The 57,671-nt window shown below is 37.5% G+C and carries 57 protein-coding genes, 1 pseudogene and 1 riboswitch (2 of these 59 cut by a window edge); of the genes and pseudogenes, 44 read left to right on the top strand and 14 right to left on the bottom strand.

Going from position 1 to position 57,671, the window contains the following annotated elements:
- The 3 genes from ACE1MS_RS15260 to ACE1MS_RS15250 all read right to left on the bottom strand — a co-directional run.
- Positions 1–608: the beginning of a methyl-accepting chemotaxis protein gene (locus tag ACE1MS_RS15260; RefSeq protein ID WP_012295336.1), read on the bottom strand. Its footprint begins 1,090 nt before the window's first position; the window shows 608 of its 1,698 coding nt (coding positions 1–608); its start codon is at positions 606–608; its stop codon lies off the left edge, out of view.
- Positions 592–2,235 carry a pyridoxal phosphate-dependent decarboxylase family protein gene (locus ACE1MS_RS15255; RefSeq protein ID WP_031417059.1) on the bottom strand — a complete coding sequence of 548 codons (1,644 nt, stop codon included), beginning with the start codon at positions 2,233–2,235 and terminating at the stop codon, positions 592–594. Before ACE1MS_RS15255 ends, ACE1MS_RS15260 begins: the two co-directional genes overlap by 17 nt.
- 351 nt (positions 2,236–2,586) lie before the next feature.
- Complete coding sequence (locus ACE1MS_RS15250; protein WP_036164248.1) at positions 2,587–3,294, bottom strand: polysaccharide deacetylase family protein; 708 nt, start codon at positions 3,292–3,294, stop codon at positions 2,587–2,589.
- Positions 3,295–3,421: 127 nt separating this feature from the next.
- Here ACE1MS_RS15250 and ACE1MS_RS15245 point away from each other — a divergent pair, with 127 nt between their 5' ends.
- From ACE1MS_RS15245 to ACE1MS_RS15185, 13 genes are all read left to right on the top strand, one after another.
- Complete coding sequence (locus tag ACE1MS_RS15245) at positions 3,422–4,624, top strand: DHH family phosphoesterase (RefSeq protein WP_207889323.1); 1,203 nt, start codon at positions 3,422–3,424, stop codon at positions 4,622–4,624.
- A 102-nt stretch (positions 4,625–4,726) separates the two neighbouring features.
- Entirely contained in the window at positions 4,727–5,587 is an 861-nt protein-coding gene (locus ACE1MS_RS15240; protein ID WP_243432609.1) for a DUF4179 domain-containing protein, read from the top strand.
- Between the two features lie 52 nt (positions 5,588–5,639).
- The gene (chrA, locus tag ACE1MS_RS15235) at positions 5,640–6,836 is read left to right on the top strand and encodes a chromate efflux transporter (protein ID WP_447402458.1); all 1,197 of its coding nucleotides are present in this window, start codon (positions 5,640–5,642) and stop codon (positions 6,834–6,836) included.
- A 300-nt stretch (positions 6,837–7,136) separates the two neighbouring features.
- The gene (gene hemW / locus ACE1MS_RS15230) at positions 7,137–8,282 is read left to right on the top strand and encodes a radical SAM family heme chaperone HemW (protein WP_207889320.1); all 1,146 of its coding nucleotides are present in this window, start codon (positions 7,137–7,139) and stop codon (positions 8,280–8,282) included.
- Positions 8,283–8,371: 89 nt separating this feature from the next.
- Positions 8,372–9,400, top strand: a complete 1,029-nt coding sequence (hrcA, locus tag ACE1MS_RS15225) for a heat-inducible transcriptional repressor HrcA (protein WP_031417050.1) — start codon at positions 8,372–8,374, stop codon at positions 9,398–9,400.
- Positions 9,401–9,417: 17 nt separating this feature from the next.
- Positions 9,418–9,990 (top strand): nucleotide exchange factor GrpE, encoded by a 573-nt coding sequence (gene grpE / locus ACE1MS_RS15220; RefSeq protein WP_031417049.1) that lies wholly within the window; start codon positions 9,418–9,420, stop codon positions 9,988–9,990.
- 75 nt (positions 9,991–10,065) lie between these two features.
- The gene (dnaK, locus tag ACE1MS_RS15215; protein ID WP_012295327.1) at positions 10,066–11,901 is read left to right on the top strand and encodes a molecular chaperone DnaK; all 1,836 of its coding nucleotides are present in this window, start codon (positions 10,066–10,068) and stop codon (positions 11,899–11,901) included.
- A gap of 235 nt (positions 11,902–12,136) precedes the next feature.
- Entirely contained in the window at positions 12,137–13,255 is a 1,119-nt protein-coding gene (dnaJ, locus tag ACE1MS_RS15210) for a molecular chaperone DnaJ (protein ID WP_012295326.1), read from the top strand.
- Positions 13,256–13,276: 21 nt separating this feature from the next.
- Complete coding sequence (prmA, locus tag ACE1MS_RS15205; RefSeq protein WP_031417048.1) at positions 13,277–14,218, top strand: 50S ribosomal protein L11 methyltransferase; 942 nt, start codon at positions 13,277–13,279, stop codon at positions 14,216–14,218.
- An 80-nt stretch (positions 14,219–14,298) separates the two neighbouring features.
- Entirely contained in the window at positions 14,299–15,036 is a 738-nt protein-coding gene (locus tag ACE1MS_RS15200) for a 16S rRNA (uracil(1498)-N(3))-methyltransferase (protein WP_207889319.1), read from the top strand.
- Positions 15,037–15,288: 252 nt separating this feature from the next.
- On the top strand, positions 15,289–16,089 hold the full coding sequence (locus ACE1MS_RS15195) for a CsxC family protein (RefSeq protein WP_012295324.1): 801 nt from the start codon (positions 15,289–15,291) through the stop codon (positions 16,087–16,089).
- A 265-nt stretch (positions 16,090–16,354) separates the two neighbouring features.
- Entirely contained in the window at positions 16,355–17,746 is a 1,392-nt protein-coding gene (locus ACE1MS_RS15190; RefSeq protein ID WP_197225068.1) for a BC_2427 family protein, read from the top strand.
- 121 nt (positions 17,747–17,867) lie between these two features.
- Positions 17,868–18,635: a CsxC family protein gene (locus ACE1MS_RS15185; RefSeq protein ID WP_012295322.1), complete on the top strand. Its 768-nt coding sequence runs from the start codon at positions 17,868–17,870 to the stop codon at positions 18,633–18,635.
- Positions 18,636–18,717: 82 nt separating this feature from the next.
- Here the strand turns inward: ACE1MS_RS15185 and mtaB are convergent, their stop codons facing one another.
- Positions 18,718–20,067 (bottom strand): tRNA (N(6)-L-threonylcarbamoyladenosine(37)-C(2))-methylthiotransferase MtaB, encoded by a 1,350-nt coding sequence (mtaB, locus tag ACE1MS_RS15180; RefSeq protein WP_031417045.1) that lies wholly within the window; start codon positions 20,065–20,067, stop codon positions 18,718–18,720.
- Positions 20,068–20,448: 381 nt separating this feature from the next.
- On the opposite strand from mtaB, the gene deoC reads away from it, so the two are divergent.
- The 4 genes from deoC to ACE1MS_RS15160 all read left to right on the top strand — a co-directional run bounded on the left by deoC (position 20,449) and on the right by ACE1MS_RS15160 (position 22,325).
- Positions 20,449–21,120 (top strand): deoxyribose-phosphate aldolase, encoded by a 672-nt coding sequence (gene deoC / locus ACE1MS_RS15175; protein ID WP_012295263.1) that lies wholly within the window; start codon positions 20,449–20,451, stop codon positions 21,118–21,120.
- A gap of 126 nt (positions 21,121–21,246) precedes the next feature.
- Positions 21,247–21,471, top strand: a complete 225-nt coding sequence (locus tag ACE1MS_RS15170; protein WP_281487036.1) for a spore coat associated protein CotJA — start codon at positions 21,247–21,249, stop codon at positions 21,469–21,471.
- On the top strand, positions 21,468–21,731 hold the full coding sequence (locus ACE1MS_RS15165) for a spore coat protein CotJB (protein WP_144787431.1): 264 nt from the start codon (positions 21,468–21,470) through the stop codon (positions 21,729–21,731). Before ACE1MS_RS15170 ends, ACE1MS_RS15165 begins: the two co-directional genes overlap by 4 nt.
- Before the next feature lie 24 nt (positions 21,732–21,755).
- On the top strand, positions 21,756–22,325 hold the full coding sequence (locus ACE1MS_RS15160) for a manganese catalase family protein (protein ID WP_031417041.1): 570 nt from the start codon (positions 21,756–21,758) through the stop codon (positions 22,323–22,325).
- Positions 22,326–22,374: 49 nt separating this feature from the next.
- Here ACE1MS_RS15160 and ACE1MS_RS15155 read toward each other — a convergent pair whose 3' ends face one another.
- Positions 22,375–23,031 carry a potassium channel family protein gene (locus tag ACE1MS_RS15155; RefSeq protein ID WP_012295261.1) on the bottom strand — a complete coding sequence of 219 codons (657 nt, stop codon included), beginning with the start codon at positions 23,029–23,031 and terminating at the stop codon, positions 22,375–22,377.
- Positions 23,032–23,057: 26 nt separating this feature from the next.
- Positions 23,058–24,395, bottom strand: a complete 1,338-nt coding sequence (locus ACE1MS_RS15150) for a TrkH family potassium uptake protein (protein ID WP_036164226.1) — start codon at positions 24,393–24,395, stop codon at positions 23,058–23,060.
- A 113-nt stretch (positions 24,396–24,508) separates the two neighbouring features.
- Positions 24,509–24,648: riboswitch (cyclic di-AMP (ydaO/yuaA leader) on the bottom strand.
- Between the two features lie 256 nt (positions 24,649–24,904).
- Here ACE1MS_RS15150 and rpsU point away from each other — a divergent pair.
- The 13 genes from rpsU to recO all read left to right on the top strand — a co-directional run bounded on the left by rpsU (position 24,905) and on the right by recO (position 36,138).
- The gene (gene rpsU, locus ACE1MS_RS15145; RefSeq protein WP_004227078.1) at positions 24,905–25,078 is read left to right on the top strand and encodes a 30S ribosomal protein S21; all 174 of its coding nucleotides are present in this window, start codon (positions 24,905–24,907) and stop codon (positions 25,076–25,078) included.
- Between the two features lie 301 nt (positions 25,079–25,379).
- Positions 25,380–26,708 (top strand): NfeD family protein, encoded by a 1,329-nt coding sequence (locus ACE1MS_RS15140; protein WP_031417037.1) that lies wholly within the window; start codon positions 25,380–25,382, stop codon positions 26,706–26,708.
- Positions 26,709–26,711: 3 nt separating this feature from the next.
- Positions 26,712–27,716: a flotillin-like protein FloA gene (gene floA, locus ACE1MS_RS15135; RefSeq protein ID WP_008179446.1), complete on the top strand. Its 1,005-nt coding sequence runs from the start codon at positions 26,712–26,714 to the stop codon at positions 27,714–27,716.
- Positions 27,717–27,741: 25 nt separating this feature from the next.
- Entirely contained in the window at positions 27,742–28,221 is a 480-nt protein-coding gene (locus ACE1MS_RS15130) for a hypothetical protein (RefSeq protein WP_012295257.1), read from the top strand.
- 55 nt (positions 28,222–28,276) lie between these two features.
- A complete protein-coding gene (locus ACE1MS_RS15125) occupies positions 28,277–28,525 on the top strand; it encodes a hypothetical protein (protein WP_012295256.1) in 249 nt (82 codons plus the stop codon).
- A gap of 1 nt (position 28,526) precedes the next feature.
- Positions 28,527–29,639: a sporulation protein YqfD gene (locus ACE1MS_RS15120; protein WP_099806036.1), complete on the top strand. Its 1,113-nt coding sequence runs from the start codon at positions 28,527–28,529 to the stop codon at positions 29,637–29,639.
- 2 nt (positions 29,640–29,641) lie between these two features.
- Entirely contained in the window at positions 29,642–30,598 is a 957-nt protein-coding gene (locus tag ACE1MS_RS15115; RefSeq protein WP_031417032.1) for a PhoH family protein, read from the top strand.
- A gap of 223 nt (positions 30,599–30,821) precedes the next feature.
- Positions 30,822–32,942: an HD family phosphohydrolase gene (locus ACE1MS_RS15110; RefSeq protein WP_012295253.1), complete on the top strand. Its 2,121-nt coding sequence runs from the start codon at positions 30,822–30,824 to the stop codon at positions 32,940–32,942.
- An 8-nt stretch (positions 32,943–32,950) separates the two neighbouring features.
- Positions 32,951–33,424 (top strand): rRNA maturation RNase YbeY, encoded by a 474-nt coding sequence (gene ybeY / locus ACE1MS_RS15105; RefSeq protein ID WP_012295252.1) that lies wholly within the window; start codon positions 32,951–32,953, stop codon positions 33,422–33,424.
- A complete protein-coding gene (locus ACE1MS_RS15100; RefSeq protein WP_012295251.1) occupies positions 33,425–33,775 on the top strand; it encodes a diacylglycerol kinase family protein in 351 nt (116 codons plus the stop codon).
- A gap of 65 nt (positions 33,776–33,840) precedes the next feature.
- On the top strand, positions 33,841–34,254 hold the full coding sequence (locus ACE1MS_RS15095) for a cytidine deaminase (protein ID WP_008179431.1): 414 nt from the start codon (positions 33,841–33,843) through the stop codon (positions 34,252–34,254).
- Positions 34,241–35,158 (top strand): GTPase Era, encoded by a 918-nt coding sequence (era, locus tag ACE1MS_RS15090; protein ID WP_036162160.1) that lies wholly within the window; start codon positions 34,241–34,243, stop codon positions 35,156–35,158. The genes ACE1MS_RS15095 and era overlap by 14 nt, the downstream gene beginning before the upstream one ends.
- 191 nt (positions 35,159–35,349) lie before the next feature.
- A complete protein-coding gene (recO, locus tag ACE1MS_RS15085) occupies positions 35,350–36,138 on the top strand; it encodes a DNA repair protein RecO (RefSeq protein WP_031417027.1) in 789 nt (262 codons plus the stop codon).
- 24 nt (positions 36,139–36,162) lie between these two features.
- On the opposite strand, the gene ACE1MS_RS15080 is transcribed toward recO, so the two are convergent.
- Complete coding sequence (locus tag ACE1MS_RS15080; RefSeq protein WP_447402457.1) at positions 36,163–37,395, bottom strand: S-layer homology domain-containing protein; 1,233 nt, start codon at positions 37,393–37,395, stop codon at positions 36,163–36,165.
- Positions 37,395–37,565: a hypothetical protein gene (locus ACE1MS_RS15075; protein WP_447402456.1), complete on the bottom strand. Its 171-nt coding sequence runs from the start codon at positions 37,563–37,565 to the stop codon at positions 37,395–37,397. Before ACE1MS_RS15075 ends, ACE1MS_RS15080 begins: the two co-directional genes overlap by 1 nt.
- Positions 37,566–38,313: 748 nt before the next feature.
- On the opposite strand from ACE1MS_RS15075, the gene ACE1MS_RS15070 reads away from it, so the two are divergent.
- Positions 38,314–40,032, top strand: a complete 1,719-nt coding sequence (locus ACE1MS_RS15070) for an HD-GYP domain-containing protein (protein WP_447402455.1) — start codon at positions 38,314–38,316, stop codon at positions 40,030–40,032.
- A gap of 50 nt (positions 40,033–40,082) precedes the next feature.
- Here ACE1MS_RS15070 and ACE1MS_RS15065 read toward each other — a convergent pair whose 3' ends face one another.
- On the bottom strand, positions 40,083–41,468 hold the full coding sequence (locus ACE1MS_RS15065) for a glycine--tRNA ligase (RefSeq protein ID WP_012295244.1): 1,386 nt from the start codon (positions 41,466–41,468) through the stop codon (positions 40,083–40,085).
- Between the two features lie 679 nt (positions 41,469–42,147).
- Here ACE1MS_RS15065 and ACE1MS_RS15060 point away from each other — a divergent pair.
- The 9 genes from ACE1MS_RS15060 (at position 42,148) to ACE1MS_RS15020 (ending at position 50,498) form a co-directional block, all read left to right on the top strand.
- On the top strand, positions 42,148–42,780 hold the full coding sequence (locus ACE1MS_RS15060) for a helix-turn-helix transcriptional regulator (protein WP_008178461.1): 633 nt from the start codon (positions 42,148–42,150) through the stop codon (positions 42,778–42,780).
- 17 nt (positions 42,781–42,797) lie between these two features.
- The gene (locus tag ACE1MS_RS15055; RefSeq protein ID WP_008178459.1) at positions 42,798–43,610 is read left to right on the top strand and encodes a pyruvate, water dikinase regulatory protein; all 813 of its coding nucleotides are present in this window, start codon (positions 42,798–42,800) and stop codon (positions 43,608–43,610) included.
- A 207-nt stretch (positions 43,611–43,817) separates the two neighbouring features.
- A complete protein-coding gene (gene dnaG, locus ACE1MS_RS15050) occupies positions 43,818–45,650 on the top strand; it encodes a DNA primase (protein ID WP_012295243.1) in 1,833 nt (610 codons plus the stop codon).
- 32 nt (positions 45,651–45,682) lie between these two features.
- Positions 45,683–46,810 (top strand): RNA polymerase sigma factor RpoD, encoded by a 1,128-nt coding sequence (gene rpoD, locus ACE1MS_RS15045; RefSeq protein WP_012295242.1) that lies wholly within the window; start codon positions 45,683–45,685, stop codon positions 46,808–46,810.
- A gap of 232 nt (positions 46,811–47,042) precedes the next feature.
- A complete protein-coding gene (locus ACE1MS_RS15040) occupies positions 47,043–47,606 on the top strand; it encodes a hypothetical protein (RefSeq protein WP_036162150.1) in 564 nt (187 codons plus the stop codon).
- 313 nt (positions 47,607–47,919) lie between these two features.
- The gene (gene cccA / locus ACE1MS_RS15035) at positions 47,920–48,279 is read left to right on the top strand and encodes a cytochrome c550 (RefSeq protein ID WP_012295240.1); all 360 of its coding nucleotides are present in this window, start codon (positions 47,920–47,922) and stop codon (positions 48,277–48,279) included.
- A 164-nt stretch (positions 48,280–48,443) separates the two neighbouring features.
- A complete protein-coding gene (locus ACE1MS_RS15030; RefSeq protein ID WP_031417022.1) occupies positions 48,444–49,136 on the top strand; it encodes a tRNA (adenine(22)-N(1))-methyltransferase in 693 nt (230 codons plus the stop codon).
- Positions 49,137–50,258 (top strand): Nif3-like dinuclear metal center hexameric protein, encoded by a 1,122-nt coding sequence (locus ACE1MS_RS15025; protein WP_036164220.1) that lies wholly within the window; start codon positions 49,137–49,139, stop codon positions 50,256–50,258. It abuts the gene before it with no gap.
- Between the two features lie 15 nt (positions 50,259–50,273).
- The gene (locus ACE1MS_RS15020) at positions 50,274–50,498 is read left to right on the top strand and encodes a hypothetical protein (RefSeq protein ID WP_012295236.1); all 225 of its coding nucleotides are present in this window, start codon (positions 50,274–50,276) and stop codon (positions 50,496–50,498) included.
- A gap of 59 nt (positions 50,499–50,557) precedes the next feature.
- Here the strand turns inward: ACE1MS_RS15020 and ACE1MS_RS15015 are convergent.
- A pseudogene (locus tag ACE1MS_RS15015) lies at positions 50,558–50,837 on the bottom strand (IS3 family transposase); the annotation flags it as partial.
- A 126-nt stretch (positions 50,838–50,963) separates the two neighbouring features.
- Here ACE1MS_RS15015 and ACE1MS_RS15010 point away from each other — a divergent pair.
- Positions 50,964–51,212, top strand: coding sequence for a DUF2164 domain-containing protein (locus ACE1MS_RS15010; protein ID WP_012295235.1), 249 nt, complete (start codon positions 50,964–50,966; stop codon positions 51,210–51,212).
- A 225-nt stretch (positions 51,213–51,437) separates the two neighbouring features.
- Positions 51,438–51,977: an NADPH-dependent FMN reductase gene (locus ACE1MS_RS15005; protein ID WP_012295234.1), complete on the top strand. Its 540-nt coding sequence runs from the start codon at positions 51,438–51,440 to the stop codon at positions 51,975–51,977.
- Between the two features lie 120 nt (positions 51,978–52,097).
- On the opposite strand, the gene ACE1MS_RS15000 is transcribed toward ACE1MS_RS15005, so the two are convergent.
- On the bottom strand, positions 52,098–52,277 hold the full coding sequence (locus ACE1MS_RS15000; protein ID WP_012295233.1) for a hypothetical protein: 180 nt from the start codon (positions 52,275–52,277) through the stop codon (positions 52,098–52,100).
- A 229-nt stretch (positions 52,278–52,506) separates the two neighbouring features.
- Here ACE1MS_RS15000 and ACE1MS_RS14995 point away from each other — a divergent pair, with 229 nt between their 5' ends.
- Positions 52,507–53,130, top strand: a complete 624-nt coding sequence (locus ACE1MS_RS14995; protein WP_012295232.1) for a hypothetical protein — start codon at positions 52,507–52,509, stop codon at positions 53,128–53,130.
- 66 nt (positions 53,131–53,196) lie between these two features.
- Here ACE1MS_RS14995 and ACE1MS_RS14990 read toward each other — a convergent pair whose 3' ends face one another.
- The 3 genes from ACE1MS_RS14990 to ACE1MS_RS14980 form a co-directional block, all read right to left on the bottom strand.
- On the bottom strand, positions 53,197–53,733 hold the full coding sequence (locus ACE1MS_RS14990) for a tubby C-terminal domain-like protein (protein WP_447402454.1): 537 nt from the start codon (positions 53,731–53,733) through the stop codon (positions 53,197–53,199).
- Positions 53,734–54,117: 384 nt separating this feature from the next.
- Positions 54,118–55,377, bottom strand: coding sequence for a dicarboxylate/amino acid:cation symporter (locus ACE1MS_RS14985; protein WP_012295229.1), 1,260 nt, complete (start codon positions 55,375–55,377; stop codon positions 54,118–54,120).
- 264 nt (positions 55,378–55,641) lie between these two features.
- Positions 55,642–56,691 (bottom strand): TRAP transporter substrate-binding protein, encoded by a 1,050-nt coding sequence (locus ACE1MS_RS14980; RefSeq protein WP_012295228.1) that lies wholly within the window; start codon positions 56,689–56,691, stop codon positions 55,642–55,644.
- Positions 56,692–56,803: 112 nt separating this feature from the next.
- On the opposite strand from ACE1MS_RS14980, the gene ACE1MS_RS14975 reads away from it, so the two are divergent.
- Positions 56,804–57,671, top strand: partial view of an ATP-binding protein gene (locus ACE1MS_RS14975; RefSeq protein ID WP_031417016.1) — the 5' portion only. Its footprint extends 713 nt past the window's final position; the window shows 868 of its 1,581 coding nt (coding positions 1–868); the start codon lies at positions 56,804–56,806; the stop codon falls past the right edge of the window.

Genomic DNA, 57,671 nt, shown 5'->3' with positions numbered 1-57,671 from the left:
TAAGCAACAATGATACCTAAAATCACAAAAATAACCGTCATAATAATACAAATCCAAAGTGTTTCTGCTTGAAGTTTAGAAATGAAGGATGCGTCCATATCTAAACCAAAAATAATATCTGTATCTTTAAATGGAATAAATATGGATTTATGGATACCATACTCATCTTTATAAATATCACTAGTTTGGATCGTTCCTGTGTTTATAGCTTCACGCATTTCTTCACTAAATTCATAATCTTGTTGATGATTGTCAGTATCACTTAAAGCGACGATATGCTCTTTACCATTTGCATTAGAAAGCACATAGGCATTTTCAATATCGTATTTTTTAACTGTTGCGTTCAATTGATCTAATAATTTTTTATATTTATCAGGACTACCATTATCCGCAGCCTTTACATCATTTTTCTCGATATCTTCAAATATAGTGCTCGATGTTATTTCTAATGTCGATTCAAATTGTTTAATAACAAAATTGTCGATAATACGATACGAAACAGCAAACAATACAATACTAAATATTAATGAAATAATTGCTATCGGAATAGTAAAGCTAGCAATATATTTATAGAGTAAAGAACTCTTAAATTTATTGACGATACGCAATTTGAGACGCCTCCAATACTTGAAGCTTTTTCTGTAAGAACTGAATCATATTAGGGATATGCTCAATTTCTGTATAGGGTGAAATGGAGAAGAACTTTGCCGCAGCCACTGGGACATGTTGTGTTGTATCATTTGTACGTACTGTGCAAACTCGAGTTGTATCACCAAAAAATACTTCGTCTCGACCTTCTCCGATAATCTCAAATAAAGAAGCATTGATAGCATTAATACGTTCAATTTGATCTTGTGAATAATGACCAGCTTGTTCTGCTTGCCAGCTCAAACCATCTGGGTATAAACGGAAGGCAGTGACTGGCCCAATATTCATTTCATTGACAACCTGTAGGCTTGGTATTTTTGCAGCTAACTGTGAACGGAATGCTAAATTCACGCGTACATAATTGGCTAGTATTTGTTGATAGCCTTCCTTCCCAAATGCCTGCAAAGCAGCCAAAATGGCAATAGAGCTACCCATGCGAGAACATTCTAACGTGTAACCTGTATGATAGGAGCCGTAGCCACGATTACCAACATATGGTGTATCAAAGTCCTCTATATCTAATAGCTGTAAGCTTTTACCGTCTTTAATTAAGAATAAGCTTGTTAAATAAGGTGTTTGTCCAAGCTTTTGGAAATCAAAGCATAGGCTATCGGCAATTGCTAGATGCTGCATACGTTCATGGATCTGTGACAGACCCTGTAAAACATCCTCTTCAAATTGTAGTGGGTTTTTCTTGAAATCATAATCATTGAAGAAGGCATAAAAACCACCTAATGCTGAGTCCGCGTGAATATGTACTGGTTGTAGATTGTACTTTTGCTCAAGGCTAGTTGTGACTTCTTTTACCGCCTTTACATCATCAATGCCAAATTGATCTGTTGCACCTGTTGTTGCTACGACATAGACAGGAATACCGCCTTTTTCAATGACCTCAGTCATACGTGCGCGTAAGTCTTCCACATCCATTGCGTGATCTTTGCCTGCTTTTACGCGTACTAAATGTTTACTACCAATACCTACTGCTTCAATAGATTTCAAAAGACTATAATGTGCGTTTTCTGAAGCAAAGCAATATAAATTATTAGGAATACCATCTTCTTTAGCGTGTGGGAATTGCTTTGCAATAGCTAGACGTAATCCGCTGAAAACAGCCCCTTGACCGCCCCATGTAGTATAGCCAAAGCTTTTCGTGTAATCATAGCCTACTAATTTAGACATCATGGCCACTACTTTTACTTCGCATTCAGCGGCAGCCGGCCCATAAACGTCCCATAAGTTATTGCCATTCAGAAGGGCATTTGTAAACTGGCCTAATACGCCAGGAATGCTGGCCATAGGTAAAACATTAGTGACAAAGTTACGCGTATGATAAGGATGCCCTTGCATTAATTGTGTTAATTCTTCTACCACTTGATCGAGCCCAACACCAGTAGTTGGCACTTGATGATCCTGCATCAGCTCTTGATAAAAATTAGCAGAGCGGTCTTTCATTGGACCTAGTGTAGTTTTATTTGGATCCTTTAACTTATCTAATGAAGAAACAATTTTCTCTAATAAGGATAAAAAATTCTCTCTTTGTTGAACATTTCCATCTTCGCTCTGGAATAATTGTTGGATATTTTGCATCATCATCATCCTTCGTAGTTCATATTTCCTCTGTTTTCAATTAAATGAAAATAGGTCCTTATACTAAAAGTATAATAGCATATTTTAGCAGAGGTGGTGATTATATTTTACTGAAAAAATATATATTAACATTTCTGAAAAATCCAACATTGAGGAATTTTGTTGTTTAACTTTGTAATAAGGGAATATAGGCTGTGTAAAATTTGTGAAGGTGGAATAGTAGGAGAGTAAATAATATAAAATGCTATAATGTTAATATTATAGTAGATGTCCATAATATTGCTGCTTCATGGCTATTATTGACTAAGGAATCTGTCCTATAGTAGGCACAGATTCCTTAGTGTTTTTTTATTAATCGTTTTTGATGGTTAAAAGTTCATCAATTGTTACAAATGTATAACCCTCATCCTTCAATGTCTGTAAAATCTCCTTTATGGCCTGTAATTCATTATCTGTAGCATCATACATAGGATGCATTAAAATAATGGAACCCGGTTGGATGTTTTCCTTTACATACCTCACTTTTTCATCAGCCTGAGTGAAAAACGTATCAGGTTCTAAGTTCCATGTAATCGTCTCTCGCTGGTGTTTATTTAAGTAATAGGGAAGTCCAATTAGTTTTTTGCCGTATGGAGGTCTTACTACGATTGATTTCGTATAGCCAATATCAGCAATTAAATCATCGGTTTTTTCGATTTCATGTTTGATAAAGGAAGGACTTTTCAATACCATACGTTTGTGTGAATACGTATGATTACCAATTTGATGACCTGCCTCAGCAATTTTTCTTGCCTCCTCAGGCTGATCCTCGATATCCTTTCCGATTAGAAAAAAAGTTGCTTTCACTTGATACTCGTCTAGTAACGATAAAATAGCATCCGAATTTTTTGTGGGTCCATCATCAAAAGTCAACGCAACAACTTTGTTGTTTGTTTCAACATGAGAGGTTAGGTTTCCAAATAATTGATAATTGCGGGCGTTCATTAGTTTATAGGAGGAAAATGCTAAAGTGAGTATTATTAAAGTGACAATTCCACAATAGACGAGCCTACGTTTCATGAAAAATATCTCCTTCTAATATGAATTTGTGTATCTGAAGTAAATGTATGTCATCACGTATTCTTTTTCAATGACATTTTTTGTTTGAATAACAAAAAAGTAACCATACTATATCGGAGGTGAAGATATGTATAAATTACTATCACATAACGATTTAGATGGTGTAGGTTGTGGGATTCTAGCTAAGCTAGCGTTTAGCGATCAGGTGAAAATACGGTATAACTCTGTTACGGCACTTGACCGCGAGATTGAGTTCTTTTTGGACCATGAACAGTCAAAAACTTTTTTATTTATTACAGATCTTTCTCCGAATGAGGGGAACGAAAAAAGAATTGATGATTACTTTCAGGCTACTGGGAACGTGCAGCTTTTAGACCATCATCAAACAGCCCTCCACCTCAATCAGTACGAGTGGGGTAAGGTTATAATAGAAGATGAGCATGGCCTTTTAACGTCTGCCACATCATTATTTTATCAATATCTTGTCATGCATGGACTGTTAGAAAAAACAGATGTTCTTACAGAGTTTGTTGAGTTAGTGAGACAATATGATACATGGGAATGGGAAAAGAATGGAAATTATCAGGCTCAACGATTGAATGCACTCTTTTTTTTAGTGTCTATAGAGGAATTCGAAGAAAAAATGCTGGATCGTTTAAAAAGTCAGTCTCATTTAGACTTTGATGAATTCGAAAAGAAAATTTTAAGCATGGAAGAGGAGAAAATAGAACGTTATATTCGCCGAAAAAAACGTGAGCTTATACAAACTAATTTAGGTGACTTCTATGGTGGAGTGGTTTATGCAGAATCCTATCATTCTGAGCTTGGCAATGAATTAGGAAAAGAAAATATACATCTTGATTATATTGCAATGATTAATATGGGAAGTAAAAGAGTTTCCTTCCGTACGATACATGATCATATTAATGTGGCTTCCATCGCAACCTTGTTTGGTGGAGGAGGGCATCAAAAAGCAGCAGGGTGCTCATTAACAGTGGAGGCATATAAGCAATTTGTGTTAGAAACATTCCACCTAGAGCCAATTCCTGAGGACGCAAAAAGAAATCGCTATAACCTTAAGGGCGCCACCTTTGGAACCCTCTATAAAAATCGCCATGATGAATTCTTTCTTCTTTATTCAAATAATGAAATGAATTGGATCATTGAAATAAATAAAAATCGACTTGAGCAAACCTATAGGAGCTTTGAGGATGCCGAATGGTATGTAAAGCGATTTTACCAGGCTTGGCTAGTAAGAGATGATCTATTCGTGGACTATTTAATGGAAGAAGTAAATAAGGTGCGTCAACTAAAAAAAGGGATTGAATGATTCCTTTTATACATATTGAATTTGTCCAACTATGCTTTCTATTCAGGTTATATAATGACTCTTTACTAACTACAATAAAACATAACTATTTAAAAAAAAGAGGTGTACTTGTTGTCCGATGATATCTTTCGAGTTGTAGATTTAAATAAGGAAAATCGAGGACGCAAAAAGTGGAGAATTGTTGTTGTATTCTTATTAGTCTTAGTAGTTAGTAGTTCCTCTTTGCTGTATTGGCTGCGGGATAGGGGGGTGGATTTTGAAGCTTATAAAACAGAGGTAGGGGAAACAGCTAACAATAGTTTAGGGCGTTTAACATTAAATGAAGTAATCATGGATGACAATCAAATTTTACTGAATGCAACCTTCAAACCAACCAAAGAGTTTAAGCCAGATCATCAGGTGTTTTTCTTTCCTCAAATACTTGTGAATGGTAAGGATTATATGGTTCGTAATGGAGGGCAGTCTATTGCCAAATCTGCAAATGTTTATACCATCTACAATAGCATCAAAATGGATGATTTCCCGACAGATGAACATGTGGAATTGGACATTCGTTATAAAGATTGGAATGTAGAAACACGCATTGAAAAGCCGTGGGAATTTCAAGTAGAGGCATCACAAGAGCAATTACAAGAAGATCGACACATTTTTTCAATCGAAAAAAAAGTAAAACATATTGATCAGCAGGAATTAATGATTGATCGTGTTGTTTCCACACCTATCTCAACTACAATTTATTTTTCTACGGAGAAGAATATTGTCAACGATGCTTTACACTTTAAAATTCAATCTAAAGGAGGGCAATCATGGACTTTTGAAACACCCTATCCTTTAAATAAAGAAGGAACAAAATGGGGAAGCCGTGTGGATGGACTATACTTATCTGAGAAAAATTATACGTTAACCCCTGTCGATAAGGATGGCAGTAAACTTGATACCACCATTAAAATAAAAAAAGATTAGCAATGAATGAAAATTTACAAACTCTTAATCTGAAAAAATCTATTTTCCATGTATGATGGATAAAAAGCTATGGAAAGTAGTGGAGAGTTTGCGAACGCTATGGGAGATTTTTTATGTTTCATTAAAATTAGGCTGTACCTCGTTTGGGGGACCAACAGCTCATTTAGGTTATTTTCAACAAGAATATGTGCAAAAGCGTAAATGGCTATCAGCCCAGGATTATAGCCAGCTTGTCATATTGAGTCAATTTTTACCAGGACCTGCATCTAGTCAGGTAGGTATGGGAATTGGCTTATTAAGGGGTGGTTTATTAGGAAGTGTACTCTCCTTTTTGGGCTTTACGCTACCTTCTGTGTTGTTATTGATGGTATTTGCCTATTTTTCCATGTATACAGAAATAAAAATGGATTGGATTCATGGCTTGAAGTTAGTGGCTGTTGCGATTGTGGCAAATGCAATATTTGATATGAGCAAAAAATTACTGTCAACAAAATTACATTGGTTAATGGCTATAATGTCGCTCATCATCGTGCTAGTATGGATCCATCCGTTGGCACAAATAGCAGCGATAGTACTAGCTGCTTGTATCGGTTTTCAACAAATAAAAAAAAGTAATGAAGATGCCCCTTTAGTGATTCAAGTACCTATTTCTAAATCCACGGGTATTGTTTTATTAAGCTTTTTTTTAATACTGCTCTTTGGCTTACCGATGATAAGTGCTTTATGGAATGATGAATGGATAACAATGTTTGAGAAGTTTTATCTAGCAGGTGCATTGGTATTTGGTGGGGGCCATGTGGTCTTACCTTTATTAGAGACACAGTTTGTTCAAAGTGGACAAATGAGTACAGCAGACTTTTTAGCAGGCTACGGTATGACACAGGGAGTTCCAGGGCCTTTATTTACATTTGCAGCTTATATCGGCATGGCTATTGCAGGTGTACCAGGAGCAATGATAGCCACTTTGGCAATTTTTCTGCCGGCATTTTTGTTAGTAATAGGCGCCCTCCCTTTTTGGTTCAGCTTAAGTCGTCATACCCGACTGAAGGGGGCAATGGCAGGAGCCAATGCGGCAGTTGTTGGTATTTTGACCGCCGCCTTTATCCATCCGATTGTGACACAGACTATTCAAAACGGTTTAGATATTATCTTTGTCGCGGTCTTTTTATGGGGTTTAATTCGATGGAAAATGCAGCCTTATTTATTGGTGCTTTTAGGCATAGTAGTCGGAATCGTTTGTTATTCATGAATTACATTTTTTCTAGTGCTCGATTCATGCTTTACTTAGGAAATTAGCTAATTTTTTTGCTTCTTTTTCGCATTTCTCCATTAAAGCAGCACTTGTTACTGTAGGTATTTTTATAACATCATAGAATCATTTGTTCACTAGTAGGCTAGAGGAATATCTTTGGCTACTAGTTTTTAGTTTGTAAAAAAATAATGGGGGAAAATATTTGTGTAAACCCACTAGATGGTTTCATAGCGTTCCTTCTATTGATTCGTTATAATGTAGAAATGGAAAAGACTTAACGAGAAAGAAGGGATAGCTATGGCACGAGGTGTTTACATTCATATTCCTTTCTGTCATCAGATCTGTAATTATTGTGATTTCAATAAATTTTACTTTAAAAATCAACCAGTGGATGAATATATAGAAGCTCTTGGAAAGGAAATGGCGCTTGCAACGCAAAAAAATCCCGAAGGCTTTCGTCATATCGAAACAATTTTCTTAGGTGGGGGAACACCCACAGCATTATCACCACAGCAATTGGACAAACTTCTAACATTAATTCATACGTATATTCCAATGAATAGTGTGACAGAATTTACATCAGAGGCTAATCCAGATGAATTGTCTGCGGAGAAATTGCAAGTTTTGTTTGATGGCGGTGTCAACCGACTAAGCATGGGCGTGCAATCCTTCAATCAAGAACTGTTACAAAAAATCGGACGCACACATAGTAATGAGCATGTGTATAAAACAATAGCTTTAGCTAAAAAAATCGGCTTCCAAAATATTAGTATTGATTTAATGTATGGATTGCCAGGACAAACGATGGCCCAATGGAAGGACTCATTAGAAAAAGCATTGGCCCTTGATTTGCCTCATTTTTCTGCGTATTCCCTTATTGTGGAGCCAAAAACGATTTTTTATAATCAGTACGCAAAAGGAAAGCTCCTTTTACCAACAGAAGATTTAGAAGCAGATATGTACGATGTTTTAATGCAGCAAATGGAATTGCATGGTCTCCAACAATACGAAATTAGTAATTTTGCGAAGCCTGGTTATCATTCAGAACATAACAAGATTTACTGGGATAATGACGAATATGCTGGCTTTGGTGCTGGTGCTCATGGATATCTAGCAGGTGTACGCTACTCCAATCATGGACCATTAAAAAAATATATGGAAACTGTTTTGGCGGGGGAGCTTCCAATTGTCCATGAGCATGAGGTATCGCAGGCTGAAAAAAGAGAAGAACAAATGTTTTTAGGACTGCGTAAAACAGATGGAGTTAAGCACAGAATATATGAAGAAAAGTTGAAAACACCAATCGTAGCTCATTATGATTCTGTTCTGAAAGAGCTAGTATCAAAAGGACTTTTAGAACATGATGATATAGGTGTTCGACTCACAAGAAAAGGACGTTTTGTGGGGAATGAAGTATTTCAACAATTTTTGCTAGAAGAATGAGCGATATCGTTGACATAAATTGTGGGATTTGATAATTTAATAATAGTATTAGCACTCCTCTTGGTTGAGTGCTAACAGAGGTGATAATCATGCTAACAAATCGGCAGTTACAGATTTTGCAAGTAATTATAGATGACTTTATTTTATCTGCACAGCCGGTAGGTTCTCGCCAAATCTCCAAAAAACAAGGGATTACATTTAGTCCAGCCACAATTCGAAATGAAATGGCGGATTTAGAGGAATTAGGCTATTTAGAAAAAACACACACTTCCTCTGGTCGAGTGCCTTCGGAAAAGGGTTACAGATTTTATGTAGATCATTTGTTGAGTCCTCAAGGTATTAATTCGAGAGACATTCAACAGATCCAATCGATTTTCAATGATCGACTTGTAGAAGTAGAGCATATTATCCGAAAGTCAGCCAATATTCTATCAGAGCTGACATCTTATACTTCCATACTATTAGGGCCTGATGTTCAAAGACATCGTGTCAAAAGATTTTCGATTGTACCACTGTCTAGTGATACAGCAGTAGCGATTATCGTGACGAATAATGGACATGTTGAAAATCGCTTATTTAATTTACCACCTGATTTTACCGCTTCGGATTTAGAAAAAATGGTCAATATCTTGAATGATCGCTTAATAGGTGTGTCATTAGAAGAGCTCCATAAAAGCCTTGAAGCTGAAGTGTTGGCAGTTTTACAGCAACATGTACAATCAGCGGATGATTTTATCCACGCACTCGTAACAGCGACAATGCATAATTCAGAAAGTAAAATTTTCTATGGTGGTAAAACGAATATGTTTAACCAACCTGAGTTTCATGATTTAAATAAAGTCCGTATGATATTGGACTTAATGGAAACGACCAGCCAAGTGCAGTCACTATTCCATCCAAATGAATCAGGAATTCATATTCGAATAGGCTCAGAAAATAAACAGCTAGAAATGGAAAATTGCAGTGTCATTACCACTACTTATTCTATTGGTGATGATCAACAGGGGGCCATTGCTATTATTGGTCCAACACGCATGGATTATAAGCGTGTGGTGGCATTATTAGACGTAATACGCTTGGACTTAACGCAAGCATTTACGAAGAATCGTAGTGAATGATAATGAGGAGGATTCAAGTGACGGAAACAACTGAAAACAAAGATTTAGTACAAGAGGATGTACAAGCAGAAACGGCAACAGAGGAAGTAGAACGTTCAGAGGTTCAAGAGGAAATTGAATTATCAGTGGAAGAGCAATATGAGGCGAAGCTTGCTGAATTACAAGCAAAGCTAGATGACGAGGAAAACCGACATTTACGCCTACGTGCAGATTTCGATAATATGCGTCGTCGTCAACAACTAGATCGTGAGGCTGCTGAAAAGTACCGAGCGCAAAGCTTATTATCTGATTTATTGCCAGTCCTTGATAATTTTGAGCGTGCATTACAGGTGGAGACAACTTCTGAAGAAACTGCATCTATTATTAAAGGAATTGAAATGGTGTATCGCTCATTGCTAGAAGCTACAGAAAAAGAAGGCCTGCAAGTGATAAAAGCAGAAGGCGAGCAATTTGATCCAAATATCCACCAAGCTGTTATGCAGGAACAGGATAGTGAAAAAGAAACGGGTGTAGTCTTACGCGAGCTACAAAAAGGATATATCTTAAAAGATCGTGTGTTACGCCCAACAATGGTATCTGTGAACGAATAGTCTTAGCACTATTTAGTCAATTAAAATTAGTGAAAAAACGCATCCCGTGCGTCGAATTAATAGGAGGAAATTTTAATGAGCAAAATTATTGGTATTGACTTAGGAACAACAAACTCTTGCGTTTCTGTACTTGAAGGTGGCGAACCAAAAGTAATTCCAAATCCAGAAGGTAATCGTACTACACCATCTGTTGTTGCATTTAAAAATGGCGAACGTCAAGTTGGTGAAGTAGCAAAACGTCAATCAGTAACAAACCCAAACACAATCATTTCTATTAAATCAAAAATGGGTACAGCTGAAAAAGTGACGGTGGAAGACAAAGATTACACTCCACAAGAAGTATCAGCTATGATTCTTCAATATTTAAAGGGTTATGCAGAAGATTACCTAGGTGAAAAAGTGACGAAAGCAGTAATTACAGTTCCTGCTTACTTTAACGATGCACAGCGCCAAGCAACAAAAGATGCTGGTAAAATCGCTGGTCTAGAAGTAGAGCGTATCATCAATGAACCAACGGCTGCAGCGCTAGCTTATGGCTTAGATAAACAAGATCAAGATCAAAAAGTGTTAGTATTTGACCTTGGTGGTGGTACGTTTGACGTATCGATCCTTGAGTTAGGTGATGGTGTCTTTGAAGTATTAGCAACAGCTGGTGATAACAAACTAGGTGGGGATGATTTCGATGACGCGATTATCGAATATCTAGTAGCAGAATTCAAAAAAGAAAATGGCATTGATTTATCAAAAGATAAAATGGCGATGCAACGTTTAAAAGATGCTGCTGAAAAAGCGAAAAAAGATTTATCTGGTGTAACATCCACTCAAATCTCTTTACCGTTCATTACTGCTGGTGAAGCAGGTCCTTTACACTTAGAAATCTCTTTAACTCGTGCAAAATTTGATGAAATTACATTACCATTAGTAAATCGTACAGTTGGTCCAGTACGACAAGCATTATCTGATGCAGGTCTTTCAACTTCTGAAATTGATCAAGTTATTTTAGTTGGTGGTTCTACTCGTATTCCTGCAGTACAAGAAGCAGTACGTAAAGAAACTAACAAAGAACCTCACCGTGGTGTAAACCCAGACGAGGTTGTAGCAATGGGTGCTGCAGTACAAGGTGGCGTATTAACAGGTGATGTGAAAGACGTTGTATTACTTGACGTAACACCACTTTCACTTGGTATTGAAACAATGGGTGGCGTGTTCACAAAATTAATTGACCGTAACACGACAATCCCAACTTCTAAATCACAAGTATTCTCTACAGCGGCTGACAACCAACCAGCAGTAGATATTCACGTACTACAAGGTGAACGCTCAATGGCGGCAGACAACAAAACATTAGGTCGCTTCCAATTAGCTGATATTCCACCAGCACCACGTGGTGTACCTCAAATCGAAGTAACTTTCGATATTGATAAAAATGGTATCGTATCGGTAAAAGCGAAAGACCTAGGTACAAACAAAGAGCAAACAATTGTAATTCAATCTGATTCAGGTTTATCAGAGGCAGAAATTGAACGTATGGTAAAAGACGCAGAGGCTAATGCTGATGCAGATGCTAAACGTAAAGAAGAGGCAGATCTTCGCAACGAAGCTGACCAATTAGTATTCCAAGTGGATAAAACAATTACTGACCTAGGTGAACAAATTACAGAAGACGAGAAAAAATCTGTAGAAGATGCTCGTGATGAATTGAAAAAGGCACTTGAAGCTGGCGAATTAGAAGGCATTAAAGCAGCTAAAGAAAAATTAGAAGGTGTTTTACAGCCATTAGTTATGAAAGTTTATGAACAAGCGGCAGCAGCTGCTCAAGCAGCACAAGGCGGAGAAGCAGACGCTGGTGCTGGTAAAAAAGATGATGGTGTTGTAGACGCTGATTTCGAAGAAGTAAAAGACGATAAATAAGAATTAAAAGCACAGTAAAGTGAAAAAGCCAAAGACCGCTTGCGGCTTTGGCTTTTGTCATGAAGTAAGGTTATGGAACTAGTAAAGGTACCAATTAAGGAATACTTGCATACGTTAACACTGCTAGGAAGTAGTAAAAACCTCAAATTTATAGAGCGATTACTCGAAAAAATAAGGCAGTTTTATCGACTGCATGTTACAATAGATTTTATGCAAACAGAGCGGAGTGTGAATCATGGAGAAACGCGATTATTACGAGGTGCTTGGCCTAACAAAATCGGCAACAAAAGATGAAATCAAAAAAGCATACCGTAAATTATCAAAGCAATATCACCCTGACCTTAATAAAGAGCCGGGTGCAGATGAAAAATTCAAAGAAATCGCTGAAGCATATGAAGTATTAAGTGATGATCAGAAAAAAGCACGCTACGACCAATTTGGTCATGAGGACCCAAATGCTGGCTTTGGTGGTGGCTTTGGAGGCGGCGGCTTTGGCGGCTTCGAGGATATTTTCAGTTCATTCTTTGGCGGAGGTGGACGTCGTCAGGACCCAAATGCGCCACGCAAAGGTGACGACCTGCAATATCGCATGAATATTAAATTTGAAGAAGCTATTTTTGGGAAAGAAACAGAAATTGAAATTCCTAAAGATGAAACTTGCGAGACTTGTCATGGCTCAGGAGCAAAGCCTGGTACGCAACCTGAAACATGTTCGACATGTAATGGCGCTGGCCAAATCAACCAAGCAGTGGATACACCATTTGGTCGTATGATGAACCGTCGTTCTTGTACAACTTGTCATGGTACAGGGAAGATCATTAAAGAAAAATGTTCAACTTGTCGTGGAGAAGGAAAAGTTCAAAAACGCAAAAAAATTAAAGTGTCAATTCCAGCTGGTGTCGATGATGGTCAACAAATTCGTGTATCTGGTCAAGGTGAGCCAGGTATAAACGGTGGACCAGCAGGGGATTTATATATTATGTTCCGTGTTCAAGGTCATAATGATTTCGAACGTGATGGGGATGATATTTATTTCGAGTTGAAATTGACATTCCCGCAAGCTGCACTTGGAGATGAAATTGAAGTACCAACTGTTCACGGTAAAGTAAAACTACGCATTCCAGCCGGAACACAGTCAGGAGCTCAATTCCGATTAAAAGACAAAGGTGTAAAAAATGTTCATGGCTATGGCATGGGCAACCAGTATGTTACCGTGAAGGTGATGACACCAGAGAAGTTAACGGAAAAACAAAAGCAATTATTACGAGAATTTGCAGAAATTAGTGGCGATATCCCTGAAGAGCAAGGAAGTTCACTATTCGATAAAATTAAGAAAAAATTCCAAGGTGAATAATTAGAGGAGCTGAAGAGCTACGTGAAGTGGTCAGAATTATCCATTCATACAAAAAATGAAGCGGTAGAAGCAATTTCGAATATTTTGCATGAAGCAGGAGCAAGTGGTGTTGTTATTGAAGATTCTGCAGAGTTTGCGAAGCCCCGTGAAGATCAATATGGTGAAATTTATGCACTAAATGAAGAGGATTTCCCGAAGGATGGCGTCATTGTTAAAGCTTATTTATCAGAGTCTAGTTTCTTAAATGAAACGGTCGAGGAGATTAAAGCAGCTATTACGAATCTAACGAACTTTAACATTGATATCGGTGAAAATGTAGTATCCATTGTTGAGGTCAACGAAGAGGATTGGGCAACTGCATGGAAGCAATACTACCATCCAGTTAAAATTTCTGAACGCTTTACCATTGTCCCTACATGGGAGCAATATACGCCTGTTTCTACAGATGAATTAATTATAGAATTAGATCCAGGGATGGCATTTGGTACAGGAACACACCCAACTACAGTCATGTGTCTACAAGGACTTGAAAAGGTCATTAAAGAAGGGGATACAGTTGTTGATATTGGAACAGGGTCCGGCGTATTGTCTATTGGAGCGGCATTACTTGGGGCTAAAAATGTGCATGCCCTTGATTTAGATGAGGTAGCAGTTCGCTCAGCACAAGAAAATGTTGCCTTAAATAAAGTAGAAGACAAAGTAGCTGTTTTCCATGGAAATTTATTAGACACTGTTAAAGAACCAGCAGATGTGGTTGTCGCAAATATTTTGGCAGAAATTATTATGTCCTTCACTGATGATGCATTTACCATTGTGAAACCAGGTGGATTATATGTCACTTCAGGCATTATCGGTGCCAAACGCGATGATGTTAAAGTAGCTCTTGAGGCTTCAGGCTTTATGATTGAAGAAGTATTATTAATGGAAGATTGGGTAGCGATCATTGCCCGTCGTCCACTATAACTTGACGGAGGAAGCGCCAAATCGTAAGCCATGTGCTGGTGATTTGGTGCTTTATTTCTTGCTAGAAAGGACTGTGGAGCATGCAACGTTATTTTATTGAAACAGCCATAGAGAATGCACGTATTAGCGGAGAAGATGCACGGCATATTGAACGAGTGATGCGCATGAAACAAGGCGATCAGATCATTGTTGTTGCACAAAATATTGCTCATATTTGTAAGATTACAGGCTTTGAAGGTGATGAGGTAGCGATTGACGCTACGGGCGAAACAATCCCTTCTTCTGAGCTACCTATTCAAATAACAGTAGCTTGTGGCTTACCAAAGGGTGATAAGCTAGAGCTGATTACACAAAAAGCGACAGAGCTTGGCATGTTTGCCTTACTGCCATTCGAAGCCGAACGCTCAATTGTGAAATGGGACAAGAAAAAAGGGGCTAAAAAGCAAGAAAGATTGCAAAAAATTGCAAAAGAGGCGGCTGAACAAGCCCATCGTACACATATTCCAGCGGTGTATGAACCTGTTACATTTAAACAATTGTTACAAGATATAGACCAATTTGATGCCGTTTTTATTGCAGACGAAGAGGATGCAAAGGCTGAGAAACGCACCAGATTTGCGGATAAGCTTAAATTTGTGCATGAGAAAAAATTAACATCAATCCTTATTATATTTGGTCCAGAGGGTGGCATTTCTCGTAAAGAGGCAGAGGCCTTGTTACAAGCAGGTGCTCAAACCATGTCTTTAGGACCAAGAATTTTACGAGCAGAAACAGCACCACTGTATGCGTTGTCTGCCATCTCATATGAATTTGAATAATACTGAGTCATATATAAATTCTTTCATGAGGAGCAATAAGAAGGCCACCTAATATTAATTTAGGTGGTTTTTTTATGGGTTTCCCACTACGGTAAAAGGAGTGGAATCAAATTCATAAAAAAATTTAGGCGCAAAAATTCCAAATAAAATATGTAAGAGAACAAGTTCAATGTCCATATATAGTTTTTATTGCTACATATTCTAGCGATAGGAGAGCTCACTAAAACTATAAATTGAAAAGAGGTAATTTTTTTGAGTGAACAATTTGATAGTCAGATTCAACCTTGTCCAGTAACATCAACAGAACAAATTCCATTGACGAATGATTTTACGCCACTGGTTGCTACTCCAGTAACAGCGCCAACTATTAAAATTCCAGTTGTACTGGCAGAGCCAACTTTACAAATCGTTGTAGAGTCAGATATTACACTTACTCCGGCAGCAACTGAAATCAAAAGAGTCAAAAAACATGTCTTTCTAAATCAAGTGAAGCTAGTACCAGTTAGCTTTGCACGAATTGCTGGCACAGACTTCTTTAGAGTAACAAGAGCTAAATTATTTGTAGCAGGACATATTCGTAAAAATATCGAATATGCTGCAGCAGCATGTAATGGGGCACTTCGAGATAGAATTGCAGATGTTCCGTTTTCAGGATTTACAGATCTTACTTTCCCACAAACGATTGGAGGCTCAACACCCATTTTAGGAATTTCCGAGTTTGCGGAAGCGAACTTCCTGAATGAAGCTACTCAAATGGATGCTCGTCTAGATAAGGCTTTCTTCCAAAATCTTGTGAAATACAATGAACAACCATTTGGGGAATTAGTAGCAGCGAACTTCTTTGAGCTTGATTTTTCACCAATTATGGCAGCGCCAGAAGGTACTTTCAGCACATTACGTGAAAAAATCGTATTAGAATTAACTGTGAAAGTATTACAAGTTCAACAAATTCGTTTGGGAGCTGGAAGTAGCGTAGTAACGCCTGTTCTTCCAGGACTTACACCACCAGCTTCACCAATAGTTAATCCTACGCCTCCTTCAGAATTTTGTTAATCTCAAATATTGAATAGAGTCATAACAGGGCACTAATAAAAATTCATTATTTTAGCTGGCAGTTGAAAGTTCGGATGTACTCGAACTTTTAACTGCCTTTTTACATCTAAAAAAGGAATAAAGCCATAAACATATGACCCCGAGGATACTGTGACAAAAGGGAAAATCAAGCATACTATAAATTGTAATGAGAATGGTAATCTTTACATTAATAACGTTGTTCATTGTGTTGTAAATGTACTTAATATTGTTTAGGAGTGAATAAATGAATACTCCATGGATTAACTTTAGAGAAATGAGAGAAGTATCCACTAAGCTAAATAAATACTCTGATTGGGCGTATCAAACAATAGATGATGAATCTCCAGCTAATCAAGAAGAAAGCAATACGCTGCTTAGGGATATAAAAGATGAGATTAGGCTTGGAGAGGAATCACCAGATCCTGTAGTCTCCAATCAGGACATACCTAGTTCCGTAGAAACGTTTGTTGAGGTAGATAACAAGCTCCAGCTTTGTAGCAATGAGAATCCTTTGGAGGACCATGTACTATCCGATCTAGACTTAGCAATACCTAAAGAGGAATTTCAAAATAGTGAACAGCACCTTGATAAGGAAATAGCTTTAACAGACCTATCAGATGCCAATGAAGACCTATCCATTTCAACCATTGAGGGAGAAATCGAACCCTCCCCAGACATGAAAGAGGGGACTGTAGAGGAATCGATTGTAACAGAGATTGTATCCGAACCTACAGAAACGATGGCTGAGGACATTGATGAATTTCCTTCTGACCGTGATGAATCCCAAGTGGAAAAACAAGATTTAGCAATTCACTCAGATGTTGAATCCACAGTTGAACATAAATGGCATTTTGAGGGGACAGGGAATTCGGAGAAAAACAATCCTACTTCTAAATCGTTGGATGGGGAGATATACTCCATCACCCAAAAATGCTTGTTTTCTACGTATGTAGAAATTCATGATTTTCTCCATGCTCCTATTTATGGCGAACATGTTCAAAATACTACATTTGAATTTCTAAACGTAAAAGATCCCTTAACTCCACAGCTTGAAACAAAGCTTTTCCAAACGACAACAGATTACCCTGAACATCCTGAATGTCGTTTAGTTCGTTCAGACATCAATCAATTGATTTCAATCATGCAAACTGATAAGAATGATAAAAATAATGGGCAGCATCAATCCTTTCAATCAGTGGTCACTCCCTTACATCATTCACCATCAATTAAAAAAGGGGAAGCCACCTCATACGAATCTGATTTAATACATATTCGAGTACCTGTTATAGTTGGGGAATATAAAATTGAAATATGTCTAGAAGAGATTATGGCATTTGAAAAAGGGATTGTAGGGGTGAAAGAGATCTCGAATGAAGTAGTACTCACCAATTGTAGATTTATACCTATTCGTTTATCCCAATCATTTGGAAATGGAACATGTACAGCAAAAAATGGAAAATTATTGATAGAAGGCTATATACAGCAGAGTATTGAATATACAGCTTTAGATACACAAAATGCCTCAACAACTTATGCCAATCAATTATGTCAAAATATAGTATTAGATTTAACGATTCATATGATACAAGTACAAAAAATTCGGGTTCTATATGACAGTCTGTACTCTGGACAATAAATGAATTTCATTCAGTATAAAAGTTCGTTTTCTAATATATACGTCTATGTATAGATTTAATTGCTACATATTCTAGCGATAGGAGAGCTCTCTAATACTAAAAATGAAAAGAGGAAATTTTTTGAGTGAACAATTTGAAAATCAAAATCTACCTTGTCCTGTGGCATCAACGGAGCAAATACCATTAACAAATGAAATTACACCAGTCATTACTACACCGGTTTTGGCACCCACTATAAAAGTTCCAGTTGTGCTGGCAGAACCAACATTGCAAATCGTTGTAGAGTCAGATATTACACTTACTCCGGCAGCAACTGAAATCAAAAGAGTGAAAAAAAATGTATTCCTAAATCAAGTGAAGCTAGTACCAGTTAGCTTTGCGCGTATTGATGGTACAGACTTCTTTAGAGTAACAAGAGCTAAATTATTTGTAGCAGGACATATTCGTAAAAATATCGAATATGCTTCATCAGCATGTAATGGAGCACTTCGAGATAGAATTGCTGACGTCCCATTTTCTGGTTTTACAGATCTTACTTTCCCACAAATAATTGGAGGCTCAACACCCATTTTAGGAATTTCTGAGTTTGCAGAAGCGAATTTCCTGAATGAAGCTACTCAAATGGATGCTCGTCTAGATAAGGCTTTCTTCCAAAATCTTGTGAAATACAATGAACAACCATTTGGGGAATTAGTAGCAGCGAACTTCTTTGAGCTTGATTTTTCACCAATTATGGCTGCGCCAGAATGTACGTTTAGCACATTGCGTGAAAAAATTGTATTAGAATTAACTGTGAAAGTATTGCAAGTTCAACAAATTCGTTTAGGCGTAGGAAGTAGTGTTATAACACCAGTACTATTCGGACTCACACCTCCTACTAGCCCTTGATCATTGCTAGTTAAAAATGATAAAGACAAATAAACCAATAAAAGGGGTTGCCCATATTCCAGGCAACCCATTTTATTGTTCATTATTTAACTGTCTCTAAAACACGTACAAATTGTCCTTGTGAATGTGGGTAGCCTGCTTGTGTAATTTTCACCTTTACAAGCTGTCCGATGAGACTTTCAGGACCCTCAAACACTACTTTTAAGTAATTATCTGTATAGCCCGTTAAAAGGCCTTCCTCTTCACTACCATCATGAACAAATTCTTCGGGAATAACTTCTAACACCTGATCTTCAAAGCGAGAAGCATACTCTTTAGCTAGCTGATCATTTAGTGAGATGAGTCGGTGTACACGCTCATTTTTAATGTCTTCATCAATTTGATCCTCCATACGTGCAGCAGGAGTTCCTGTACGTGGAGAGAATGGGAAAACATGTAATTCGGAGAATTTATGATCACGAATAAAGTTGTACGTATCCATAAATTCTTCTTCAGTCTCACCAGGGAAACCGACAATTACATCAGACGTGACAGCTAAATCAGGTAAAGCCTCATGTAATTTTGTTAAACGTTCGCCGAAAAATTCCATAGTATATTTACGACGCATACGTTTTAACACAGTATCCGATCCAGATTGAATAGGAATGTGTAAGTGATTTACGACAATTTTAGATTCACGTAATACGTCAATGACTTCATCAGTCAATTGGCTAGCTTCAATGGACGAAATACGGAGACGCTTTAATCCTGTAACATTGGCTTCTAAATCACGTAATAATTGGGCAAGGTTATAATCTTTTAAATCTTGTCCATAGCCACCAGTATGAATACCTGTCAGGACTATTTCAAGATAGCCTGCATCTACTAATTGCTGTGCTTGATGTAATACTTCTTGTGGATCGCGAGAACGCATTAAGCCGCGTGCCCACGGAATAATACAAAACGTACAGAAGTTATTACAACCCTCTTGTATTTTTAAGGAAGCACGTGTGCGGTCTGTAAATGCAGGTACATCTAACTCCTCATACACACGATTTTTCATAATATTACGTACAGCATTTATTGGCTGACGCTCAGCACGATATTGGTCAATATAACCAAGTAATTTTGTACGGTCCTGCGTACCAACAACAATATCGACTCCAGGAATCGCCATAATTTCTGCTGGCGAAGTTTGTGCATAGCAGCCTGTTACACATATAACTGCATCTGGGTTTTGGCGGATTGCTCGACGAATCACCTGACGTGACTTCTTATCCCCAGTGTTAGTAACTGTACATGTATTAATGACATAAACATCCGCCTGCTGATCAAATTCAGTGCGATCATAGCCTTCATCTTTAAATAGTTGCCAAATGGCTTCTGTTTCGTAGTGGTTCACTTTACAACCTAGAGTATGGAAACTCACGATTTTTGATCGCTCGTTACTCATAATTTATATCATCCTTTCAACTTCACATTACCTTGTGTTTCTTCTCATTTTAAATTATTTTGTAGTGTACTTATTTTAGATACGTGATTTATGATAACATAAACCTTTTAAAATCAATACTTTAAAGATTTTTTTATGCTTGTTTTTGTCCTCTTTTTTAAAGGACTAATTGTTTCACTAGGGGGTAAACTATACTTATGTAAAAGTTGTTCAAGGATACTATTACTTGAACGGACCCTCATTATAGCTAATAATTAAAAGCTACATTCACAAGGACAACACCAACAATCTTTTAAATAGAAAGAAATTAGACGACAACGTGAAAAAATGGTATGATTCGAAGAGGTACGTACATCTTGATTAAAGAAGGGGCGTTAAAAAATGGAACAAAATTTTGCGCGTATGATCGATCATACATTATTAAAGGCTGAGGCAACAAAAGAACAAATTGAAAAACTATGTGCAGAAGCGAAGCAATTTAATTTTGCCTCTGTATGTGTAAATCCGACTTGGGTGAAACACAGTAGTGAATTATTACAAGGATCAGACGTGTTAGTTTGTACGGTAATTGGATTCCCTCTTGGTGCCAATACACCAGCTGTGAAAGCATTTGAAGTAAAAGATGCAATTGCGAACGGTGCAAATGAGGTAGATATGGTCATTAATATTGGCGCATTGAAAGATAAAAATTATGACCTTGTACAAGCTGACATCGCTGCAGTTGTACAAGCAGCTAAAGGCAGCGCACTTGTAAAAGTCATCATTGAATCATGTTTATTAACAGATGAAGAAAAAGTAAAAGCATGTGAGCTTGCTGTGGCAGCTGGTGCTGATTATGTAAAAACATCTACTGGTTTTTCAACTGGTGGCGCAACGGCAGCAGATATTGCCCTAATGCGTAAAACAGTAGGTCCTGAACTTGGTGTTAAAGCCTCAGGCGGTGTTCGTAGCTTAGAGGATATGAAAAGCATGGTGGAAGCAGGAGCAACTCGTATTGGTGCAAGCTCTGGCGTAGCCATCATGAATGGTTTAATAGCAGATTCTAATTATTAATAATTTCTTTATGGATATTAAGCTACTAGCTCTGTAAGAAGCTAGTGGCTTTTTTGCATGTAGAATAATGCCTACTACCATCACATATACTCCACTGATGATTTTGAATATAGAAAGGAGGATGTCATGTTTACGCAGTATAAGTATTGGAAGCCCTATATTAGTCCCTTTGATCCCTGCAAGCCCATCGAAGTAAAGTATTATGCTACGCCACCACAATTATATATGGGCTTTCAACCACCTGGACTCCCCCAATTCCAAACCCCGAGAGAGGCACTTAGGTCGGGAACACTATGGCCACAATTATTTAGCCCCTATCCATTTCCGATGAAAAGGAGGGAGAAAGCATGACTAAAAAGATGCCGCCCGAATTTTATACCTTACTTGAAGAAATACAGGCAATTGATTTCGTCATCGTTGAGTTAAATCTCTATTTAGACACACACCCACATGACTATACTGCTATTCAACAATTTAATGAAAACACCGAAAAAAGTATGAAGCTCAAAGTAAATTTTGAACAAAAATTTGGTCCATTAATGAATTTTGGAAGAAGTTATTCAGATTATCCTTTTAATTGGGTTGATACCCCATGGCCGTGGCAAGTATAACAAATCATTAGGAGGAATTTATTCTTGTGGTATTATGAAAAAAAACTTCAATACCCGGTAAAGGTTAGTACTTGTAACCCTATGCTTGCTAAGTTTTTAATTGAGCAATATGGAGGAGCTGACGGGGAATTAGCAGCAGCCCTTCGTTATATGAATCAACGCTATACGATTCCTGATAAAGTGGTTGGATTATTAACAGATATAGCGACTGAAGAGTTTTCCCATTTAGAAATGATTGCTACGATGATTTACAAGCTTACAAAAGATGCTACGCCAGAAATGCTAAAAGAAGCGGGATTAGGGGACCATTATGTAAATCATGACAGAGCTTTATTCTATCAAAATGCTTCTGGTGTGCCATTTACAGCAACTTATATTCAGGCAAAAGGGGACCCCATAGCAGATTTATATGAAGATATTGCGGCTGAGGAAAAGGCACGTGCCACCTATCAATGGATTATTGATTTATCTGATGATACCGATTTAAATGACAGTTTGAAGTTTTTACGTGAACGTGAAATTGTCCATTCTCAACGTTTTAGAGAGGCAGTAGAAATTTTAAAAGATGATAGGGATCAACAGAAGATTTTCTAAGAAAAAGTGGCTGGCTGTATCAAGGGGTCTTGAAACAGCCTTTTTTTTGTTATTGTATGTTTGAAAAAAAAGCGAGATCTTTTCGATGACCAATCATCACTAAAATATCTTCCTGTTCCAAGTTTTGCTCAGGGGAAGGGGAAATAATGATGTCTCCTACTCGAACAATGGCAATAACACTAACGTTATATTTCGCACGCAAATCTAAATCTCGCAGATTTTGCCCAGCCATTTTTGAAGGGATCATAATTTCTTCTATACTATATTCCTTAGACAATTCGATATAATTCAGCATATTCGGAGACAATAGCTGATTTGCCACGCGCTCTCCCATATCTCGCTCGGGATAAATAATCCAATCAGCACCTACTTTATCCAAAACCTGCCCATGTCTTTTACCAAGGGCCTTAGCAATAATTTTTTTTATCCCTAGTTCTTTTAATAGAGATACCGTTAAAATACTTGACTGCATATCGTTACCTATAGCCACTATAACGCAATCAAAATTTCCTATACCAATAGAGGTTAAAGCTTTTTCTTCAGTTGTATCAGCTACTACAGCGTGGGTAACATAGGGTTCTGCATCCTCCACTCTTTCTTCGTTAATATCAATTCCTAAAATTTCCTGTCCAGCTTCGTGGAGCCTGCGGGCAACGCTTGTTCCGAATCTTCCTAGGCCAATAACTGCATATTGTTTAATAGCCATAGCTATAGCACACTCCTCTAATTTTGTTATCCAATCATAATATTACCTTTAGGATGTCGAAAGGCTTCTGTTTTTCGTCGTTTTGTAATAGCGAAAGCAATGGTTAATGGACCTAGTCTTCCAGCAAACATCGTTAAAATAATGAGAATTCTACCAGTAGGGGATAACTCAGGTGTCAACCCCATCGAAAGACCGACAGTACCAAATGCAGAGGTTGCTTCAAATAAATACATCATGAAACTATGACGTTGTTCAGTAATGCTAAGAATGATTGTCACCACAACAACGATAAGTACGCCACACATTGTGACAGTCAAAGCCTTTAAGATAGTCTCAGTGACAATTCTACGTTTAAATAAAACAACATCTTCTTTTCCACGGATTTGTGACCACATTGTAGCAACTAATACTGCGAAAGTTGTTATTTTTATACCACCTGCAGTGGAACCAGATCCAGCTCCAATAAACATTAAGAGAATTATTAAAAATAATGTAGAATGTGTTAAGTCACCGATAGCCAGTGTATTGGAACCTGCTGTTCTTGGTGTAACAGCTTGGTAAAAAGAACCTAATACTTTGCCCCATTCAGTTAAAGGACCAAGTGTTTTATCATTTCCAAATTCAAACAAAAATATCAAAATTGTAGCGCTTACCGTTAAAATAATTGTAGACGCTAAAACAATTTTTGTATGAACGGAAAGTCTTTTAGTAACTCGATATTCATATAGTTCATTCATGACAATAAACCCCAAGCCTCCAATTGTAATGAGCGCGCAAATTGTTAAAACGACAAATGGGTCATCTACATAAGCTGTCATTCCATTAAATCCGCCCATTAAATCAAAACCTGCATTATTGAAATTAGAAATTGCATGAAAAAAGCCAAAATACACAGCTTTTCCTATAGGCATATCAAAAGAAAAACGAATCGATAAAATAAGACCACCAATTATTTCAATCAATGCTGTAAAGAGCAGTATTCTCTTTACTAATTTAACAAGGCCAGCAATGGAAATATTATTAAATGCTTCCTTAAGCAAAAGTCTTTCTTTTAAAGATATTTTTTTCCCGAGTAGTAAAAATAACAATGTTGCAAATGTCATGAATCCTAAACCACCAATTTGGATTAGGCATAAAATGACTACTTCTCCGAAAACTGAAAATGTATCACCTGTATCGACAACAATTAATCCCGTTACACAAGTTGCTGATGTAGCGGTGAATAATGCATCTAAAAACGAAAGTCCTTTTCCATCTTCTGTAGAAAGAGGCATCGTTAAAAGAAAAGTCCCGATGATAATAATAAGTGCAAAGCCAAGTACAAGAATTTTGGGAGGATTTAATGTGTTTCTAAAAGTGTTCATCTTGTTCTCCTCTATAGATGTTAAATTACTTGATTTTAAATATGCATAAAAAAAGACCAACTAAAAAAGCATGTAAAGAATAGGAGAAAACATGCTGATAGGTGGTCGAATAGGACCTCCTTCGCTTTAGCCGACGAAGTTAGCTGACGGGTAGGATGGCGAAAGAGTTTCTCATCCTTTCTGCATGTGCAGAATTAACCCCAATATATTGGGTCCTCCGTTCTCAATGTTTGAGATTTGGCCAGTATTAAATTGAATGTGATTATTCTACGCCCATATTCTATTTTTTGTAAACCCCTATATGAATAGAAAAATACAATTATTTTTTTATTGGGAGCCAAATTTGCTCTTCGAATTCCAATTAGAAATAAAACCAAAATTTCACTTGATATTTTCGCACACTTTCTATTGACCATTATTAGACAATACGATATAATTTTTTAGTACACAACAGAAGGTGATTTGCCTAAATTGTGTATTGACGTGTGTTCGGAGGGAGGGAAAGAGAGATGTCAAAAACTGTCGTTCGCAAAAACGAATCGCTTGAAGATGCTCTTCGCCGCTTCAAACGTACTGTATCAAAAAGTGGTACAATTCAAGAAGTTAGAAAGCGCGAGTTCTACGAAAAACCTAGCGTAAAACGTAAAAAGAAATCAGAAGCTGCACGTAAACGTAAGTGGTAATTTAATTTCCCATTAAAAATCCCTACGTTCATAACACGCAATCGTATGATTCACTGAGCAGACAAAGATATACCTGGAATTAATTACAGCTGTAATTAATTTCAGGTATTTTACATTGCTCGATTTACGTACATATGAAAAAGCCGGATGGATATCAACTAGATTCATTCGGCTTTTTTGTGTAATACTAAGTTGTAAGCAACATGTACAAATAGTCGAAATAATTTTTCAGATATGTGAAACTTTTTACATGTTTGACCGTATATACAGAGGAGAAGCATGTTAGAAGGGAGGGAAAAAGGTGCGAAAACGGAGAATCCTAAGCTATTTACTAGTAATATGGATGACTTTTTTGTTAGCGTTTCCATTAACTTCGGCGTTTGCAAGCAGTAAGGTCTACCACGTTCCTATTCATAATGAAGTAGAGCGAGGGCTTCACGCATTTTTAGAACGAGCTTTTAATGAGGCTAAAGAAAACAATGCGAAAGCGATTATCTTAGATATACATACGCCTGGCGGATTTGTAAATGCAGCAAGTGATATCGCCATGCTTATGGATGCAACGGATATATGGACAATTGCTTTTATTAATAAGGATGCCCATTCAGCAGGAGCTTTTTTAGCCTTACATGCGGATGAAATCTACATGGTGCCCAATGGAACAATCGGTGCTGCAGCGGTTATCGATTCAGCGGGTAATACAGCTGATTTGAAAGCAAATAGTGCGTGGCTTGCTCAAATGTCAGCAGCAGCAGAGACATCTGGTCGAGATCCAAAGTATGCTTTAGCAATGGCTGATTCCAATTATGAATTGCCAGAGTATCGTGCGGAGGGAAAAAATTTATTAACGCTTTCAGCATCGGAGGCATTAAAGGTCAAATACTCAGAGGGTACCGTGAAAAATTTTCAGGAACTTTTAGAGAAAAAAGACTTACAAGATCGTGATGTCGTTTCAATCGAACCAACATTCTCTGAGAAATTAGCTCGGTTTATTACAAATCCAATTATTGTTCCAATTTTATTATCCATTGCAAGTCTAGGTCTTGTCATGGAGCTCTATTCGCCAGGATTTGGCGTTCCGGGTATAATGGGATTATCAGCGCTTGGTTTATTTTTCTTTGGACATATGGTTGCGGGCTTTGCTGGCTATGAATCCTTATTGTTATTGATTATTGGTTTAGCACTTGTAGTGGCAGAGTTTTTTGTTCCTGGTGGAATTGTCGGTATTTTAGGTGGTGTGCTCATAATACTAAGTTTATTACTGGCAGGTGCAAATATTATGCAAATGATAATAGCAATTCTCATTGCGCTTGTAATAGCGATTATAGGAATGGTGATTCTGATGAAATTTTTCGGGAAAAAACTGCATGTCTTAAACAGGCTGGTGTTAATGGATGCAACTACGACAGAAGAGGGCTATGTCTCCAACGTCAATCGCACAGAATTGTTAGGAAAAGTAGGGACTACACTTACTCCTTTACGTCCAGCGGGTACAATGGTTCTTGACAGTGAACGCATTGATGTTGTATCAGAGGGTGGCTATGTCGATGCAAATAAACATGTAGAAATTATTAAAGTTGAAGGCTCACGTATTGTCGTGAGACAAACAAAAAAAGAGATGGAGGAATAGGAAATGGGTTTTGATTTAGCATTAATTGGTCCTATAGCTGGACTGGTTATTTTATTTATTGTACTAGCGGTATTCTTTACCTTTGTACCAGTAGCACTATGGATTTCTGCACTGGCTGCAGGCGTCCGTGTTAGTATTTTCACATTAATTGGGATGCGCTTACGTCGTGTAATTCCGTCTCGAATTGTAAATCCGTTGATTAAAGCACATAAAGCAGGTTTACCTGTAACGATAAACCAGCTTGAAAGTCACTATTTAGCTGGTGGTAATGTAGACCGAGTTGTCAATGCATTAATTGCTGCACACCGTGCGAATATTGAATTATCCTTTGAGCGCTGTGCTGCAATTGATTTAGCTGGGCGAGATGTACTTGAAGCAGTTCAAATGTCTGTAAACCCAAAAGTGATTGAAACACCATTTATTTCAGGTGTAGCAATGAACGGGATTGAGGTAAAGGCTAAAGCGCGTATTACCGTACGTGCCAACATTGAGCGTTTAGTTGGTGGTGCTGGTGAAGAAACTGTTATTGCCCGTGTAGGGGAAGGGATTGTTTCTACAATTGGTTCAGCAACTAGCCATACGGAAGTATTAGAAAATCCGGATATGATTTCACAAACCGTTTTATCAAAAGGTTTGGATTCTGGAACAGCCTTTGAAATCTTATCCATTGATATTGCTGATGTAGATATCGGTAAAAACATTGGGGCAGAATTACAAATTGAACAAGCGCAAGCAGATAAAAACATTGCTCAAGCAAAGGCTGAGGAACGTCGTGCAATGGCTGTAGCGAATGAGCAAGAGATGATTGCCCGCGTCCAAGAGATGAAAGCGAAAGTAGTAGAAGCAGAAGCAGAAGTACCTCAAGCGATGGCAGAAGCATTACGCTCAGGTAATCTTGGCATAATGGATTATATGAACTATCGTAATATTCAAGCTGATACGGCTATGCGTGATTCCATTTCAAAAGTAAGTAACGATAAACCAGAAACAAACGAACCAAATGTTTAAAAACGGAAAGGAGCAGAACTAACATATGGAACAATTAATTATTTTTGCAATAATTGCCATAGTCAGCTCTATTTTCGGAAAATCAAAAAATAAAAAACCACAAAAATCAATGCCTCCTTTTAATAATAAGGACACACGTGTAGAGTCACCTGTGCTTGAAGAAACTCCACAGCATCATCAAAAACCACAAAGTTTTGAAGATTTTGCTCGAGAATTTATAGGGGATTGGATTCCGGAAAATGAAAAGGTTCAAGAGACTAAGAAATTGGTTGAGGAACAAGTGACGAAGGAAGTCCCAAGCTATGTTGCGCCACCTGTCATTCCAGCGGATGTGCCAAAGCGCTCGTTTATCCGAGAGCAAAAAGGACGATTAGCAGCTGGGAAAGAAGAAGTGAAAGTAACTGGGACACATTCTCCTTTTCAAGTCCCGCAATCTAAAAATGCTCTCATGCAGGCTGTGGTAATGGCTGAAATATTAGGCCCTCCAAAAGCAAAAAGAAAATAACTAGCATGTCCTCCTTTTTCGATGCATATATTGCCGAAGAAGGAGGCATTTTTTTATGAAAAAATTATTTCAATTAACGCCACTACTTGAATTGTCAGAATATGAATCATTAAAAATTATTGGACCTTACCGTTTTATTCATGCAGATGCAACGACCTGTTCGTTTGCTTATGCAGATTATCATATTACTGTTACGGCTGATTTGGTGAAAATTCATGCACTAAAAGAAGAAATGCTTCATCTCTCTGTTGAAAACTTACAAGAGATTCATATGAAAATGACAAAGAATATGGGTGTGAGCTAAAATGTGGAATAATCGGCCAATCATTATACGTATAAAGCGCCATGAAAATGTTCATCCTTTTATTCAAGCATTGCACGCACAACATGTTCCTTTAAAGCGTGTCGTCTTTAGAGAACAAGAGGTTTCGTTTGAAACAACGATGCATCATTTACCTAAAATTCGTCGTATACGGAGAGGCTTTCGCTTGAAAATGGCTGTATTTTACGCCGATGAGCAGCAAGTTTTTCGAGCTCAGGTTTGGACTTTGCTTGGTCTGGCTTTAATGATTGCCATTCCAATACTTGGTGCGCAGGTGATTTGGAAGGTAGACATTGAAGCAGCAACACCAGAACTGGAGCAGCGCCTAGGTAAAACGTTTCATGATACCTTTCAAATAGAAACACCGCTTTCTAAAAAAAATTTACCGTCTAATACGGTTATTCGCCAAAAGCTGTTAGAACAGCATCGAGAGCTCTCGTGGGTGCATATTGAAAAAAGTGGAGGGCGAGTTGTACTAAGGCCACAGGAATCTCCTAAACAAACGAAGCAGGCAAATGAAAAATTAGCGTCGCAATTAGTAGCAACCAAAAGTGGTATTATTACTCACTTTGATATCCAAAATGGCGAGCGGAAAATTTCAGTGAATGATACAGCCTATGAGGGGGATGTTCTTGTTAGTGGCGTGATTGAAAGTGGAGCGGATTATGTTTTTGTCGGCGCAAAGGGCGAGGTTTTTGCAGATTATTGGCTTGAATGTACCTTTAAAATTCCTACAAAAATTACAATGGAAACATTGCAACAAAAGCAATGGCGCGTTTTGGTGAAAGGTATTCATCAAGAAAAGGTTGATTATGTGCAAAAAAAGGATTTACCGAATTGGCTAGACCCTTATGTTTCAATTGTAGAGGAGCAGCAAACGAAAACGATGCAGGTGGAGCTTGATGAATCGAAAATCGAGTCTTTACTTATCCCGCTTCTTCATGAAAAGGTAATACGTTCGTTACCTGCCAAATCAATCATCAAAAAAGAAAACCTTTTACAGGCAAAGTGGGGTAATGGTACAGTTGAAGGGAAAGTTCTATTTTTAGTCAATGAAAACATTGCAAGTCCAATACATGGCCTACAAGGAGAATGATTATGTCAGAACAGTTAACTGTATTACAAGTGGATAATCCAAACGAAGCGGTTATGCTACTCGGAATTTCCGATGCAAATATGAAGCTAGTTGAGGAAGCACTTAATGTTCATATCATTACCCGTGGTGAACAAATTCAACTTGCGGGTGAAGAAAGTGCTAAGGAACAGGCAACATTTCTGCTGCATGCATTATTGAAGGTCATTCGCAAAGGAATTAATATTGATCAACGTGATGTAACGACAGCTATTGAAATGACTCAAAAAGGTACCATTGAATATTTCGCAGAGCTTTATGATGAAGAAATAGCACGCACGACCAAAGGTAAACCCATTCGTGCAAAAACAATTGGTCAACGAGAATACATACAAGCAATCCGTCATAAAGACGTTGTTTTTGGTATTGGTCCAGCCGGTACTGGGAAAACGTATTTAGCGGTAGTCATGGCAACGCAGGCACTTAAAAATGGGCATGTCAAGCGTATTATTTTAACTCGTCCTGCTGTTGAAGCAGGAGAGTCTCTAGGGTTCCTGCCAGGTGATTTAAAGGAAAAGGTAGATCCTTATTTAAGACCTCTCTATGATGCCTTAAATGATATCTACGGGGCTGAACAGACGCAACGATTAATTGAGCGCGGGACCATTGAAATTGCACCATTGGCTTACATGCGTGGCCGTACACTAGATGATGCTTTTGTTATATTAGATGAAGCACAAAATACAACTCATCAACAAATGAAAATGTTCTTAACACGACTAGGCTTTGGTTCGAAAATGGTCATCACAGGTGATAAAACACAAATCGATTTGCCTAAAAATACGGAGTCTGGCTTAATCGTGGCAGAACGCACATTAAAATATGTAAAATCGATTCATTTCCAAGTGTTAGAACAAGGTGATGTCGTCCGCCACCCAATAGTAGCCAAAATCATCCAAGCCTACGAAGAACAGCAACTTTAGAATGGCAAAGCCATTCTAAAGTCTGCCCCGAAAGCGAAGCGACAGGGGCACCGTGTTTAAAAAAAGTCTGCCCCATGACTGTGAATTAAGAAAATGATCAAAATATGGAAAAAAATGTGACAGCTATACGAATTTGTATAGCTGTTTTTTGCTTTCTTATACATTTTTCGAGAAAAATGTATGTTGAATTGGTATGATAGTAGGTAGATAGAGGAGGTGCCAGATGGAGAAACAACTTCGAAAATTTACTGAGCTTATCGGTTTTCGCTATTTTATTATCATCATTCTCATTTTAACAGGATGCCTACAATTTGGCTTGATGTATGGCAATGTTAAAGGAGTTACATATGATTTCAAACCTTTACAGCTAGCGCCTGAAACCGTACGATCTACTAAAACAATAGAAGATACCTACAAGACACAACAAGAGCGGGAAAAAGCCGCAAATGCAGTAGGCCCGGTCTATCAATTTTCGGAGGATGTCGCCAAGCAGCGAGCAGCGATTGTCACATCGTTATTTGATTATGTACTAGAGGTAAAAAAGGATGTGGCCAATAGCAAGGAACCAATTGCAATTGCCGATCAAGTAGGGCAGCTTCGCAAAAAATTTGAATCGCTCGATGAAGATCAAATGCCACTCATCTTTACGGATTCACAGCTAGAAGGACTATTAGTGCAAAGCGATGAGGATTTAAATAGAACAAGTATCCAATTATCCAAAACAGTAGAGGAATACTTACAAAAATCCATTCGACCTGAAAATGTCTTTGTCGCTCAAAATGACTTTGAGACGAAGATTAGAGGACAAAGAGGGTATCCCGATAAAATATTCAATACGGTTGTTTTAATTGGTCGTACAAGTATCATTGAAAATGAAACCGTTAACGAAGAGCAAACAAAAATAAGAAGAGAGCAAGCGAAGGAAAGCGTTGAGCCTACAAGAATTTTACAAGGTCAGATTATTGTGCAGGAAGGCCAGATTATTGATAAAGAGGCATTTCGACAATTAGAGCTTTTAGGGATGATTAGTAATCAAGCTTCCTTAAAACCGATTGCAGGACTCATAATTTTAACACTGCTCCAAATGGTGTTTATGTATATTTTATTCGAGCGCTGGGAGGCTAACGAACGGAAAAAACGTAATGCATTGTTGGTAACAGTGATTGTTTATAGTTTGTCCATCGTGCTAATGAAATTCATTAGTTTAGTTTCTGGCGGGTTTGATGTGACCATTGCCTTTCTTTTCCCAACAGCATTGGCTACAATGCTTGTGCGCCTGTTGGCAGATGATAAAGCCGCAGTGCTTGTTACAGTCATGACTGCTGCTTCAGCTGGCGTTATTTTTCAAGAAGGCTATTCATCCGTTATGCAAATGGAAATTACGCTTTATATCATTTTTGGAGGGTTTGCAAGTTTATTCTTTTTACGTAGTGTTGAAAAGCGCTCACATATTTTACAGGCAGTTGCGGTTATCTCCCTTGTGAATATGGCGTTTATCGCCTTTTATTTATTAATGACACAATCATCCTATGGTTTACCAGAATTAGTGTTTTACTTTGTTGCAGCCATGTTATCTGCATTGCTTTCTGGAGCGTTGACAATGGGGCTCTTACCATTCTTTGAGTCAGCATTTAGTTTATTATCGTCATTACGTTTAATTGAGCTATCGAATCCGAATCATCCATTACTAAAAAAATTACTAATGGAAGCACCAGGAACATATCATCATAGTGTAATGGTCGCAAACTTAGCTGAAGCTGCCTGCGAAGAAATAGGAGCAGATGGTTTACTAGCACGTGTAGGGTGTTACTATCATGATATCGGAAAAACGAAGAGACCCGCTTTTTTCATTGAAAATCAGATGTCAGGTATTAATCCGCACGATTCATTGCCTCCTGAAACAAGTGCAGAAATTATCATTGCCCATACAACTGACGGTGCTGACATGTTAAGACGCTATAAAATGCCTCAGGAAATTATTGATATTGCGCTGCAGCATCATGGGACAAGTCTGTTAAAGTTTTTCTTGTTTAAAGCGAAAGAACAAGGGAAATCCATTGAAGAAGCTACTTTCAGATATCCTGGTCCTAAACCGCAAACAAAGGAAGCGGCCGTAATAAGTGTGGCAGATAGTGTAGAGGCAGCAGTGCGTTCAATGAAAGAGCCAAATTCTGAGAAAATTCATAAGCTAGTAAGAGCTATCATTGACGATCGAGTACAAGATAACCAGTTTGATGAATGCGATATTTCAATAAAAGAGTTAAAATGTATAGAGAGAGTACTTTGCGAAACATTGAACGGAATTTTCCATTCACGTATTGAGTATCCTAAGGCAGATAAGTAGGAGGATCTATGATTTTAACAATTGATTTTACTGATGAAACAAATGAAGTTGCAGCACAGCATACAGAGCTTGTAGAAAAGCTTTTGCAACATGCAGCGAGTGTAGAAAGCATTGAACCAGAAACAGAGGTTTCTGTAACGTTTGTCACAAATGACACGATTCAAGATATAAACCGCGAGTATCGTGGGAAAGATCAACCAACCGATGTCATTTCCTTTGCATTGGAGGAACTAGGTGAAGGTGAAATGGCAGTAACTTTTGAAGGAATGCCCCGTGTACTAGGCGATATTATTATTTCTACAGATCGTGCAAAAGAGCAGGCCGAGGAATACAATCACTCCTTTGAAAGAGAGTTAGGTTTTTTAGCGGTCCATGGCTTCTTACATTTACTCGGTTATGACCATATGGAGCCTGAAGAGGAAAAAGTAATGTTTACAAAACAAGATGAAATATTACAAACTTTTGGTTTAGGACGAGATTAAATGAATTTGCGTAAATACTTGCGATCATTTGGCTATGCGTTTGAAGGCATTATAACTGCAAGTACAGAACAAAATTTTAAATCACATATTGTGAGTGCAGTCATTGTCATACTGGCTGGTTATTTTACAGGTTTGTCTCGAACGGAATGGTATATTGTGCTACTATTAATAGCACTTATGTTTGCATTGGAAATGATCAATACAGCTATTGAGAGGGTTGTGGATTTGGCTTCGCCGAACTTCCATCCACTCGCCAAGCAGGCAAAAGATATCGCAGCAGGTGCTGTGCTTGTATTTGCGCTATTCAGTGCTATAATCGGATTACTTATCTTCCTACCCAAATGGTTGTAATCGAAGTGAGTATCTGATATGAAAAAAGAACTGTATTATACTAACGTGAGGGAGAAATATTATAGATGACAATTGATATGCATGCATTACTAGAGGAATCTAAAAAAGCGCGTGAAAAAGCATATGTTCCATACTCAAAATTTAAAGTAGGAGCAGCTCTTTTAACGAAGGCCGGAGAAGTTATTCACGGTTGTAATATTGAAAATGCAGGCTATAGTATGACGAATTGTGCTGAACGTACAGCATTTTTTAAGGCTGTGTCAGAAGGTACTTATGAATTCGAGGCTATTGCCATTGTTGCAGATACAGAAGGCCCATGCGCACCTTGTGGAGCATGTCGTCAGGTGATGATGGAATTTTGCGCACCGACGATGCCTGTTTATTTAACGAATTTAAAAGGTGATGTTACGGTAACGTCAGTGGGCGAATTATTACCGTTTGCATTTACAACGGAGGATTTAGAGAATGCTGGAAACTAGAAGTGGCTATAAGTCAGGCTTTATCTCTATTATTGGTCGCCCGAATGTTGGCAAATCGACATTTTTGAATCGGGTCATTGGCCAGAAAATTGCGATCATGAGTGATAAACCACAAACAACACGAAATAAAGTACAAGGTGTACTGACAACAACTGATAGCCAAATGATTTTTATTGATACACCAGGTATCCATAAGCCCAAACATAAACTTGGCGATTTTATGTTGAAAGTTGCCAAAAATACATTGCGTGAAGTGGACGTGATTATGTTCATGGTTAATGCTGAGCAGAAGCTTGGCAAAGGCGATGAATTTATTCTTGAAATGTTGGCGGGAAATTCGACGCCGGTATTCCTTGTTATTAATAAAATCGATCAGATTCATCCAGATGAATTACTTGGAATTATAGAGAGCTATAAGGAACGCTATGAATTTGCTGAAATTATTCCTATTTCAGCGTTACAAGGCAATAACGTAGAAAGCTTATTGGACACATTGCCGAAGTATTTACCAGAGGGGCCTCAATATTACCCTGCAGATCAAGTGACGGACCATCCAGAGCGTTTCATCATTTCTGAGCTTATTCGTGAAAAAGTGTTACATTTAACACGCGAAGAAATTCCACATTCTATTGCGGTTGTTATTGATAAAATCCGTCGAGATGAGGAGAACAATGATAAAATTCATGTAGCAGCCACGATAATGGTTGAACGTGATTCACAAAAAGGTATTGTCATTGGTAAGCGTGGAGCCCTATTAAAAGAAGTAGGGACACGTGCACGAAAGGATATCGAAATGCTTTTAGGTTCTAAAGTCTATTTAGAACTATGGGTCAAGGTCCAAAAAGATTGGCGTAATAAATCAACACATTTACGTGATTTCGGCTTCCGAGATGATGAGTATTAACAGGCTTTGCTGACATAGGTAGGGAAACACCGTCAAAAAATAAGCTTATGGCATTGGCGGTGTGAATACCCTCCCAAATGGTGAGAGATTTCTCTATACCTAGACAAAATTGATAGTTTTTACTTTGAGCTGTCCAAAACATTTTGGAGAGCTCTATTTTCATGGACAGTTTACGGGAAAGGAGGGGGACTATGCTTCATAAATGGGAAGGAATTGTGTTAAAAGTACGCGCTTATGGTGAGTCCAATAAAATCGTTACGTTGCTCACACGAGAGGCAGGAAAGGTAGCTACTATGGCGAGAGGTGCTAAAAAGCCTTCTAGTAGATTAGCTTCGGTCACACAACCATTTACATATGGCATGTTTATGGTACAACACCATACTGGTATGGGCACATTACAGCAAGGGGAGCATTTGAATTCAATGCGCCATATTCGAGAGGATATTATGGCTACTGCCTATGCTAGCTATATTATGGAACTTGTGGAGCGAGTCGTAGAAGAAGGAAAACCAGAGCCTTTCGCCTTTGATGTTCTGCTGCAAGCACTACAAGCGATAGAGGATGGCTATGACCCTGAATCCATCACACTCTTTGCAGAATGGAAGATGCTACCCTATACAGGAGTCCAACCTATATTACATGCCTGTGCTGCATGCGGTGCTGTAGATGGGGAATTTGCTTTTTCCTTTGCACAAGGAGGTTTTTTATGTCATCGCTGTTATCAGCATGATCCCTATATTATTCGTTTAACGCCAATGCAGCTTAAGCTTATCCGTATGTTTTATACCGTTCCCATCGATCAAATTGGGAAAATAGAATTAAAAAAGGAAACGAAATATTTTATCAAAAAAATTATAACAACTATCTATGAGGAACAAACCGGAATTCGTTTTAAAACGAGAAAATTCATCGAGCAACTGGAAAGAACCCCTGAATTACAAATACGCCCTACAAACGAAGAAATGCCAGAGGAACCTTAACATTCCTCTGGCATTTTATGTGATTTAAAATTCTCCATCTGACATTAGGTTATATAGTAATGCCCATTGACCTGCGAATTTTTTAGTTTCAATATAAAGGTACTCCGTTTCTCCATTTTTACCTGTTAAATGGAGAACAGCTGAGCCTTCCGCTTTAGGTGTAATAAGAAGTTGTCCTTTAACAATTGTAGCTTTTACAGAGGCGGGTTCAAAACCTAAATCCTCTAGAGCCACACTAGCTGGTTCAAAAGACAATGCTTGTGTCGTCAAAGTTAATTCATCTGTAAAATGGTACAAATCAATATAGCGAACTAAATCAAGCGAGTATACATCAGCAGCCATCTTTTGTTGATGCTCACCATCTGAAAAGGTAACAATGAACTCTCCATTTTGCAAAATAGACAAAGTTTGATCAGTTGTATTGAAATTATATAAATTAGAAGCAAGTGCCTGCCCATTCGCATTTTGCACAGTGACCTGTGTTGGGACAAATGATAGTTTGCTCTCAGATAAATCCAGTGGTAAATTTTCTGTATAATCCCCTTCTTGTACTTGTTCAAGAGTTACCTTCAATTTGCCATTTACATTTTTAACATGTACTAAATAAAAGATATCTATAAAATCCTCTGAATCATCGGAAAATCCAGTTATCACTAATTTTCCTGTACCTTCTTTTAGAGGCTTCATCGTAATAGCTTCCGACATATCCTCATTTTCATCCCATGTGAAAATAGCCTCTGCAGGTTCGATACCACCATATACAGCCATGATATATTCTTGGTTAAATTGGCTAGCATAAACAGTTGCATTTCCAAGCATCTTTTCAGCACGAACTACAAAAGCGGCTAACTGGGAACGCTTCACATTGCTTTTTGGTCCGTAGGTTGTTGGTGATGTTCCTTTTGTTATGCCATTGTCAAACAAAGCTTGAATATAAGGCTCAAATTCAGTTCCCCTCTTTACATCCGTAAAGGGTAGCTTTGCGCTAGTTGAACTTGTCAGGCCAAAACCTTTTGCAATCATTTTTGACATTTGTTCACGTGTAATATTTTGATTTGGGTAGAAATAACCATTTGCACCATTAATAATACCCGCATTTGCCAAGGCCGCAATGGCTCCGTAGTTTTCCGATCCCGGCTTAATATCCTTGAATTGAGGGTTTTTGACATGAATCGTATCTAGCTTCAATATACCTGCTAAAATTTTAGCCGCTTGTGTTCGTGTGATTGGATTAGCTGGCTTAAATGTACCATCCATTAGCCAGAAATAATGCCACGTCCGGCTAATTCCATAATAGCCTTTCCTTCTTCTGTTGCTGGATTGACATCAGGGAAAAATGTTGCTGCATGTGCTGTTGGTGTAATGACAATCGCACTTGTTGCAAGTGCTGATGCCATCGCTAGTTGAAATAAACGCTGAGACTTCAAAAGTATTCCTCCAAATGGTAATATTAAAAATTTTATAGTATGAATGTTGCGGACCTTCCTATGTATCAGTTCAGACTTCCGGACGAATGAATGTGGAAAGGGTGGTATAGTTTTAGCTTGTTAATTATTCAATATTTAACAGCTAAAACTAACTATAATACCTTATTTATACCAAAATTTTGGAGCGGCGAATAGAGGAAATTATATCCTTTGTATTATGTAATTGGTCATGAATCGTCAAAATCCTAAACCAACAGTTCCTATTAAGCTATGTTATAAATGAATAAAATTTCAATTTTTACAAAATAAAATTTTTACATAATTTTAGTTTTTTTTATTAAATAATAAATTTATATATTTATTTTGTGAGTCTAAATATCGTGTTATTCCATTTTATTCTTTATCTAAGAATATAATATTGTGAAAATAGTCATGTGTTTTTATGCGGTTTTCAATATATAAATAGTAGAAACTAATCACTCAAGTCCCATATACTAGTTGAAAAGGTATTTTAACCTATGATATTGTAATTGGTATAGATATTCTTATTTATATTTTTTTAAAATAACTTAGTCGTTTAATCCCCTGTCGAAATAAATGTACTTAATATAGATCTGACATGCCTATGAAATAGAAAACAAGCCTCTATCAGCAAAGCGTATTTTATACGTTTATCAGAATAACGCAGTCCTATGGAAGAAGGAGGGAGTCACATAGTGCTTAGTACATTGCGTATGTGGCAGAAAATATGCTACGAAAAGTAACCTTAAGTATTCGTGAAGTTGAAGCGAATGATATTTTAGCGGAAGATATTTTTTCGGATTATCGTTTATTGGCTAAAAAGGATTTAGTGTTAACGGAGCGAATTATTGCTTTACTTAAACTTCGAAAAGTGGATGAATTATCTGTCTATCTACCATCGGATTCGATTCGAATTGTTCATGATTTAAGTGCTCAGCGAACGAGAGAATACGAAGATTTATTTTCACCACTAATGGAGGAAAAAGACCCAATCGATGACTATAAAGAAACTGTCCATCAACTTTTTATGACAACCCTAGAGAATGTTGTCCATGAATTGCGTTATGGTCAAATACTAAAAAGCATACAAGACACTGCTTATGTTCGCGGGGTTTTTGAAAAGATTTTAGAAGAGAAACATCGCTATGAGTTACTTATGCATTTAAAGGAATGGGATGAATATTCTTTTGTCCATTCATTTGATGTATTTGTATTAGGAACCATTTTTGCTCGTTATTTAGGTTTGACAGATATCGAAACATTAGCAAGAGGTTATTTGTTCCATGATATTGGAAAGGTCTTTATCCCCCAAGAAATTTTAAATTTAAAACGAAAACTCTCAGAAGATGAGTTTGAAATTGTTAAAACACATACAACTAAGGGCTATGAGTTACTTTTAGAAAATAACGAGGAAGAAATCGCCTATTTAGCACGAGATCATCATGAACGCTTTGCTGGGAAAGGCTATCCTAATCAGCTCTGTGCAGATGATATGAGTGAAGGGGTACAGTTGCTACAAATCATTGATGTGTATTCAGCGATGACGTCTAAGCGAGTCTATCACAATGGTTATGGAGCAACGGATGCGCTAGCTGTTTTATACAAGGACCGACATTTGTATAACGAAAAATTTATGCATAAATTTGTAGAATGTTTAGGCATCTACCCTGTCAACTCCGTTGTAATGCTTTCAGATAATCGTAGTGCACAAGTCGAGCTTGTTTATGATTTATTTCCTACCTTGCCCAAAGTGAAATTATTGGATGAGCAAAAATCCATGAACCTGCCCTTGAATTATAGTGTTAGAATCGCAAAAATGATTGATTATCGTGCAAATAGCTTTGAAGAGATTTTCAACCTATTCGTGGAACAATTAATCAGGTGTGACGAGCCTAATTTAAGAATGCATTTTAGTAAATTAATTGATCATTTACACCCGAAAGAAATTGTCCTAAAAATTTTCTTACCAGCTTTTCGCATATTACGTCTGTTAACAAGAGAAATACAAACGGATATGACGAAATATAGAAATTCTATTTCTATTTTAAAGAAACTATTAGAAGAGCAATTAAACGTTTTGTATATGGACTATCAGCATGAAAAAACGACCATTCTAGTTGTGGAAACAACCCTTCGTGAAAATTTCTTCATTAAGCTTGTGCAAAGTATTCTGTATATTGATAAAATTGTACCTTTCTTCATAAATCCAGGTGATGATCAACGTATTACTCAGCTAATGGGGCATTGTGATGTTAATGTTGCTTATTTTATTGAGGATGAACAAACTGTTGAAAAGCGAGTTCGTCCGATGCGAGAAGGAGCCTTTCTATATTATTCATTAGCGGATATAGAGGAATTACTTGTTAGCTTGATTGGTATGAGCGTGAAAAAGTTTTCGTTTGAGGAAAAAATGCAAGAGCGTTTATTTTCAACCTATAAAGCATAAGAAGAGGGAGTTGCCTACAATGGCGACCCCCTCCTTATTATTTAAAAAGATTAGAATTGAAGATGTTTTTCAATATATGCTTTCACTTCTGAAATTGGCATACGTTCTTGTGTCATAGAATCGCGGTGACGTACTGTTACTTGACCATCTTCTTTTGAGTCAAAATCATATGTGATACAGAATGGTGTACCGATCTCATCTTGGCGACGGTAACGTTTACCGATTGATTGTGATTCATCAAAATCAACTGGGAAGGCTTTGCGAAGTTCAGCCCAAACGTCTGTAGCTTCATCAGATAATTTTTTAGAAAGAGGTAGGACAGCAGCTTTAAATGGTGCAATTGCTGGGTGGAAACGTAAAACAGTACGTTTATCGTCACCTTCCAACTCCTCTTCATCATATGCATCGCATAGGAATGCCAATGTCACACGGTCAGCCCCTAAAGATGGTTCGATACAATATGGAATATAACGGTCATTTGAAACAGGATCAATATAAGTGAAATCTTCACCTGAATGCTCCATATGTTGTTTCAAATCATAATCTGTACGGTCAGCGATACCCCACAGCTCTCCCCAACCGAATGGGAATTTAAATTCGATATCTGTTGTCGCGTTAGAGTAGTGAGACAGTTCATCATCCTCGTGGTCACGAAGACGCATAGAATCTTCTTTCATGCCTAGATTTAATAACCAATTTTTACAGAATTCTTTCCAATAAGAGTGCCATTCAAGATCTTCGCCTGGTTTGCAGAAGAATTCAAGTTCCATTTGTTCGAATTCACGTGTACGGAAAGTAAAATTACCTGGTGTGATTTCATTTCGGAAGGATTTACCAATTTGTGCAATACCAAATGGAGTGCGTTTACGCATAGAACGTTGAACATTTTTAAAGTTTACGAAAATACCTTGTGCTGTTTCTGGACGTAAGAAAATTTCGTTTGTAGAAGACTCCGTTACACCTTGGAATGTTTTAAACATTAGGTTGAATTGACGAATATCTGTGAAATCCGCTTTTCCGCAATCAGGGCATACTACATCGTATTTAATCATTGTTTCTTTCATTTGATCGAATGTCATACCATCAACAATGATTTCATCGCCTTTTGCTAACGCTGCGTCTTCAATGATTTTATCAGCGCGATGACGTGCCTTACATGATTTACAGTCGATCATCGGGTCATTAAAGTTTCCAACGTGACCAGAAGCCACCCAAGCTTTTGGGTTCATTAGGATGGCAGCATCGATACCAACATTGTGCTCTGATTCCTGAACGAATTTTTGCCACCAAGCTTTTTTAATATTGTTTTTTAATTCAACACCAAGTGGACCATAATCCCAAGTGTTTGCTAGACCACCGTAGATTTCTGAGCCTGGAAAGACAAAGCCTCGGTGTTTTGCTAATGATACAATTGTTTCCATTGATTTGTTAGCCATAAAATAGCCTCCTTTAAAATTTTGTTAGCGGTAAAACGCTAAAGATATTCATTCAGTGTAGACTAAATGAAAATAGCACCCGTCTCCGGGCACAATGTATGCCCAGGGACGAGTGCTAATACCCGCGGTTCCACCCTGATTGTTTTAAACAAAACGTTTAAAACCTCTTTTCAAAAAGTTAGCTCAGGGAGTGCCTTTTCTCTGTTACTATGTAGACTTTCACCATCTTCTACTCGCTCTTGAATGGAACAGATACTTTTTTCCCATCATCGCCTGTATAACGCAATTTGCTCGAATATAAAGATAGAGCAAGCGTATGTGTCAACATTGTAGCATGTAGTTCTTTGATTCGCAATCATTATTAAAAACCAGTATTTTTACTATCATGGTCGAAGATGTTGGTTTTTAACCGACTAGGACAGCAGCCTTCATAGCAAAAATCAAATAAAAAAAATGAAAGGAATTAGCCTTAATCTAAAATCCTGTACACATATCAGCTATAATTCACCACAGATTACTGCTATTTTATACAGACTGTTGTATAATTGAACTATTGCTTTAATCATACAAAGCATTATTATAACACCTTTTATATAGAATTAGTGTAATACTTTGCATACCTATCATTCTATAGTATATAATAATTGAGCATAAGTATAACACTATTAGATTTGAGGCGGTGAGTCCAATCGAACTCAATAAACGTCAGGAAAACATTTTACAAATTGTGAAAGAAAACGGTCCTATCACTGGGGAACATATTGCAGAACGTCTCAATCTGACTAGAGCGACTTTAAGACCAGATTTAGCGATCCTTACGATGGCGGGATTTTTAGATGCAAGACCACGAGTTGGTTATTTCTATTCAGGGAAAAAGGCATCCGTTACATTGATGGATAGTATTCACAATTTAAAAGTAAAGGATTTTCATTCAGGCCCTGTAGTTGTCCCAGAAACAATGACGGTTTATGATGCAATTTGCTTTATGTTTTCAGAAGATGTTGGTACACTCTTTGTCGTAGATAAGAATGAGTTTTTGACAGGCGTACTATCTCGCAAAGATTTACTGCGTACAAGTATTGGCACGCAGGATTTAAATAAAATTCCTGTACATATAATTATGACACGTATGCCTAATATTTCGTACTGTGAAAGATCAGATTCTTTGGTTGTTGCCGCGAACAAGCTCATTGAACGAGAAGTTGATTCGCTACCAGTAGTCGAACCACAAGAGGGTGGTTTGACGATTATAGGCCGTCTTACAAAAACAACGATTACACGAGCTTTCTTATCTCTTGCGCAAAATGACTAAATTTGAAGGAGAGCTGCATGAAAAGACTACGCGTATTTGTTGTATCTGACTCTGTTGGTGAAACTGGCGACCAAGTTGCGAAGGCAGTGATTAGCCAGTTTCGGCCCGGTCTAGAGAATACTGTTATCCGACGATTTCCACATATTCAATCGGAGGAGCTTATTCGTAAGATTGTTTTCCTTGCAGCACAACAACAAGCATTTATTGTTTACACACTTGTTCGTCAAGAAATGCGAAAGCTATTACGTGATTTATGTGAACAGGAAAAGATACATGCTGTCGATATAATAGGTCCTGCATTACAATCAATGGCAACCTTTATGGAAGAAAATCCATTGGAGACACCTGGGATTGTTCATATGCTTGACGATGATTATTTTAAAAAAATTGAAGCAATAGAATTTGCAGTTAAATACGATGATGGTCGAGATCCCCGTGGATTATTACAGGCCGATATCGTGTTGGTAGGCGTATCCCGAACATCTAAAACGCCCCTCTCACAATATTTAGCACATAAAAAATATAAGGTGGCGAATGTCCCTTTAGTTCCTGAAGTAGAACCACCCGAAGAGCTATTACAGTTGGACCCTAAAAAATGTTTCGGATTAATCATTTCTCCTGAGAAGTTAAATTCTATAAGGAAAGAAAGATTAATGTCTCTTGGATTAAATGATGATGCCATCTATGCACAACATAATCGTATTTTAGAAGAGATTCAACATTTTGAAAAAATTGTCGGCAAGATAGGCTGTCGAGTAATTGATGTGACTAATAAAGCTGTGGAAGAGACTGCCAATACCATCATTGAACATATTTTGACTTGTAAATAAATTGTACGAAAATAAACCACCTCGGTTCATAGAGGCGGTTTTTTTGAGTGGATTTTGAAATTAGTATAGATAAAAACTAATTTTTGTTTTATAATAATAAAATTGTGGTAAAAATATTTATAAGAGAAAAATCCTAATTTTTTGTCGAGAAATAAAGGAATTTTAAAACGAATAGCGAATTGTGTTTCTAGAACGTAATTATTAAAGATGGTGATGGATTTGGCAGGGAAGATTCCAGAGGAAGTAATTGAACAGATTCGTACACAATCGGATATCGTTGATGTTATTAGTGAATACATGCAGCTGACCAAGCGTGGGCGAAATTGGTTTGGCCTCTGTCCATTCCATGGAGAACAAACACCGTCTTTTTCTGTATCATCGGACAAGCAAATTTTCCATTGCTTTGGTTGTGGTGCAGGGGGTAATGCCATTACTTTTGTAATGGACATTGAAGGCATATCTTTTCCTGATGCAGTTGTGAAACTTGGAGAACGAGCTGGCATACATTTAGATGTTGAGCCAACTTTTCCTGGAGGAACAAAAAAGATTTCTAAAGCGGAAGAAAGGATGAAAGAAGCACACGCTTTTACAGCAGATTTTTTCCACCATCTACTGTTAAATACAGAGGATGGCGAAGAACCTTTAAATTATTTGCTAGAAAGAGGATTTACAAGGGAGCTTATAGAATCTAATAACATTGGTTGGTCTCTCCCCAGCTTTGACGCATTAACAATATTGCTTGAAAGAAAAGGTTATAACTTACAAGAAATGGCGGAAAGTGGGTTAATTATTAAGCGAGAGGGAGAAGAACGTTATTTTGATCGTTTTAGAGGAAGGATCATGTTCCCGATTCGAGATGAGAATGGTAAAATTATTGCCTTCTCAGGACGAATACTTTCATCAACGGGTGAGGAAGCGAAATATTTAAATAGCCCAGAATCACCAATATTTCAAAAAAGTGAAGTGCTCTATAACCTAGATAAAGCACGAACTTCTATCAGAAAAAATCGTCAAGTAGTATTGATGGAAGGTTTTATGGATGTATTAGCAGCTAACTCTGTAGGTGTTATGAATGCCGTAGCAACAATGGGTACTTCCCTAACAAATCAGCATATCACAAAGCTAAAGCGCTTAGTTGAGCAAGTTACGATTTGCTATGATGGTGATAATGCTGGATTTGATGCAGCGAAAAGAGCGGCACAGCTTTTGCATACGGAGCGCATGAAAGTAGATATTGCTGTGTTACCAGAAAAGTTGGACCCTGATGAATATATTCGCACGTTAGGCGGACAAGCATTTAAGGAACAAATTTTGGAAAACCCTCATGCGTATATTGCTTTTATGATGATGCATGCTAGACGAAATAAGAACTTTCAATTTGAAAATGATACGCTTCAATATATACAAGAAGTCCTTGAACAGCTCACAGGTAGATCTTCGCCAGTTGAACGAGATTTGTATATACGACAGCTATCAAATGAAACAAATATCTCGGAAGAAGCCATTTATGCCCAATTCCGAAAGCTGGAGGCTAATCAGGTACGTTCTGCAAAACCAGAAATGCCGACACAAATGCCTTCAATGCCAGTCACGCAACAACAAAAGCCTATGGATGCAGCTGAACGTGCCGAACGTTTATTACTGGCCCATATGCTTCATAATATAGATGTAGTGGACAGGGTATTACGGAGTGAGCAAAAAGAGCCATTTGTACGAGATGCTTATATGGCTGTTTTTGTTCGCTTAGTAGGATTTTATGAGGAATATGGTCATCCTGATTATCAACGCTTTATGGAGATTTTGGATGACGCTGAATTACGGAAGATTGTTATGGAAGCGGCTTTAGTCGAGCGAGATCCTGATCAAGCAGAGGCAGAGGTTGTGGACTCAATCCGTCAGCTTCAAAAATATAGAATTGAGCAAGAAATTTATCAAAAGATGCATGAGTCAAAGGAAGCGGAGAAGATGCATGAGTATGCACGTGCACTTGAAATCGCCCAACAGATTATTCATTTAAGAAAATCGTTATCGGCGATTTAACCCGATTCGGTTGTTTAGAAGGAGGAAGGTTTATGGCGGACAAGTCAGAACGTTCAAAAGAGATAGAAGTAGAAATTACATTAGATGATGCAAAAAAATTCCTACAAGAAAAGGCAAAAACAGAGGGTGAAATTTCTATGAAAGAAATTTCAGAGAAACTAACACCTTATGAATTGGAAAACGAAGAAATTTTCCATTTTGCTGAGGATCTTGAAAAGCATAAAGACATTCAAATTATTGGAAAAGAAGAATTTGAAGAAGAAAGTCTAATGAAAGAAGAAGCAAACGAAGAGACTTTCGACTTAAATGATTTGAGTGTACCACCGGGTGTTAAAATCAATGACCCTGTACGGATGTATTTAAAAGAAATCGGTCGAGTTGATTTACTATCTGCAGAGCAAGAAATCAAACTTGCTGAGCGTATTGAACAAGGTGATGAAGAAGCACGTAAACGTCTTGCAGAAGCAAACTTACGTCTGGTAGTATCTATCGCTAAACGTTATGTAGGTCGTGGAATGCTATTCCTTGATTTAATTCAAGAAGGGAATATGGGGCTGATTAAGGCCGTTGAAAAATTTGATTACCGCAAAGGTTTTAAATTCTCTACTTACGCTACATGGTGGATTCGTCAGGCTATTACGCGTGCGATTGCAGACCAAGCACGTACCATTCGTATTCCGGTTCATATGGTCGAAACCATTAATAAATTAATCCGTGTACAACGTCAACTTTTACAAGATCTTGGCCGTGAACCTTCGCCAGAAGAAATTGGTGAAGAAATGGATCTAACACCAGAAAAAGTACGCGAAATTTTAAAAATTGCTCAAGAACCAGTATCTCTTGAAACACCGATAGGAGAAGAAGATGATTCTCATTTAGGAGACTTTATTGAGGATTCTGAAGCACAATCTCCATCTGACCATGCAGCATATGAATTGTTAAAAGAACAGCTAGAAGATGTCCTAGATACTTTAACAGACCGTGAAGAAAACGTACTTCGTTTACGTTTTGGTTTAGATGATGGTCGTACACGAACTTTAGAAGAGGTAGGTAAGGTTTTTGGCGTAACACGTGAACGTATTCGTCAAATTGAAGCGAAAGCTTTAAGAAAATTACGCCACCCTTCTCGTAGTAAACGTCTAAAAGACTTCTTAGAATAATTTAAATAGATGGAGCTATCCAACTAGTGTAAAAATACCTAGTTGGATAGCTCCTTTTTTATACCATTGAAAAGGTAATTAGCCTCGATATTCCGCAAACTTGTTTTCGCTAATAATAGATAATTAGAATGAAGGAAATGAGAGATTTGCTACTTTATACAGATGTATTTCCCAAAAGTGTGAGATAAAATTGTAATACAACCATTATTAAGCAATGTTTGGAGCTAACATTATGACGAATCCCCGGAAAAAAATTATTCTCAATGAAATTCTGTTTTGGAAGCAAAATAAACTATTACCAGAGCACTATTGTGACTTCTTAGCAGCTCTTTATACAGAGGGGGCTGATATAGAGGAGTTAGAACCTGTGCAAGATCCTAAACAAGCGATTTTACCATCTGAAAAAAGAAAAATGATACTTCTGATAGCAAGTCTATGTATCGCCATAATAGCTGTTTTGGCAATCTATTTTACAATAAAATCATTCACATTGATTTTAACCGTTGTCATAGGTATTAGTGCATGTATATTATTTATCGTTGCGTTTCAAATGGCGCAAAAGAAACATCTACTAGCTCCTATATATCATTTACTTGCCGCTATCCTATTATTTAGTATGTCTATACGTTTGTGTACTACATATTTTAGTGGAGATAATATCGTTTTATTTTGCTTGATTGCCGCCAACTGTCTTATTTGGCTTTGGTCAGGTATTAAAATGAAGCTCCTTTATTTCACGGTCTCCGGTGTTTTAGGATTACTAGCACTGATTGGCTACTATATCATAAATTTATAGTAATTTTTTGCACTTATAAATGATTGACATTTGCACACTACTTCCATGGTGTGCAGGTTTTTTTATTTTTTTAGTATATGAATGTATGCAACGGGTATGATAACAGTATGAAAAAAAAGCTATGAAATTGACCAAAATTTGGTGTTTGCAAGACATATTTTATCCAATAGATACAGAAATGTCGAATTTGTTACAAACAAAGGAAAACTTAGCGAATAGGGCTTTTCGTTTCTTTGTTAATGAAGTACAATATTAGATGTTGACTGATTCTATATTATAATAGAAGTAGACTTAAAATGAGGAGGGGAAACTTATGAAAAACAATCCAGTCGTTCCTTACATCTTAATTCTGGCATTTGGTATTGGTCTTATTTTCTTCATGTCTTTACAAGGTGCAGATAACAAGAAAGAAATTGCTGCTGAACAAGAGGGCGGTGGCGAAACTACTGAAACTACAGACGCAAATGCTGACGGTGCAGCACTAGTACAATCTTGTATCGGTTGTCACGGTGGTGATTTAACTGGTAGTATGGGTCCAAACCTACATGGCTTAGATGAAGCCCGTATCGTTGAGGTTTTAACAAAGGGTATCGAAGGTACTCCGATGCAACCAAACATGAAAACTGAAGCAGAAGCAAAAGCTATTGCTGAATACATTTCTACTTTAGAATAGTATGACTGACAAGTAGCTGTACTGAAATAGTACAGCTACTTTTTAAATGCAAAAAATCATGAAATGGGGTTGTCCACATGAGTATTGTGAGACAACTCCATTTGTTTTTTTTCACGACATCCTCCATACTAGTAATGGACTCTATTTAAGGTAGGCGGTATAAAATGAACGCACAAAAACTTTCGAAACGATTAGAAACTGTAGCAAAATTTGTTCCCACAGGAGCGGTAGTAGCGGATATAGGTAGTGACCATGCCTATCTACCCTGCTATTTAATTCATCAAGGAGTAGCTTCTTCAGCGATAGCTGGGGAGGTAGTAGCTGGGCCCTATGAATCCGCAGTGGGACAAGTACAAAAAGAAGGATTACACCATGAAATTACGGTACGTCTCGCAGATGGATTAGCCGCAATAGAATTAACTGACCATGTGGATACAGTAACGATTGCAGGAATGGGCGGTCCCTTAATTGTCTCTATTTTAGAGAAGCATCCTGAAAAGCTGCAAGGTGTTACACGTCTTATTTTACAACCGAATATTCATGCCAAGGTGATCCGTGAATGGGCTTTAGCACATAATTGGGCTATTCTCGATGAAGAGATTTTAGAGGAAGATGATAAAATCTATGAAATTCTTGTGTTGCAAAGGGCACAAATGGAGCTTTCGACAGCAGAGATTTTATTTGGTCCAAAACTAAGCACACGTAAAGCACCAGCGTTTGTAAAAAAATGGACGCGTGAAAAAGAAAATTGGCAACGTGTATTACTATCCATAAAAGATGCAGAACAAACACCTGAAATTGAAGAAAAACGTGCAGAGTTATTGGCTCTTATTCAATTAGTAGAAGGAGTTTTGTAAATGAAGACGGTAAACGGTCAAGAAATTATTCAAGTGTTCGAATCATGGTCACCTAAAAAACTGGCTTGCATGGAGAATGATCCTATTGGTTTAGCGATTGGTACACTCAATAAACCTGTTAGCAAAGTATTAGTCACTTTAGATGTCAATGAAGCTGTTGCGAATGAGGCCATTGAAAAAGGATGTGAGCTAATCATTGCTCATCATCCTCCTATTTTTAGACGTCTCGCAAATATTCGTACAGACCATCCAGCAGGGCGATTATATGAAAAGCTTATAAAACATGATATCGCTGTTTATGCGGCGCATACAAATTTAGATGTAGCTGAAGGTGGAGTCAATGATTTACTTGCAGATGCCCTTCAGCTACAGGACCGTACGATACTAGAAGAAACTTACTCAGAACATCTTTTAAAGCTTGCTGTTTTTATCCCGTCTGCAAATGCTGAGGATTTACGCGAGACGCTAGCAAAAGCTGGAGCAGGGCGCATTGGAGAATATGAAGCATGTAGTTATACAACTGCCGGAGAAGGACGTTTCCGGGCGTTAGCAGGTGCAAATCCATTCGTTGGCACTATTGGTGAATTACATGTTGAAGAGGAAGTTAAGGTAGAAGTCGTATTTCCTGAATCCATCAAAAACCGAGTTTTAAAGGCCATGCTTATTAGCCATCCTTATGAAGAGCCAGCCTATGATGTAATTCGACTTGATCAGCAAACGAATAGTATGGGATTAGGGCGTGTAGGTTACTTATCTAAGGAAATGACCTTACATCAATTCGCAGAGTACGTGAAGCAGCAGCTACAGGTTCCAGCGGTTCGTGTCGTAGGTGATTTACAGTCAAAGATTAAGAAGATTGCACTGGTTGGTGGAGATGGTAATAAATATATTTATGCAGCAAAACGTGCAGGGGCAGATGTTTTTTTAACGGGAGATATGTACTTCCATACAGCACAGGATGCCCAAGCAATAGATCTGCAAATTGTCGATCCAGGTCATCATGTCGAAAAAGTGATGATTGCAGGAGTAGCGGAAAAAATGACGAAGCTATGTGCGGATAAAAAATATGAGGTTGAATTTGTACAATCAACAATCAATACAGAACCATTTTTATTTGTGTAAGCGAGGGGAATAGATGTGACTAATGAAAGACCTGCTGGCAATAAGGCTGGTAAACTGTGGATTATAATCGGTTTATTTATCGCTGTTTTTGGTATAGGCATGACGATTATGACGAATATGATGAATGAAAAGAAAATGGATGCCATGACCGAACAATGTGAAGATGATGGCGGTCAAGCCATTATATCAAAGGAAAAAAACTTCCTTTCCACGAGTTATTCATTTGAATGTAAACAATAATAAAAGGTTGAACATTACTAGGGACTGAACCTCATAAGTAAGACAGTCTCAAAAAAGCATCACCCAACCAGTTTCCGATCATTAATTGGAGACTGGTTGTTTAATTTCAATTGAATTTGAGTATTGTTATAATCTCTTACGGTTTGAACTACAATGCGTTGTAGTTCGAGTTAATCTGTCGAGATAAAACGTTTCTGCTTTGAGTGTCGCATGAAACGATTCAATGGGGGGATTATCAGCGGGCGTTCCTTTACAGGACATGCTCATGGTAATGCCCTTTGCTTGGATTGCTTGTTGGTACGCTGCTGAAGTATAAACCGACCCCTGATAGCTGTGTAAAGATAACCTTGCTAACCCGAAGGGGGTCAGTTCACTAGGTAGTGTTCAGCCTTTTTGTATGCAAAGAATAGATAGAAAATGATAAGATGAGCATGAAATCAATTAGTAGAAATGGAGAGATAGGCCTTGTTTATTCGTTTATCTAAAGAGCAGCAAGAAATGATTCTAGCTGATATTCAGCGATTTTTCTATACTCATCGTGATGAAGATATTACTGAATTTGAAGCAGAACGTGTGTTAGATTTTATCAAGGAAAATATCGCCCCATATATTTATAACGCAGCAGTATCTGACGCAAAATATGTAGTGGAAAGACAATTTACCTCCATGGAAGAAGAATTAGAGGCACTGGAGCAGCCCATTAAATTAAAGTAAGCTAGTAAAAAAAGCCTCAAATTTTAATAATTGACAGAAAATAAAGAAATATGGTAATTTAATTTTGAATTAAAGATTATTTGATTCAAAATATTACTAGCGACTACAACATAAAGGTCATGAATAATACTGTATGTACCTGACCAAAATGGTTACGAGTGTTGTTTGGCGTACAGGGAATGACGATGATTCACACAAAATGAATGGGAAAACGAGGAGGATCATATGTTAAAAATCGGTATTATTTTAGGAAGTACGCGAGAAGGTCGTGTTAGCCCACAAGTTGGAGCGTGGGTAAAGGAAGTTGCTGAAAAACGTCGTGATGCGGAATATGAAATAATTGATATCGCTGATTTTAAATTACCGTTTCTTGGTGAGCCGGGAGGAGATACTTCTGGAGTAGCTATATGGTCAGAGAAAGTAGCCGCATGTGACGGCTTTGTCTTTATTGTGGCTGAGTATAACCATTCAATCACAGGTGCACTAAAAAATGCATTAGACTTTTTACGAGTAGAATGGAACAATAAAGCCGCAGGTATCGTTTCCTATGGTTCAGTTGGAGGAGCACGTGCTGCGGAGCATTTACGAGGGATTCTAGGAGAATTACTAGTTGCCGATGTGCGAGTTCATCCTGCTTTATCTTTATTTACTGATTTTGAAAACGGCTCGGTCTTTAAGCCAAAAGAGGTGCAGGCAGATTCCGTCCATCAAATGTTAGATCAGCTAATTCCTTGGTCAACAGCTTTAAAAACAATTCGTTCTTAATTTTGAGGCAATAGGTATCTTAAACGTATACATTCGTTTTATTTAAAACAATCATATAGACAGCCGCTTTCAGCTATATTCACAGCATGGAAGCGGTTGTTTTTGTTTGGATCATTCCTATTAATGTTCGATTTCTTCGATAACCTTTTCTTTCAAATCTGCATCCATAGAGGATAGCTTGACCGTATTTGAGAGACGTTCCTTTAATTCCTTATCCGTCATAATGCCACGTTCTTTTAAAATTTGTACGAGTAGATTCAAGGTCATAATATTTTTAATTTCCGCTGCTTTTGCATCCATATAAAACCCTCCAAAAATATAGAATTACTACCCCTTTAGTGTACTCCTATTTTAGAATCATGACACAGAAAGGACAAAACATAGCAAATTTATTTCGTGTTCCGGAATATGTGAGAGAAATTTAGCAATACCAGAAATGGTCCATAGCATAGTAACTATAAAACAGTGATAGAAAACGGTGAATATTGTATTTGCAGAGTTCATACCTTCCTAACAGGGGGGATTTCATGTGAAACGGATTGGAGTCGTTACAGGATTAATGCTGGTCATTATCGCGATCATCATCCTGTTTAATAAATATGTAGATGGCAAGCCTGTGGAAGCGAATATCGAGAAAGGTCCAATTATTACGAAAGAAGAGCTGAGTTTATCACTATTGAAAGATAAGCTCCTTGAAAAATACGTTGGTATTGATGTTAAAACAACTGCGGACAAGGAATTGGTCATCCAAATTGTAGGAGGAGAAGAGTATGTACAGTCGGTTAAAAAAGACATGGAGGCTATTGCTAAAAGCGCTTTAAAAACTTCGGCATTAAAGGATTATTCCATTGTTTTTGAAAGATGGGAATTTACTACTTTGCTCGATGGTAATAAAACGATAGGCAATGATATTAATCTATTAATCGAAGATTTAATTAAAGGGTTACAGGCATTTGATGTATATGAATACTTAATACTAGAGAATCGTACAACCATTACGATTCAAACAACTATAAATGGTGACAATGAGGAGGCACTTCAATTAGCGACTAAGATGGAAGGGGCAGTAAAAAAGATTGTCCAAACAAATGTGAATCAAAGTGATTCCTATATCATTCATATACTAAATGAGGAACGAGAAAAAATTAATTGAAAAGCATCGAGACTATAATCTAGATGCCTTCCTTTTTGCTAGGTAATTTATTTATGGGAATCTACATTAATTATTCATGGCAAATAGAGCTTGATAGAGTGTTGCCAGTAGTGCAACAAAGTGCATGTCGTCAGCTTGGAAAAGTTTAAACATAAGTCCCGTCCGTATGAGCTCAGTCTCTATTGGGCTTGCACTCGCAATTTTCACATCATTACAATATAAATAGGCGGTAGAAGTAAAATCCTTCTCAAAACGAAATGCCAAGTTGTCCATTGTAAAGGTGTAAGAGGATTCTAATAATTGAACTGTTCTTCGGACAATCGGTATGATGCTACCATCAGGCATAACGAGCTGATGACTAACCCCTTTTGTTAATAGAGTAGATTGTACTTGAAAAAGCGGGGCACCTAGAGTTGTACGTGTTTCATAACGATAGGGTAAAGTTTGCTGTGTCGCGACTAATAATACGGCGTTTAAAACTTTTCCAGTAGAAGAACGTTCTACTTTTTGAAGCATACACACTGTTTCGTTGTGTTCATTCATAATTGGAATAGCGGAAAAGCTTTTAAAGCCCTTTGGATAGGTAAGTGTAAATGTTGCCATAAAGAACCTCCATTCATTATATATACGAGTAGGTCATCCAGGAGGTTTCACAAAATGACAGAAGGGGAAGTTTTGAACTATCGATTTCAAACAATTACACAAGAACAAGCGAAGATATTGCCTATAACTGGCATTATAATGGCGACTATTCTTTCTATGATATGAAGGCTGATCAGGAGGATTTACAAGCATTTCTCAATACGAATATAAGAGGGAATTCTATTTTTGCTGTCACAACAAAACACGAATTAGTTGCTTATTTTAGCATGATGACCATACCTATATGCAAGGAAATGGTGGTGTCTATGAATTTCTAAAAATGGACTATATAAAAGGCTACTAAAGAGAGACAAGTATCTCGCTTTCAGTAGCCTTTTTAACTATTTAAGATTGCGCGATTTGACCTGAGAGAGCCCGCTTTTCCTGCTCTGTGTCAAATTCCTTCTCCATTTTTGAAACGACCACTGTCGCCACACCATTACCAATTAGATTGGTAACAGCTCGGGCTTCGGACATGAATCGGTCAACCCCGATTAATAATGCAATCCCTTCTACGGGAATCATCGGGAATGCCGCTAATGTAGCAGCAAGTGTGATAAACCCAGAGCCGGTTACGCCAGCAGCCCCTTTAGATGTAAGCATTAGAATGGCTAGTAATGTGATTTGATGCCAAATATCTAAATCAACCCCGTAAGCTTGGGCAATAAATATAGCTGCCATCGATAAGTATATGGATGTTCCATCTAAGTTAAACGAATAACCTGTTGGTATAACTAGTCCCACAACTTGTTTAGAACAGCCGTAGTTTTCTAATTTACGCATCATGGAAGGCAATGCTGATTCAGAAGAAGATGTACCAATCACGATGAAAATTTCATCTTTAATGTATTTAATAAATTTAAAAATACTAAATCCAAAGTAGCGTGTAATGGCCCCTATAATAACAACGATAAAAATAAACATTGTGATATAGACGGATAGCATTAAAAATCCTAAGTTGCCAAGAGATTTAAGTCCAAAGTTTCCGATTGTATAACTCATGGCACCAAATGCGCCAATAGGAGAAACTTTCATGACCATATTAACGATTTTAAAGAAGATATCCGCAACTTGCTCAAAAAATTTAATAACTGGTTTAGCTGGTTCTCCAATCGCTGCTGCTGCTAAACCAAATAATACGGCTGAGAATAAGACAGGTAATAATTCACCATTTGCGAGAGCACCCACAACATTATCAGGGATAATTTGCATAATAAATGCACCCAGACCGTGCTCTGCCGCCGCCGCGTCTGTATATTGAGAGACATCTGCTCCATTGGCAGCTTCCGTATTAAAACCTTTACCTGGTTTTACAATATTGACAACTATAAGTCCAATCGCTAAGGCAAATGTGGAAACAATTTCAAAATAGATTAAGGCTTTTCCCCCAATTTTCCCTACCTTTTTGACATCTCCCATACTACCAATTCCAATTACAACTGTTAAGAAGATAATTGGTGCTATTAACATTTTAATAAGTTTAATAAATATATCCGCTAATATTTTTAGCTTCGCTCCAAATTCTGGGAACGTAGCACCTACTATAATTCCTAGTACAATAGCAATCAATACTTGTACTGTTAAGTTTTTGAAATTTATACGCATATAATTCTCCCCCTACAACATCTATGAAGATTGTGTGAACGCTTTCATGTCGTTATCATAGCTGAAATTTTCCGACAATAGTTTTTATGACCGTAATGTTTCTATTGTTCATTTTGTTCATTTTTCAATGATAGGGATGGTAAATGCAGTAATAGCAATGGTTTTAAGCTGTTTTATAGTAGTTTTGATTTTTCGGAATCTATTATAATACAAAAGAAAAGATCCCTACGAAAAGTAAGGATCTATCATTAATGAACAAAAGTATTAGGGTGCAACAATTTTTTCAATCTCCGTCAAAATGGAATCATTTTGTAGTTGAGCCCTATAAAAATCATAGACAGGGGCGAGTTGCTCCTTAAAGCGCTGTCTTTCCTTGAGACTCATTGTAGAAACATCAAAATCATCTTGCTGTTTGAGCTTTAACATATCTTGTTCATTCATACGGGCAGCCTGTTCAAACTGCCAATCTGTTGTTTCCTTCATAGCCTCCACTAATTGATGTTGAATTTTCACGGGTAGGGAATCCCAAAAGTTTTCATTCATTAATACCGCATATCCTAAAATACCATGCTGTGTGATGGTCATATGTTTTTGAACCTTGTAGAAGCCTTTTGAATAAATATTTGACGCTGTATTTTCCTGTGCATCAATGGCATGTTTCTCTAGGTCTGTATAAACCTCACTAAAGGAAATCGGGATAGGTGTTGCTTTCAATACTTCAAATTGCTTTTCCAATGTTTTGCTTGGCATTGTGCGGATGCGTAAACCCTGTAAATCTTCAAATGTATGAATGGGGTGATCAACAGAGGTTAGATGTTTAAAGCCGTTGTACCAAAAGCCGAGTCCTTTAATATGAATAGCTTCTAGTTCGTTTAATAATTGATCACCTATCGTTCCTGTCAGAACTTCTTGTACTTCTTCATTTGTATTAAACAGGTAGGGTAAGTCAAGAACTTGCCAATTCGGTACATACGTGGTCATTTTAGAAAAGGTAGGGATAATCATTTCGACTTCTCCCTTTTGCAAAGCTTGAAACTCATTTTCATCATTAAATAAAGAGGAATTGGAGTAAACATGTACTTTGACCTTCCCTTTTGTCTTTTCTTCTACTAATTCAGCAAATTTATTGGCAGCCTGTCCTTTTGGCGTATTTTCAGCTACTACATGACTTAAATGGATGGTAATCTGTGTGTCTAATCCCTTCTGCTCATCATCGTAGGGAAGCGGCTTAGCAAAAAGTAAACCTTGTTGAACACTAATAGTGATCACTAAAATTAAGACAGTTACAATCGTTCCAATAATAAATTTTTTCATTGAATACACCCAATTAATTCGTATTTTCTATTGTTTTTGTTATTCTAACATATGGAGTAAGCTAAAATATAGTAGGGGGGAGGCGAGCATCTTGAAATTTCAGAAGTTATCGATGCAAAGAAAAATTATGTCGCTAACTTTTTTTATTCTTATGCTTTCCTTTAGTATTGGTGGTACTTTTTTGTTGGGATATGTAATGAATGAGCAAAAGAGCAAGCTTAGTGACCAAGCGTTACTAGTCGCTAAAACAGTCTCGCAGCTTCCCGAAATCAAAACCTATATTGCCCATGAAAACATGGAAATGGCCATACAACATATTAACCCTGTAGTTGAAGAAATCCGAGATATAAATGGTGCTCAATATATTGTTGTTTTGGATACGAAAAGACGGAAATATTCTCACCCTAACAGGGAGGAACTTGGAAGCATTTCGCAATCGGCTGATTTAAATGCCGCTTTTTCTGAACATTATTATACATCAATCGCGCATGGGGAGCATGGTAACATGGTTCGCGCGTTTGTACCAATCATGAACAATCAAGGACAACAAATAGGTGTTACGGTCGTTGGATATAGTGTTTTGACGGTGGCGGAATTACTGCAATCGATGCAGACCGAGCTTATCATTACGTTACTATTATCACTAATCTTTAGCGTATGGGGTGCGCGAACATTAGGGCTTCATATGAAAAAGCAAATGTTTGGATTAGAGCCCCATGAAATTGCCAAAATGTATGTTGAACGAACGGAAACCTTTAATGCGATGCATGAAGGTATTATTGCCATCGATAATGATTTGACCATTACCATTTTTAACGAGAAAGCCTGTGTAATACTCGGGGTTCACGAAAAGCCATCCAAATTAATTGGTCAGAAAATATTTCACGTCCTACCGGATACAAGGCTACCTGAAATTTTAGAGCTTGATCAGCCACTATTTAACCGTGAGCTATATATAAATGATCATAGTATTATGAGTA

This window comes from Lysinibacillus sp. fkY74-1, from assembly GCF_053165895.1.
The sequence above is the reverse complement of the archived record's forward strand: the minus strand, read 5'-3'. Positions and strand labels throughout refer to the sequence as shown.

What these genes read in the sequence shown, in the direction of transcription:
- ACE1MS_RS15095 (WP_008179431.1), top strand. Translation starts at nt 33,841, where the DNA reads ATGACAATTGATATGCATGCATTACTAGAGGAATCTAAAAAAGCGCGT.
- ACE1MS_RS14990 (WP_447402454.1), bottom strand. Translation starts at nt 53,733, where the DNA reads ATGGCAACATTTACACTTACCTATCCAAAGGGCTTTAAAAGCTTTTCC.
- ACE1MS_RS15150 (WP_036164226.1), bottom strand. Translation starts at nt 24,395, where the DNA reads ATGAACACTTTTAGAAACACATTAAATCCTCCCAAAATTCTTGTACTT.
- ACE1MS_RS15250 (WP_036164248.1), bottom strand. Translation starts at nt 3,294, where the DNA reads ATGAAACGTAGGCTCGTCTATTGTGGAATTGTCACTTTAATAATACTC.
- ACE1MS_RS15155 (WP_012295261.1), bottom strand. Translation starts at nt 23,031, where the DNA reads ATGGCTATTAAACAATATGCAGTTATTGGCCTAGGAAGATTCGGAACA.
- ACE1MS_RS15055 (WP_008178459.1), top strand. Translation starts at nt 42,798, where the DNA reads ATGAAAAGACTACGCGTATTTGTTGTATCTGACTCTGTTGGTGAAACT.
- ACE1MS_RS15255 (WP_031417059.1), bottom strand. Translation starts at nt 2,235, where the DNA reads ATGCAAAATATCCAACAATTATTCCAGAGCGAAGATGGAAATGTTCAA.
- deoC (WP_012295263.1), top strand. Translation starts at nt 20,449, where the DNA reads ATGGAACAAAATTTTGCGCGTATGATCGATCATACATTATTAAAGGCT.
- ACE1MS_RS15080 (WP_447402457.1), bottom strand. Translation starts at nt 37,395, where the DNA reads ATGGATGGTACATTTAAGCCAGCTAATCCAATCACACGAACACAAGCG.
- rpoD (WP_012295242.1), top strand. Translation starts at nt 45,683, where the DNA reads ATGGCGGACAAGTCAGAACGTTCAAAAGAGATAGAAGTAGAAATTACA.
- ACE1MS_RS15165 (WP_144787431.1), top strand. Translation starts at nt 21,468, where the DNA reads ATGACTAAAAAGATGCCGCCCGAATTTTATACCTTACTTGAAGAAATA.
- ACE1MS_RS15005 (WP_012295234.1), top strand. Translation starts at nt 51,438, where the DNA reads ATGTTAAAAATCGGTATTATTTTAGGAAGTACGCGAGAAGGTCGTGTT.
- ACE1MS_RS15245 (WP_207889323.1), top strand. Translation starts at nt 3,422, where the DNA reads ATGTATAAATTACTATCACATAACGATTTAGATGGTGTAGGTTGTGGG.
- dnaG (WP_012295243.1), top strand. Translation starts at nt 43,818, where the DNA reads ATGGTGATGGATTTGGCAGGGAAGATTCCAGAGGAAGTAATTGAACAG.
- ACE1MS_RS15110 (WP_012295253.1), top strand. Translation starts at nt 30,822, where the DNA reads ATGGAGAAACAACTTCGAAAATTTACTGAGCTTATCGGTTTTCGCTAT.
- era (WP_036162160.1), top strand. Translation starts at nt 34,241, where the DNA reads ATGCTGGAAACTAGAAGTGGCTATAAGTCAGGCTTTATCTCTATTATT.
- ACE1MS_RS15170 (WP_281487036.1), top strand. Translation starts at nt 21,247, where the DNA reads ATGTTTACGCAGTATAAGTATTGGAAGCCCTATATTAGTCCCTTTGAT.
- mtaB (WP_031417045.1), bottom strand. Translation starts at nt 20,067, where the DNA reads ATGAGTAACGAGCGATCAAAAATCGTGAGTTTCCATACTCTAGGTTGT.
- hrcA (WP_031417050.1), top strand. Translation starts at nt 8,372, where the DNA reads ATGCTAACAAATCGGCAGTTACAGATTTTGCAAGTAATTATAGATGAC.
- ACE1MS_RS15190 (WP_197225068.1), top strand. Translation starts at nt 16,355, where the DNA reads ATGAATACTCCATGGATTAACTTTAGAGAAATGAGAGAAGTATCCACT.
- ACE1MS_RS15040 (WP_036162150.1), top strand. Translation starts at nt 47,043, where the DNA reads ATGACGAATCCCCGGAAAAAAATTATTCTCAATGAAATTCTGTTTTGG.
- ACE1MS_RS15000 (WP_012295233.1), bottom strand. Translation starts at nt 52,277, where the DNA reads ATGGATGCAAAAGCAGCGGAAATTAAAAATATTATGACCTTGAATCTA.
- ACE1MS_RS15120 (WP_099806036.1), top strand. Translation starts at nt 28,527, where the DNA reads ATGTGGAATAATCGGCCAATCATTATACGTATAAAGCGCCATGAAAAT.
- ACE1MS_RS15070 (WP_447402455.1), top strand. Translation starts at nt 38,314, where the DNA reads ATGCTACGAAAAGTAACCTTAAGTATTCGTGAAGTTGAAGCGAATGAT.
- ACE1MS_RS14985 (WP_012295229.1), bottom strand. Translation starts at nt 55,377, where the DNA reads ATGCGTATAAATTTCAAAAACTTAACAGTACAAGTATTGATTGCTATT.
- ACE1MS_RS15125 (WP_012295256.1), top strand. Translation starts at nt 28,277, where the DNA reads ATGAAAAAATTATTTCAATTAACGCCACTACTTGAATTGTCAGAATAT.
- ybeY (WP_012295252.1), top strand. Translation starts at nt 32,951, where the DNA reads ATGATTTTAACAATTGATTTTACTGATGAAACAAATGAAGTTGCAGCA.
- ACE1MS_RS15200 (WP_207889319.1), top strand. Translation starts at nt 14,299, where the DNA reads ATGCAACGTTATTTTATTGAAACAGCCATAGAGAATGCACGTATTAGC.
- cccA (WP_012295240.1), top strand. Translation starts at nt 47,920, where the DNA reads ATGAAAAACAATCCAGTCGTTCCTTACATCTTAATTCTGGCATTTGGT.
- ACE1MS_RS15030 (WP_031417022.1), top strand. Translation starts at nt 48,444, where the DNA reads ATGAACGCACAAAAACTTTCGAAACGATTAGAAACTGTAGCAAAATTT.
- ACE1MS_RS15025 (WP_036164220.1), top strand. Translation starts at nt 49,137, where the DNA reads ATGAAGACGGTAAACGGTCAAGAAATTATTCAAGTGTTCGAATCATGG.
- rpsU (WP_004227078.1), top strand. Translation starts at nt 24,905, where the DNA reads ATGTCAAAAACTGTCGTTCGCAAAAACGAATCGCTTGAAGATGCTCTT.
- ACE1MS_RS15065 (WP_012295244.1), bottom strand. Translation starts at nt 41,468, where the DNA reads ATGGCTAACAAATCAATGGAAACAATTGTATCATTAGCAAAACACCGA.
- chrA (WP_447402458.1), top strand. Translation starts at nt 5,640, where the DNA reads ATGATGGATAAAAAGCTATGGAAAGTAGTGGAGAGTTTGCGAACGCTA.
- ACE1MS_RS15115 (WP_031417032.1), top strand. Translation starts at nt 29,642, where the DNA reads ATGTCAGAACAGTTAACTGTATTACAAGTGGATAATCCAAACGAAGCG.
- hemW (WP_207889320.1), top strand. Translation starts at nt 7,137, where the DNA reads ATGGCACGAGGTGTTTACATTCATATTCCTTTCTGTCATCAGATCTGT.
- dnaK (WP_012295327.1), top strand. Translation starts at nt 10,066, where the DNA reads ATGAGCAAAATTATTGGTATTGACTTAGGAACAACAAACTCTTGCGTT.
- floA (WP_008179446.1), top strand. Translation starts at nt 26,712, where the DNA reads ATGGGTTTTGATTTAGCATTAATTGGTCCTATAGCTGGACTGGTTATT.
- ACE1MS_RS15130 (WP_012295257.1), top strand. Translation starts at nt 27,742, where the DNA reads ATGGAACAATTAATTATTTTTGCAATAATTGCCATAGTCAGCTCTATT.
- dnaJ (WP_012295326.1), top strand. Translation starts at nt 12,137, where the DNA reads ATGGAGAAACGCGATTATTACGAGGTGCTTGGCCTAACAAAATCGGCA.
- ACE1MS_RS15100 (WP_012295251.1), top strand. Translation starts at nt 33,425, where the DNA reads ATGAATTTGCGTAAATACTTGCGATCATTTGGCTATGCGTTTGAAGGC.
- recO (WP_031417027.1), top strand. Translation starts at nt 35,350, where the DNA reads ATGCTTCATAAATGGGAAGGAATTGTGTTAAAAGTACGCGCTTATGGT.
- ACE1MS_RS14980 (WP_012295228.1), bottom strand. Translation starts at nt 56,691, where the DNA reads ATGAAAAAATTTATTATTGGAACGATTGTAACTGTCTTAATTTTAGTG.